This window comes from Nitratireductor indicus C115, assembly GCF_000300515.1.
Lineage (GTDB): Bacteria > Pseudomonadota > Alphaproteobacteria > Rhizobiales > Rhizobiaceae > Nitratireductor > Nitratireductor indicus.
In genome coordinates, this window is sequence record NZ_AMSI01000013.1 from 115,344 (window position 1) to 158,840 (window position 43,497).

Annotated in this window: 39 protein-coding genes and 3 tRNA genes; 24 read left to right on the top strand and 18 right to left on the bottom strand. The window is 60.3% G+C overall.

Annotated features, from left to right (window positions below; all coding sequences use genetic code 11):
- The first annotated feature begins 5 nt into the window (after positions 1 to 5).
- Positions 6 to 884: a tRNA 2-thiocytidine(32) synthetase TtcA gene (gene ttcA / locus NA8A_RS17980; RefSeq protein WP_009451795.1), complete on the top strand. Its 879-nt coding sequence runs from the start codon at positions 6 to 8 to the stop codon at positions 882 to 884.
- A gap of 80 nt (positions 885 to 964) precedes the next feature.
- Here the strand turns inward: ttcA and NA8A_RS17985 are convergent, their stop codons facing one another.
- The 5 genes from NA8A_RS17985 to NA8A_RS18010 all read right to left on the bottom strand — a co-directional run bounded on the left by NA8A_RS17985 (position 965) and on the right by NA8A_RS18010 (position 7,183).
- On the bottom strand, positions 965 to 2,212 hold the full coding sequence (locus NA8A_RS17985; RefSeq protein ID WP_009451796.1) for a multidrug effflux MFS transporter: 1,248 nt from the start codon (positions 2,210 to 2,212) through the stop codon (positions 965 to 967).
- A 351-nt stretch (positions 2,213 to 2,563) separates the two neighbouring features.
- Positions 2,564 to 2,899 carry a Grx4 family monothiol glutaredoxin gene (gene grxD / locus NA8A_RS17995; protein WP_009451797.1) on the bottom strand — a complete coding sequence of 112 codons (336 nt, stop codon included), beginning with the start codon at positions 2,897 to 2,899 and terminating at the stop codon, positions 2,564 to 2,566.
- A gap of 159 nt (positions 2,900 to 3,058) precedes the next feature.
- Positions 3,059 to 3,292, bottom strand: a complete 234-nt coding sequence (locus NA8A_RS18000; RefSeq protein WP_009451798.1) for a BolA family protein — start codon at positions 3,290 to 3,292, stop codon at positions 3,059 to 3,061.
- A gap of 183 nt (positions 3,293 to 3,475) precedes the next feature.
- Positions 3,476 to 5,671, bottom strand: coding sequence for a phosphoribosylformylglycinamidine synthase subunit PurL (gene purL / locus NA8A_RS18005; RefSeq protein WP_009451799.1), 2,196 nt, complete (start codon positions 5,669 to 5,671; stop codon positions 3,476 to 3,478).
- A gap of 96 nt (positions 5,672 to 5,767) precedes the next feature.
- Positions 5,768 to 7,183, bottom strand: a complete 1,416-nt coding sequence (locus NA8A_RS18010; protein ID WP_009451800.1) for an aminotransferase-like domain-containing protein — start codon at positions 7,181 to 7,183, stop codon at positions 5,768 to 5,770.
- A gap of 83 nt (positions 7,184 to 7,266) precedes the next feature.
- Here NA8A_RS18010 and NA8A_RS25670 point away from each other — a divergent pair, with 83 nt between their 5' ends.
- Positions 7,267 to 7,497 carry a DUF1127 domain-containing protein gene (locus tag NA8A_RS25670; protein WP_009451801.1) on the top strand — a complete coding sequence of 77 codons (231 nt, stop codon included), beginning with the start codon at positions 7,267 to 7,269 and terminating at the stop codon, positions 7,495 to 7,497.
- Between the two features lie 11 nt (positions 7,498 to 7,508).
- Here the strand turns inward: NA8A_RS25670 and NA8A_RS18020 are convergent, their stop codons facing one another.
- The 5 genes from NA8A_RS18020 to purC form a co-directional block, all read right to left on the bottom strand.
- On the bottom strand, positions 7,509 to 8,141 hold the full coding sequence (locus tag NA8A_RS18020; protein ID WP_040673019.1) for a Pr6Pr family membrane protein: 633 nt from the start codon (positions 8,139 to 8,141) through the stop codon (positions 7,509 to 7,511).
- A gap of 89 nt (positions 8,142 to 8,230) precedes the next feature.
- Positions 8,231 to 8,602: a hypothetical protein gene (locus tag NA8A_RS18025; protein WP_240532819.1), complete on the bottom strand. Its 372-nt coding sequence runs from the start codon at positions 8,600 to 8,602 to the stop codon at positions 8,231 to 8,233.
- Positions 8,603 to 8,667: 65 nt separating this feature from the next.
- Positions 8,668 to 9,336: a phosphoribosylformylglycinamidine synthase subunit PurQ gene (purQ, locus tag NA8A_RS18030; RefSeq protein WP_009451804.1), complete on the bottom strand. Its 669-nt coding sequence runs from the start codon at positions 9,334 to 9,336 to the stop codon at positions 8,668 to 8,670.
- Between the two features lie 63 nt (positions 9,337 to 9,399).
- Positions 9,400 to 9,642, bottom strand: a complete 243-nt coding sequence (purS, locus tag NA8A_RS18035) for a phosphoribosylformylglycinamidine synthase subunit PurS (RefSeq protein ID WP_009451805.1) — start codon at positions 9,640 to 9,642, stop codon at positions 9,400 to 9,402.
- 34 nt (positions 9,643 to 9,676) lie between these two features.
- On the bottom strand, positions 9,677 to 10,465 hold the full coding sequence (gene purC / locus NA8A_RS18040; protein WP_009451806.1) for a phosphoribosylaminoimidazolesuccinocarboxamide synthase: 789 nt from the start codon (positions 10,463 to 10,465) through the stop codon (positions 9,677 to 9,679).
- Positions 10,466 to 10,738: 273 nt separating this feature from the next.
- On the opposite strand from purC, the gene NA8A_RS18045 reads away from it, so the two are divergent.
- Positions 10,739 to 11,059: a DUF1476 domain-containing protein gene (locus tag NA8A_RS18045; RefSeq protein ID WP_009451807.1), complete on the top strand. Its 321-nt coding sequence runs from the start codon at positions 10,739 to 10,741 to the stop codon at positions 11,057 to 11,059.
- A 9-nt stretch (positions 11,060 to 11,068) separates the two neighbouring features.
- The gene (locus NA8A_RS18050) at positions 11,069 to 11,839 is read left to right on the top strand and encodes an HpcH/HpaI aldolase family protein (protein WP_009451808.1); all 771 of its coding nucleotides are present in this window, start codon (positions 11,069 to 11,071) and stop codon (positions 11,837 to 11,839) included.
- A gap of 17 nt (positions 11,840 to 11,856) precedes the next feature.
- Here the strand turns inward: NA8A_RS18050 and NA8A_RS18055 are convergent, their stop codons facing one another.
- Both NA8A_RS18055 and NA8A_RS18060 read right to left on the bottom strand, forming a co-directional pair.
- Positions 11,857 to 13,140, bottom strand: a complete 1,284-nt coding sequence (locus NA8A_RS18055; protein WP_009451809.1) for a M23 family metallopeptidase — start codon at positions 13,138 to 13,140, stop codon at positions 11,857 to 11,859.
- An 82-nt stretch (positions 13,141 to 13,222) separates the two neighbouring features.
- Positions 13,223 to 13,702 carry a peroxiredoxin gene (locus tag NA8A_RS18060; protein ID WP_009451810.1) on the bottom strand — a complete coding sequence of 160 codons (480 nt, stop codon included), beginning with the start codon at positions 13,700 to 13,702 and terminating at the stop codon, positions 13,223 to 13,225.
- A 194-nt stretch (positions 13,703 to 13,896) separates the two neighbouring features.
- Between NA8A_RS18060 and NA8A_RS18065 the strand changes: the two genes are divergently transcribed.
- Positions 13,897 to 17,172, top strand: coding sequence for a YhdP family protein (locus NA8A_RS18065; protein ID WP_143088097.1), 3,276 nt, complete (start codon positions 13,897 to 13,899; stop codon positions 17,170 to 17,172).
- An 83-nt stretch (positions 17,173 to 17,255) separates the two neighbouring features.
- On the opposite strand, the gene tyrS is transcribed toward NA8A_RS18065, so the two are convergent.
- Both tyrS and NA8A_RS18075 read right to left on the bottom strand, forming a co-directional pair.
- On the bottom strand, positions 17,256 to 18,509 hold the full coding sequence (gene tyrS / locus NA8A_RS18070) for a tyrosine--tRNA ligase (protein ID WP_009451813.1): 1,254 nt from the start codon (positions 18,507 to 18,509) through the stop codon (positions 17,256 to 17,258).
- 45 nt (positions 18,510 to 18,554) lie between these two features.
- Entirely contained in the window at positions 18,555 to 19,229 is a 675-nt protein-coding gene (locus NA8A_RS18075) for an alpha/beta hydrolase (RefSeq protein WP_009451814.1), read from the bottom strand.
- A gap of 265 nt (positions 19,230 to 19,494) precedes the next feature.
- Between NA8A_RS18075 and NA8A_RS18080 the strand changes: the two genes are divergently transcribed.
- The 8 genes from NA8A_RS18080 to NA8A_RS18115 all read left to right on the top strand — a co-directional run bounded on the left by NA8A_RS18080 (position 19,495) and on the right by NA8A_RS18115 (position 29,220).
- Positions 19,495 to 20,658, top strand: coding sequence for a cysteine desulfurase family protein (locus NA8A_RS18080; RefSeq protein WP_009451815.1), 1,164 nt, complete (start codon positions 19,495 to 19,497; stop codon positions 20,656 to 20,658).
- Between the two features lie 182 nt (positions 20,659 to 20,840).
- Positions 20,841 to 22,364 (top strand): Fe-S cluster assembly protein SufB, encoded by a 1,524-nt coding sequence (gene sufB, locus NA8A_RS18085; protein WP_009451816.1) that lies wholly within the window; start codon positions 20,841 to 20,843, stop codon positions 22,362 to 22,364.
- A 26-nt stretch (positions 22,365 to 22,390) separates the two neighbouring features.
- Positions 22,391 to 23,146, top strand: a complete 756-nt coding sequence (gene sufC / locus NA8A_RS18090; RefSeq protein ID WP_009451817.1) for a Fe-S cluster assembly ATPase SufC — start codon at positions 22,391 to 22,393, stop codon at positions 23,144 to 23,146.
- 10 nt (positions 23,147 to 23,156) lie between these two features.
- The gene (sufD, locus tag NA8A_RS18095; protein WP_009451818.1) at positions 23,157 to 24,425 is read left to right on the top strand and encodes a Fe-S cluster assembly protein SufD; all 1,269 of its coding nucleotides are present in this window, start codon (positions 23,157 to 23,159) and stop codon (positions 24,423 to 24,425) included.
- A 180-nt stretch (positions 24,426 to 24,605) separates the two neighbouring features.
- Positions 24,606 to 25,880, top strand: coding sequence for a cysteine desulfurase (locus tag NA8A_RS18100; protein WP_051018028.1), 1,275 nt, complete (start codon positions 24,606 to 24,608; stop codon positions 25,878 to 25,880).
- 5 nt (positions 25,881 to 25,885) lie between these two features.
- A complete protein-coding gene (locus tag NA8A_RS18105; protein ID WP_009451820.1) occupies positions 25,886 to 26,278 on the top strand; it encodes an SUF system Fe-S cluster assembly protein in 393 nt (130 codons plus the stop codon).
- Positions 26,279 to 26,363: 85 nt separating this feature from the next.
- Entirely contained in the window at positions 26,364 to 26,744 is a 381-nt protein-coding gene (gene sufA / locus NA8A_RS18110; protein WP_009451821.1) for a Fe-S cluster assembly scaffold SufA, read from the top strand.
- Between the two features lie 319 nt (positions 26,745 to 27,063).
- Positions 27,064 to 29,220, top strand: a complete 2,157-nt coding sequence (locus NA8A_RS18115) for a TonB-dependent receptor domain-containing protein (RefSeq protein WP_009451822.1) — start codon at positions 27,064 to 27,066, stop codon at positions 29,218 to 29,220.
- 109 nt (positions 29,221 to 29,329) lie between these two features.
- Here NA8A_RS18115 and NA8A_RS18120 read toward each other — a convergent pair whose 3' ends face one another.
- The 3 genes from NA8A_RS18120 to NA8A_RS18130 all read right to left on the bottom strand — a co-directional run bounded on the left by NA8A_RS18120 (position 29,330) and on the right by NA8A_RS18130 (position 31,914).
- A complete protein-coding gene (locus tag NA8A_RS18120; protein ID WP_009451823.1) occupies positions 29,330 to 30,796 on the bottom strand; it encodes a DEAD/DEAH box helicase in 1,467 nt (488 codons plus the stop codon).
- A gap of 125 nt (positions 30,797 to 30,921) precedes the next feature.
- Positions 30,922 to 31,695 (bottom strand): NAD kinase, encoded by a 774-nt coding sequence (locus tag NA8A_RS18125; protein ID WP_009451824.1) that lies wholly within the window; start codon positions 31,693 to 31,695, stop codon positions 30,922 to 30,924.
- A 143-nt stretch (positions 31,696 to 31,838) separates the two neighbouring features.
- Positions 31,839 to 31,914: transfer RNA gene (locus tag NA8A_RS18130), tRNA-Thr, on the bottom strand.
- Positions 31,915 to 32,017: 103 nt separating this feature from the next.
- Here NA8A_RS18130 and NA8A_RS25150 point away from each other — a divergent pair.
- The 9 genes from NA8A_RS25150 (at position 32,018) to NA8A_RS18170 (ending at position 42,063) form a co-directional block, all read left to right on the top strand.
- Positions 32,018 to 32,194: a hypothetical protein gene (locus NA8A_RS25150; protein WP_157174151.1), complete on the top strand. Its 177-nt coding sequence runs from the start codon at positions 32,018 to 32,020 to the stop codon at positions 32,192 to 32,194.
- 57 nt (positions 32,195 to 32,251) lie between these two features.
- Positions 32,252 to 32,950: a gluconate 2-dehydrogenase subunit 3 family protein gene (locus tag NA8A_RS18135; protein WP_009451825.1), complete on the top strand. Its 699-nt coding sequence runs from the start codon at positions 32,252 to 32,254 to the stop codon at positions 32,948 to 32,950.
- Positions 32,951 to 32,952: 2 nt separating this feature from the next.
- Positions 32,953 to 34,719, top strand: coding sequence for a GMC family oxidoreductase (locus NA8A_RS18140; protein ID WP_009451826.1), 1,767 nt, complete (start codon positions 32,953 to 32,955; stop codon positions 34,717 to 34,719).
- 12 nt (positions 34,720 to 34,731) lie between these two features.
- Positions 34,732 to 36,048, top strand: coding sequence for a cytochrome c (locus tag NA8A_RS18145; RefSeq protein ID WP_009451827.1), 1,317 nt, complete (start codon positions 34,732 to 34,734; stop codon positions 36,046 to 36,048).
- 316 nt (positions 36,049 to 36,364) lie between these two features.
- A complete protein-coding gene (locus NA8A_RS18150) occupies positions 36,365 to 37,225 on the top strand; it encodes an outer membrane protein (RefSeq protein WP_338086166.1) in 861 nt (286 codons plus the stop codon).
- A gap of 330 nt (positions 37,226 to 37,555) precedes the next feature.
- Positions 37,556 to 38,050: a Csu type fimbrial protein gene (locus NA8A_RS18155; RefSeq protein WP_040673023.1), complete on the top strand. Its 495-nt coding sequence runs from the start codon at positions 37,556 to 37,558 to the stop codon at positions 38,048 to 38,050.
- A 17-nt stretch (positions 38,051 to 38,067) separates the two neighbouring features.
- On the top strand, positions 38,068 to 38,793 hold the full coding sequence (locus NA8A_RS18160; RefSeq protein ID WP_009451830.1) for a fimbrial biogenesis chaperone: 726 nt from the start codon (positions 38,068 to 38,070) through the stop codon (positions 38,791 to 38,793).
- On the top strand, positions 38,750 to 41,113 hold the full coding sequence (locus NA8A_RS18165) for a fimbria/pilus outer membrane usher protein (protein ID WP_074896858.1): 2,364 nt from the start codon (positions 38,750 to 38,752) through the stop codon (positions 41,111 to 41,113). The genes NA8A_RS18160 and NA8A_RS18165 overlap by 44 nt, the downstream gene beginning before the upstream one ends.
- A 50-nt stretch (positions 41,114 to 41,163) precedes the next feature.
- The gene (locus tag NA8A_RS18170; protein ID WP_425287024.1) at positions 41,164 to 42,063 is read left to right on the top strand and encodes a Csu type fimbrial protein; all 900 of its coding nucleotides are present in this window, start codon (positions 41,164 to 41,166) and stop codon (positions 42,061 to 42,063) included.
- Here the strand turns inward: NA8A_RS18170 and NA8A_RS18175 are convergent.
- The gene (locus NA8A_RS18175; RefSeq protein ID WP_040673028.1) at positions 42,057 to 42,932 is read right to left on the bottom strand and encodes a TrmH family RNA methyltransferase; all 876 of its coding nucleotides are present in this window, start codon (positions 42,930 to 42,932) and stop codon (positions 42,057 to 42,059) included. The genes NA8A_RS18170 and NA8A_RS18175 overlap by 7 nt on opposite strands.
- Positions 42,933 to 43,122: 190 nt before the next feature.
- On the opposite strand from NA8A_RS18175, the gene NA8A_RS18180 reads away from it, so the two are divergent.
- Together NA8A_RS18180 and NA8A_RS18185 are read left to right on the top strand one after the other, a co-directional pair.
- Positions 43,123 to 43,207, top strand: a tRNA-Tyr gene (locus NA8A_RS18180).
- Positions 43,208 to 43,236: 29 nt separating this feature from the next.
- Positions 43,237 to 43,310 (top strand) — tRNA-Gly (locus tag NA8A_RS18185).
- The last annotated feature ends 187 nt before the right edge of the window (positions 43,311 to 43,497 follow it).

Genomic DNA, 43,497 nt, shown 5'->3' on the forward strand with positions numbered 1-43,497 from the left:
CGCCCATGCACAGCAATCTGGCGCAAGCGATCGACGCCGCACAGGCCAATGAAACCGATGCGGAGGTTCCCGCTTTCCTGAAGGCGGCACCTTCCTCCGTCGAGTTCAACAAGCTGCGCAAGCGGCTCCTGCGCAATGTGCGTCAGGCCATCGAGGATTTCGCCATGGTGACGCCCGGCGAACGCTGGCTGGTCGCGCTGTCGGGAGGCAAGGATTCCTACGGGTTGCTTGCCGTTTTGATGGACCTGCAATGGCGTGGCCTGTTGCCGGTGGAATTGGTTGCCTGCAATCTCGACCAGGGCCAGCCTAATTTTCCAAAGCATATCCTGCCTGACTATCTGAAGGGCATCGGCGTCACGCACCGTATCGAGTATCAGGATACCTATTCGGTGGTGACGGAGAAGCTGCCTGAAACGGCAACCTATTGCTCGCTGTGCTCACGGCTTCGGCGCGGCCATCTTTATCGCGTCGCGCGGGAAGAGGGATGTTCGGCGCTGGTTCTGGGACATCACCGCGAGGATATTCTGGAAACCTTCTTCATGAACCTTTTTCACGGCGGAAGGCTCGCGGCCATGCCGCCCAAGCTGTTGAACGACGAAGGCGACATGATGGTGTTGCGTCCGCTCAGCTATTGCGCGGAGGTGGACCTCGCGAAATTCGCGGACCAGATGCGGTTTCCCATCATCCCCTGTGATCTGTGCGGCAGCCAGGACGGGCTTCAGCGCAACGCCATGAAGGCGATGCTTGCCGATATCGAAACACGCATGCCCGGTCGCAAGGACACGATGATCCGGGCGCTGACCCATGTGCGCCCGTCTCATCTTTTGGACCGTAATCTCTTCGATTTTTCGGGCCTTGAAGCCTTGCGCGATCAGGCTGAGTAGCCTGACGCCCGCAAAAAATGCGGAAGAATTGAAGATGCGCATCCATCGTGCGCCCGGGAAGGCGCACGGTGGAAAGATGCTCAGGCTGCCGGATTGATCGGGTGGAAGAGGCGGCCCTTTTCGCCGATCAGCACCAGAATGAGAGCCGCGAGGCCGGTCAGGAAATAACCGGCTGCAAGCGGCATGGTGCTGCCGTCGAACGCCTGTCCGACGAAGGCGCCCAGCAGCCCACCGCCAAGCGTGGTGATGAAGCCCTGCGTGGCCGCCGCCGTTCCCGCCACATGACCGAGAGGCTCCATGGCGATGGAGTTGAAATTCGGTCCGATCCAGCCGAACTGGAACATGGTCAGCGAGAACAGGGCAAAGAAGAGCGGAAAGGGCAGGTGGTCGAAATAGGCGAAACCGAGCCAGACCAGGCTTGAGAGCGTGAAGCCCACTACCGCGCCATGCGACAAGCGCCGCATGCCGAGCCGCCCGACGAGCCGCGAATTGGTAAAGGACGACAGCGCCATCAGACCTGCACCGATGGCAAACAGGATCGGAAACCAGTCCGCCAGATCGTAGGTGTCGCTGTAGATCTGCTGTGCCGAGCTGATGAAGCCGAAGAGCGATCCGAAGATGAAGGTCGTCGCCAACGTATAGCAAAGCGAAATCCGGTTGGTCAGCACAAAGCCGAACCCCTGCGTGATTGATTTCAAGGTAAGCGGACGACGGTTTTCCTCGTGCAGCGTCTCGGGAAGCCGCAACAGTGCCCACAGGCCGAACACCAGGGCCAGAGCGGCGATCGCGAGAAAAATCTCATGCCATTCGCCGAAGATCAGGATCAACTGGCCAAGTGTCGGCGCGATGACTGGAATGACCATGAACACCATCATGACCATAGAGAAGACCTCGGCCATCTGACGGCCGCCAAACGTATCGCGGATGGCGGAGACCGAGACCACGCGGGTGGTGGCTGCACCGATGCCCTGCAGCAGACGTGCAACAAGCATGAGAGTGAAGCTCTCGGTAAAAGCGGCAGCAACTCCGGCGATGATGTAAAGCGTGATACCGAAGAACAGGGGCGGGCGTCTTCCGAAGCGGTCGGAAATCGGGCCGAAGACCAACTGACCGGCCCCCAGGCCGACAATATAAGCGGTGACGATATACTGGCGCGAATTCTCGTCCTCGACCCCAAGGGCCGAGCCGATCTGCTGAAGTGCGGGCAGCATGATGTCGATGGCCAGCGCGTTGAGCGCCATCAATGCGGCAGCCAGCGCGATGAATTCTGCCTTGCCGATGGTCTTGCTGGGCTGTGCCTGCGGTTCCGTCGCTAATCGCTGCTCCATCACTCTCTCTCCGTCAAAATCGATCAAATGCGATATGCGCACGCGTTGCCAAACACACCGGAACGTTGGCGCAGGCTACCATCACAAGGCAGCAGTCAAATAATCCATCCAAACCGTTTCTCTTCCTTCGAGGTGGACGCGAAGCGGTCTATCTCATTGTTTTATATGCAATTCTGCATGGTCTGCGCAGGCTGCAAGATACTATATGCGAGCGGAAGCCAAGCCTCACGCTGGTTTCTCGCCGAATGCAAGGAAAAGCCATATCCGACGCGAAAAAATGCGCTGACGGCTGCCAGCGCATTGCATTCGGGGAGGGCGCCCGGCCTTCCGGGCGCTATCCGTTTGAAAAGGTCAGGCGGCGCCTTTGGCGGCCACACCCTTCTCGTTGAGGAAACTCTGCAACTCGCCCGCCTGAAACATCTCGCGGATGATGTCGCAACCGCCGACGAATTCCCCCTTCACATAAAGCTGGGGGATGGTCGGCCAGCTGGAATATTCCTTGATGCCCTGACGCAACTCGTCGGACGTAAGAACGTTGATGCCCTTGTAGTCGACGTTCAGATAGTCGAGAATCTGCACCACTTGGCCAGAAAAGCCGCACTGGGGAAAGCCCGGCGTGCCCTTCATGAAGAGCACCACGTCGTTGCTTTTGACCTCGTTGTCGATGAATTCGTTGATACCGCTCATCGCAAATCCTTTCATGACCGGGGTCAAGACCCGGCTATAGAATACAATCGTTATCTATTGCACCATGGGACGGCACGCAACGCCATGCGTCAAAAACTTTCGCCGGCTGGTACATTGGCAATCTTGTGGCGCCGTCTGGCCAGATGAAACGCCGCCTTCTCAGTCCGGAGCGCTTGTCTGAAGTGCGAGCGCATGCAGTGCGCCACCCATATTCCCCTTCAACGCATTATAGACCATCTGATGCTGCTGCACCCGCGACTTTCCGCGAAAGCTTTCCGCCACCACTTCGGCCGCGTAGTGGTCTCCGTCGCCTGCGAGATCGCGAATGGTTACCTTCGCGTCGGGGATTCCGTCCTTGATCAGTCGCTCGATGTCAGCCGCATTCATAGCCATGGGGCAGGATGTCTCCAGATTCAGTCCACCCCCGAGATATGGCGGCTTCGGCACTGGAGGTCAATCGGTGGGCGTGTGCAACGCTTGTCGCAGGGTGCACAGCAAGCGTTGGCTGACGAGGAGGTAAACGGACGGAATAAACTTTGCGCCGGGTCGTTTGCCTAATCCGGGGAATGATTGCGCCTAATCCATGAAGGCGGGGAACCAGTGTTCGTGTGCGTCCTTAAGTGCAGTAACGGGAACGGCGCGGGCTGAACCGAGCTTCAGAGTGTCTCCGCCGGTTCGGCCAAGAACGACTACCGACACGCCTGCTTCAGCGGCGCGTTGCAGGATGGCGGCCGAATCGGCGGTGGTCACGATGTAGCGGCCCTGATCCTCGCCGAAGAAGGCGGGTACGGCATCCGCTGGCGCATCAATTGCCGCTCCAATGCCCGAAGCGATCGCCATTTCGGCCAGCGCAACCGCCAGACCGCCATCCGAGCAGTCGTGGGAGGCCGTGGTCAGGCCGGCACGAATTAGGCCGCGCACGAAATCGCCCGTTTTCTTCTCGTGAGCGAGGTCGACCGGAGGCGTCGGCCCGTCGGTACGGCCATGCAGGTCCCGCAGATACACGCTTTGGCCGAGATGTGTGCCCCAGTTCTTCGGAGCGCCGATCAGGACGATGCTTTCGCCTCCCGCCGCGAAGGCGATGCGGGCTGACTGCCGCCAGTCGGGGATGAGACCGACGCCAGCGATGGTCGGCGTCGGCGGAATGGCCTGGCCGAGCGTCTCATTGTAGAGCGACACATTGCCCGAGACGATGGGAAAGCCGAGCGCCGAACAGGCTTCGCCGATGCCTTTGATCGCCATGACGAGCTGTCCCATGATTTCGGGCTTCTCGGGATTGCCGAAATTGAGGTTGTCAGTGGCCGCCAGAGGCTCTGCGCCGGTTGCGGTGATGTTGCGCCAGCATTCGGCAACCGCCTGCTTGCCGCCCTCATAGGGGTCGGCCTCGCAATAGCGAGGCGTCACGTCGGAAGAGAAGGCGAGCGCCTTCTCTTCGTGTCCTTCAACGCGCACGACGCCTGCATCGCCGCCTGGAATCTGCAGCGAATTGCCCTGGATCAGCGTGTCGTACTGCTCCCACACCCAGCGGCGTGAGGAAAGATCGGCCGTATCGAGCAGTTTCAGAAGACCGTCGGCCACGTCCATCTGCGGGACGGGTGCACTGAGTGCTGCGGCAGGCTTGGGTTCGACCCACGGCCGGTCATATTCCGGCGCCTCGTCGCCCAGATCCTTGATCGGAAGATTGGCGACTTCCTCACCCTGGTGCAGGATGCGGAAACGCAGATCGTCGGTCGTCTTGCCGACGATGGCGAAATCCAGCCCCCATTTGTGGAAGATGGCCTCCGCCTCGGCGTGCTTCTCCGGGCGCAGCACCATCAGCATGCGCTCCTGGCTTTCAGAAAGCATCATCTCATAGGCGCTCATGCGCTCTTCGCGCACGGGCACCTTGTCGAGATCCAGTTCGATGCCGAGATCGCCCTTGGCGCCCATTTCGACAGCCGAGCAGGTCAGACCGGCCGCGCCCATGTCCTGAATGGCAATGACTGCGCCCGTCGCCATGAGTTCGAGGCAAGCTTCAAGCAGGCACTTCTCGGTAAAGGGATCGCCCACCTGCACGGTCGGGCGTTTCTCCTCAATGCCTTCGTCGAATTCGGCAGAGGCCATGGTCGCACCGCCCACGCCGTCGCGGCCCGTCTTGGCGCCCAGATAGACGACGGGCAGGCCGACGCCCTCGGCCTTCGAATAAAAGATGGCGTTGGTTTCAGCGATACCGGCGGCAAAGGCGTTGACCAGGATGTTGCCGTTGTAGCGGGCGTCGAAATTCACTTCCCCGCCCACGGTCGGAACGCCGAAGGAGTTGCCATATCCTCCGACGCCGGAAACGACGCCGGCCACCAGATGCTTCGTCTTGGGATGGTCGGGCGCGCCGAAGCGCAGTGCGTTCATGGCCGCGACAGGACGGGCTCCCATGGTAAAGACGTCGCGCAGAATGCCGCCGACGCCGGTGGCCGCTCCCTGATAGGGCTCGATATAGGACGGATGGTTGTGACTCTCCATCTTGAAGACCACGCACTGACCGTCGCCGATATCGACCACGCCCGCATTCTCACCCGGCCCCTGGATTACCTGCGGCCCCTTCGTGGGAAGGGTGCGCAGCCATTTCTTGGAACTCTTGTAGGAGCAGTGCTCGTTCCACATGGCCGAGAATATGCCGAGCTCGGTAAAGGTCGGCTCGCGCTCGATCAGGTCGAGGATACGCTGATATTCGTCGGGCTTCAGGCCGTGTGCGGCAATGAGCTCGTCGGTGATGCGGATATCATTGGGAATGGTCATGTGGTCGACGGTCCCTTGAGAGGGTTCCATTGGGGGGATTCCCCGGTTGCGTTACAGCATCCGGGCGCGGGAATCCACTTCCCAATGAGGCTTTTGTCAGCTGTAGTTGTCGAAGCCACAGATTGGATTGTCGAGAAGCCCCTTCAATGTGGAAAACGCTTCGGCAACCCTGGCCCGCGCGTTGGGTACCGTGAAGGCGACACGCACCCGATGCAGGGCAGGACCGGATCGCTCGACCTTGAATTCGTCCTCGTCGTCGATCAGAACGCCTTCTTCGGCAGCCGCGTTCTTGAAAGTGCTGGCAAGCCACGGATCGGGCAGTTTCAACCAAAGAAACGGCGTGTCGGGCCGGGAAATGAACTCCTGGCCGGCAAATGCAGCTCTCGCAAGCGCTTCGCGTGCCCGTATCTCTTCCGCGACCCTGCGATGAATGGCGGCACCTTCGCCGGAGATCACCAGCCGGGCGGCCAGTTCTCCAAGCAGAAAGGGCATGCCACCCGTGATCATCTTGTGTGCGATCAGCACCCGCGAGGCATAATGCGGCGGGCAGGCAATCCAGCCGCCACGTACACCCGCTGCAACCGACTTCGACAGGCTGCCGATCAGGAAGGTGCGCTCGGGCGCAAGCGCTGCGACAAGCACCGGTGTTTCGCCAAGAAGAGCGCCGTAGATATTATCCTCGATCAGCCAGACATTGTGCCGCCGTGCGATCTCGACAATAGCGCGCCGCCGCTCCTCGGGCATGATCGCCAATGTGGGATTGTGCAGGGAGGGGACAAGAAAGGCGAGTTTGGGATGCTGCTGGGCGCAGACCCGTTCGAAATCCTCAGGCACCATGCCGAACGCGTCTATGGCCACGGCGACAGAACGCCGCCCGATCACAGTCGCGCTGCGGGCTACGTGGGAATAGGTCAGCGCCTCATAGGCGACGCGATCACCGGGAAGCGTCATTGCGGCAATGACTGCGAGAATACCGGCGTGGCCGCCGAGCGTGGGAACGATGTTTTCGGGCTCGGGACGCCAGCCGGACTGCGCAAGCCAGTCGCAACCGGCTTGAAACCAGCTTGGCGGCAAGGTCCGCGTATAGCTTGCGATCTCGGTGGGATGTTCATCGAGGATCCTGGCAGTGAGGTTCCTGATGGCTTCCGCCTGGCCGATATCGGGAGCAGCCGTTGAATCCATACGTTGCTTGCCGGGCTCTATGATCATGCTGCGCGTGCCGGCGAAGGGTTGCCCCTCGCTTGGGGGCAGGGGATGTTCATTTTGCTCGCGCGGCAAAACATAGGTGCCGCGACCGACCTCGCCGCTGACCAGACCGCGTTCGCGCACCAGTGCATAGGCTCGGCTCACTGTGCCGATCGTTACGCCAATGTCATAGGCAAGGTTGCGTTGCGGCGGCAGCTTCGCCCCGCCTGCCAGCACGCCTGCTTCGATATCGTGTTCGATCTGGTCGGCAAGGCGCGCATAAAGCGGTCCCGATCCGGCAGAGAGGTTGGGCAGCCAATTTGTCATGGTGACAATTCTCTATATTGTATCTTTTATTGAGTCAATTCATTGGTGCAATCGTTCCAATCGGAAAAATTGCGAGCAGATCAATGGGTACAAATGATACAATCAAGGCCTTGAGCAGCCCCGCTGCTCGGCATGGCGCCATATTGAGGACCATCTGGCAGGGCGTTGAAGCACTGGTGTCGCGCGTGAGTGCGATAATGATCAAGCGCCGCAGCCGATTGCACCTTCTGGATCTGACCGAGGAGCAGCTGCGCGATATCGGTGTGAATCGTCGCGAGGCGCGCCTTGAAGGGCACAGGCCTTTTTGGGATTGAGCTTGTAAGCGCTATGTCCTTTGGCGCGCGGTGCGGCGGCGCGCGGCCATACGGTCGGCGGCAAGAGCCAGAATGCCGATCATTGTAAAGAGAATGGCGATCCCGAAAATCGTCACGAACACGCTGGTCCATCCGGAAATGGTGGCATCCAGGAAGGGATAGGGCACCTCGCCGGCAATCGGCGCGCGTACCAGCACATAAGCGGCATAGGCGATCGGATAGAGAAGCCACACCGCCACGTGGCGGAGCGAAAGGCTTCCGTCTCTGCCGGCCAGCAACCACCAGAGAACGAAGATCGCTGGCGTCGCATAGTGCAGGAGCACATCGCACAGCAGGAACAGCCCCTGCGGTTCCCAGATCGACGACAGAAGCGCCCAATAGACGAGCGCCACCACGCTGATGGCGACCGCGACACCACCGTGCATTGCCGGATGGGCGAAAGCGGCTGGCCAGCCCGTGAGAGCGGCCGCATGCGCCAGAACGGCTCCGAGATTCGTAAGGATCGTAAAGAAAGAGAAGTAGAAGATGATGGAGGCAATCAGGCTACGCCCGGCTTCCATCGAGGCAGGAATTGTGAGCCCGAACTGCAGTGCCAGGGCGACGATGCCGACAATCAGACCTATTGTGTTGAGAACCCTTGCCACGCCAGTCTCCTTGCTGGTCAACAGCTTGTTTCATGTAAGGCGCAACACGGCAAGATCAGGCGCACGACATCAAGCAGGCCGCACAGGCTCTAGCACTTGTCGGGTCCGCCTGCCCAGCGCGTGACATCGGCATTGACGCGCGCGCCGGTGGCGCCGGTTACGAGCGGGCCGTATGTGGTGATGCGCGGGGGCGTGCCGGATGCTTCAATGACAAGCTGGGGCAGTCCCTGCCGGTCGCTGGATTTCATGATCAGGAGGCGGGGGCGTCCCGCGGTCGTGTCCAGCTCGGGAATGAGATGCAGCCCGCGGAATTGCCGGTCGCCGGAGCGCATCCAGCATTTCGCACCCGCATTGTTGATATGCTGGAGAACCGAGACGGGTGTTCCGGAATTAACGCCGAGCGACAAGGGAGTCCCGCCGGGCCCGCCCTGGCAGGCTGACAGCGCGAAAAGCGCAGTCATGGCAATGCCTTTCGGCAAAGCCGATATCCGTAAGGAAGACAAACCGCGCGAGGCGGCCGGACCCATCAGGCGGCCTTCCCCAGAAGGCCTTCGAACAATGCTCGCCCATCGGAGCCGCCGTGAGCCATCTCGATGAGGTTCTCCGGGTGCGGCATCATGCCGAGCACATTGCCCTGTTCATTGATGATGCCGGCGATATCGTCGAGCGACCCATTGGGATTGGTGCCTTCGGCATAGCGGAATACCACCTGGCCTTGCCCTTCGAGCCGGGCAAGCGTCTCCGCATCGGCGAAATAATTGCCGTCGTGATGGGCCACCGGGCAACGGATGATCTGGCCCGGCGCATAACCGCGCGTGAAAGCCGTGTTGGCATTGGCGACTTCGAGCTTCACTTCACGGCAAACGAAACGGAGAGAAGCGTTGCGCATCAGGGCGCCGGGCAGGAGGCCCGCCTCGAGAAGAACCTGGAAGCCGTTGCATACGCCCATCACCAGAACGCCCTTGCGAGCCTTCTCGGCGACTGCGGCCATGACCGGCATGCGCGCGGCGATGGCCCCGCAGCGCAGATAATCGCCATACGAAAAACCGCCTGGAATGACGATCAGGTCGACATCGGGTATCTCGGTTTCGGTCTGCCAGATCGTATGCGGCGCCTTGCCGGAGATTTTCGTCAGCGCTGCGATCATGTCGCGGTCGCGATTAAGGCCGGGAAGCTGGATGACGGCTGATTTCATGACTTGTGACCGTTGCGGTTCCTCAAGGGGCATCGCGCCCGTCCTGGTTGAAAATATGCAACCCTAGATGATGGCGACAGAGTAATCCTCGATCACCGTATTCGCCAGCAACTTTTCGCACATGGCCTTTAGTTCGGTTTCGGCCTTCACCTTGTCGGAGCCTTCCAGCTCCAGGTCGAACACCTTGCCCTGGCGCACGCTGTCCACTCCGGCAAAGCCGAGAGCGGCGAGCGCACCGCCAATGGCCTTACCCTGAGGGTCCAGAACGCCGTTCTTCAACGTCACGGTGACGCGGGCCTTGATCACGAGAAAACTCCCTGCTGTCCGGTCTGCGCCTGGTTTAGTGGCGCGTCTTGCTGTCTTTGGAAGAAACGAGCACGGGGCCGCCGGGGCGGGGCGGCTCGTTCTCGTTCATGATGCCGAGACGGCGCGCCACTTCCTGATAGGCTTCCACCAGGCCGCCCATGTCGCGGCGGAACCGGTCCTTGTCGAGCTTGTCCTGGGTGGCGGTGTCCCAAAGGCGGCAGGAATCGGGAGAAATTTCGTCGGCGACGACGATGCGCATCATGTCGTTCTCCCAGAGCCGGCCGCACTCCATCTTGAAATCGACCAGCTGGATGCCGACGCCGAGGAAAAGGCCGGTCAGGAAGTCGTTGACGCGGATGGCGAGCGCCATCATGTCGTCGATCTCCTGCGGGCTTGCCCAGCCGAACGCCGTGATGTGCTCTTCGGACACCATCGGGTCGTCCAGCGCATCGGCCTTGTAGTAGAATTCGATGATCGAGCGCGGCAGCACCGTGCCTTCCTCGATGCCGAGCCGCTTGGCGAGAGAGCCTGCGGCAATGTTGCGCACGACGATCTCGAGCGGAATGATCTCCACTTCCTTGATCAGCTGTTCGCGCATGTTGAGCCGGCGAATGAAGTGCGTCGGAATGCCGATGCGGTTCAGATGCTCGAAGATATATTCCGAGATCCGGTTGTTCAGCACGCCCTTGCCGTCGACGATCTCGTGCTTCTTCTTGTTGAACGCCGTGGCGTCGTCCTTGAAGAATTGGATGAGTGTACCGGGCTCGGGGCCTTCATAGAGAATCTTGGCCTTGCCCTCATAGATGCGGCGACGACGGTTCATGGCTTTTCCTGGTCCGTTGCCTTGACGGGGAGACTTCCTGCGGAAGCCTCGCAGCGTGGCATTGCAAAAAGATGCGGCTTTTCACGCGGTCTCTAGCGCAAACCCGACCGTATCACAATTGCCATTTCTCGGGAGCCAACGGGATTCTCCCTCCAGCAAAGACGTTCATGCCCGCATTGAGCGTATTGACCCGGCCATGGCCTTCTGGTTTTTGCTTGCCAACCGATTGTTTCTGCGCACCGATATGACGGGTGCCGAATGGAGGACATGGAGATGGCCAGCATGAAAGACCGCCAGGACGCTTTTGAAAACAAGTTCGTCCATGACGAGACCCTGAAGTTCAAGGCCATGGCGCGCCGCAACAAGTTGCTCGGCCTTTGGGCCGCTGAAAAGCTGGGCAAGACCGGCGATGACGCGGAGGCCTACGCGAAGGAAGTCGTGAAGGCCGATTTTGAGGAAGCAGGCGACGAAGATGTGTTCCGCAAAGTGCGCGGCGATTTCGACGCGGCGGGTATCGAGCAGTCCGATCATCAGATTCGCCGCACCATGGACGAGCTTCTCGTCCAGGCAGCCGAACAGGTTCAGAGCGAGTAGGACCTCTCCATGTCGCTTGCCGCGCGCCTGAAGGCTGATGAAGCAGTTTTGTCCGCTTGGTCGACCATCCCCGATTCGCTTGTCGTGGAAACGGTGGCCGGGCTCGGGTTCGACGTTGTCACGCTGGAGATGCAGCATGGCGGCCATCATGAAGACAGCGTTTTGCGCGGCATCCCGGCCATTCGGCAGGCCGGTGCCCATCCGGTCGTCCGCATCCCGGTCGGCCGGTTCGACATGGCGAGCAGAGCGCTCGATTTCGGCGCCGAGGCCGTCATAGCCCCGATGGTGAATTCGGCGGAGGATGCCCGGGCCTTTGCCGCCGCCATGAAATATCCGCCTGTCGGCATGCGTTCCTGGGGGCCGACCTTTGCGATGCCTCGTGCGGGGGAGACCAGCGCGCAGCAGTGGCTCGAAACGGCAAACGGTCAAACCCTCGCAATCGCTATGATCGAAACGCGCCAGGCGCTTGATGCTCTGGACGATATCCTGGCCGTGGAAGGCATCGACGGCGTTCTCGTGGGGCCGTCCGATTTTTCCATTGCCTGGACGGACGGGCGCAAGGTCGATCCAGCGCTTGAAGAGATGATGCCGGCTATCGCCGATATCGCGGCCAGGACGCGGGCTGCCGGCAAGCACGCAACCATTTATGTGGTGGATCCGCGCCTGGTCGGGCGCTATCACGCCATGGGATTCCGTTTTTTCGCCCTGGGGTCCGAGGCTTCCTACATGGCAAAAGGCGCCACCTCGCTGATCGAGACGGCGCGCAACTCGATAGGCTGACCGAGAATATGCTTGAATCAGCTTTCGGGCTTGATATGGGGCGCGATCTTTCGGCCAGCGGCTAGAAAGCGGGTCGGGTTGACGGCATTGCCCGAACGGCGCACCTCGTAGTGCAGATGCGGGCCGGTGGAGCGTCCTGACGAGCCAACCTCGCCGACGACCGTCCCTGTCGTGACGGTCTGCCCTTCTTTCACCTCGATCTTGCTCATATGGGCGTAGCGGCTGGTCAGGCCATTGCCATGGTCGATCTCGACCATGCGGCCATATCCGCCGTTCCATCCGGCCTTTACGACCTTTCCAGCGCCGGTTGCATGAACATTGGTGCCGCGCTGGGCGCGGAAGTCGATACCCGAATGATAGGCCGGGCGTCCGAGGAAGGGGTCGCGGCGTGTTCCGAACGTGCTGGAAACCTGCGCGCCGGGAGCGGGATTGGCGAGCGGCATCTTGCGGGCTGTCTGCTTCAGCGCCTTGAGCTGGGACAGGGCTTCGTCGAGTTCCTTTACCTGGTCCTCGAAGACCTGTTCGCCGGCAGAAACCAGCAACGGCCCGCCCACATTCTCCTGGCCATAGTTTTCGGCGATCTCGATGCCTGCATCTTCCAGCGCGTCGGCAATGACTCCCGCTGTCTGGTATGCGTCCTCGGCAAGCGTCTTCACATTGTCGATCTGCTCTGCCTCGATCGATTTGAGAGCTTGATTGAGTTCCACGAAAAGCCGATCTGCCTTGTCCGCTGCCGACATCTTGTTGCTCTGGCTTCCCTCGCGCAATGGCCACGGAATGTTCGATGCGGCGGTCGGGGCGAAGGCGGTAGCCGTAATGCCGGCAGTCCTGAACGGGGCGGCCTCCGGTCTGACTTCTGCCTTGACCTGCGGGCGCGGAGAGGGCGTGGGCGCAGCCTTGCCATTGATCTGTTCAAGGATAGGGCCAAGGCGGCTTTGCCGTTCGGTGAGCTTGTCCTGGCGTGCGATCAGCTCGCCCACCTTTTGCTGCATGAATTGCTGGTCGAGAAGCTGACGGCTCGTTACCCGGTCGAGCTGTGCGCGCAGCGAGGAAATGCGATCTTCGTAGGATTGCTGCATGCGCGCCTGGCGGGCAACATTGGCCCCGATCAGATCGTCACGCAGCACGAGATATGATGTCGCCAGAATGTAGCCGATGGCAAGTGATGCGAGAAACGATCCCGCGATGGCTGCCATCCACGGTCGCACCGTGAAGTGCCTGATATCATCACCGCGCGCGATGATGATCGTGTGCGGATCTTTGCGTTTTCCAAAGACGGCGGATTGCTGGGGTCTGCTCACGGGATCAACGTCCAGGAAAAGTGGAAATGTTGATCCCGATTACAATTGATTAGGGTTAATAAAGTTCTTCCGCGGACCTGTCTCAGCCTTCTTTGGAAAGATTTTGCGCGGCCGTCAGAACCGCCTGCGCATGGCCCGGCACCTTCACCTTTCGCCACATCTCGGCAATCTTGCCATTCTTGTCGATGAGGAAGGTGGAACGCTCGACGCCCATATATTTGCGGCCATACATGCTCTTTTCCACCCACACGCCATAGGCCTGCAGGGCTTCTTTTTCCTGGTCCGAGGCGAGTTGTACATTAAGTTCGTGTTTCGCCTTGAACTTGTCGTGGCTTTTCGGACTGTCGGGGGAAAGCCCGATGACGACGGCACCGATGGCCTCGAATCCGCCACGCAGGGCTGAAAAATCGATGGCTTCGGCGGTGCAGCCGCTCGTATCATCCTTGGGATAACAGAAAAGAACGACGATCTTTCCGCGTAAATCTGACAGTTTGACCTCACCGCCGCCATCGCTTGGCAGGGAAAAGTCGGGTGCTTCGCTTCCTTTGACGAGTTCGGCCATTTTCTTTCCCCTGTTTGTGGCTAGTCGGTCGAGGGCAGAGATATAATGAGCACTGTGGATTCGTCCATGGCGGCTGTGCATTAACGGGAACAGGTGTGGATCAGGACGGCGCATCTCACAGGAAGATTCGCTTCAAACGCAGAGACATCAAAGCTCTGAAGAAGTTTCCCTCCGCGAAGGGTCGCGCACATCGCGTGCTGCGGCGGTCGCGTCTTGCCCGCCTGATTCGCTGGTCGCTTTCCGCCATTGTGGGCTTTGCGGTGATTCTTGCTGTCCTCGTTCTGGGCATTCAGATGCTGGGTGGCAGCGCTGTGGGACAGGATCGTTTGCGGCTTGAGGCCCAGAAGGCGCTGACGGCGCTTGCGGGCTTCGAGGTCCGGGCTGATATGCAGGATCTGCGCCTTGTCCTGAACGACAGGAGCCTTGTGGCCCTGGAGGTGCGCGAACTCGATCTGAGCCAGGCCGAGACCGGCAAGATGCTGATCAAGGCCGAGGCCTTGCGCTTCGGTTTTCGTCTCCTGCCGTTGCTGCGCGGCAAGGTGGAGATCGGCAGTGCGGAGATCGATGGCGCGCGCATCGACCTGGACAACCTTTCGAACCGCCGCTCCGAGGAAAGCGATGCTCCATTCTGGATGCGTCCCATTGAACCGCGCAGCATGCAGGGCCAGTTTTTCGACGGATTGCGGCGGGCCTATGCACTGACGGAGCGCACCGGTACCCGATATATCACGCTTCGCGATGTCGAGGTGATGACGGGTGGCGAGACCGGTCGCAACGTGCGCGTCGACCTGCAGGCATCGGTCAACCGGACGGGTAAACTGGCCTTTGAGGGCGAATTGACGCTCGGTGAGCGATCTGTGACGGTGAATGGCGAGGCACAGCGCCCCAAGCCCGGCGGCCCGATCAACTCCCTGTTGGTCGAAGTCGCGCTTCCGCGCAATCATCTGTTCCCGCTAAAGCTTTCCAGGCAGGTGTATGATACCGCGCCGCGCAATCGCCTCGACCAGATGAAACTCAGCCTGACCGGCTCCGAAACGGAGATCGGCAAGGGGGAATTGGCTTTCGACATAGCTTTCAAGGGATTGACTGTCGATCTCAGGGAAGATGGCGTGATCACCGGGGACGGCCAAATCTCCGCCAGAGTGGTCGAAGATGCCGAGGCAATCGCCATCCGCCGTGCCAACCTTGTTATCGGGCGGTCCGAATATGATTTCAATGGCAGCCTCGGTTTGATCGATAACGATGCCGACGGGCGCCCGGTCTACGGTTTCGACCTTGTCAGCCGTAAATCCACGGTGGCGGCGGACGATGTGCAGGAAGGTGAGGTTCCGTTTGCCGCGCGCATGAGCGGGCGTATCGAGGCGGCAAGCGGACGCATCATAGGAGAGACGATCCGCATCGTCACGGGCGCCGGTCAGATTTCGGCGAGCGCCTCAGTTACGCTGGAAGCGGGAAAATCCCCGGGTCTTTCGCTCGCCGTCTATGCCAGCGACCTGCCGACCGCCGAGGTAAAGCAATTCTGGCCGTGGTTCGCTGCCACAGGTGCGCGCAACTGGGTTGTCGCAAATCTTTTCGGTGGGCGTGTCACGGAGGGCAATCTGCGCCTGCGCGTGCCGCCCGGCCGCCTCGGAGACGGTCATCCGCTTCGCGACGAGGAGGTCAGCGGGGAGTTCAAGGTCTCCGGCGCCCGGTTCGATATCGCCGGGACCATCCCGCCGGTTCGTGACGGCATCGGCATGGTGGCGTTCCAGGGGGTCGATGTGGATGTGTCCATCGAAGCGGGCACCGTCTACATGCCGAGTGGCCGCACTGTTGCCGCCAGCAACGGAACGCTCGCGATCCGCAATGCGAATGTGAAACCGCGCATCGGCAAATTGGGGATAGATGTCGCAGGCGACGCTCCGGCAGTCGTGGAACTTGCCTCCTATGAGCCGATTGATGTGTCGAGCGTGCTCGATCTTTCCCCGGCCGATGTGACGGGAACGGTCAAGGGGCACGTCGTTGCCGATATTCCGCTCAGCGACGGAATCCCGCGTGATCGTCTCGGATGGCGGGTTCAGATCGGCTATGAAGACCTTTCCATCGCCAAACCCTTCGACGGGCAGTCGGTGACCGATGCCAAGGGCACGGCAACGATAGAGCCGCACCGTGCGGAGATTTCTGCCACGGCGCGGCTCAATGGCATTCCCGCCCAACTCGATCTGGTAGAGCCGCTCGGCAAGGCGGAAGGAGGTCGCCAGCGCAAGGTGACACTGACCCTCGACGACGCCACCCGCAAGCGCATGATGCCGGGGCTGGAGGATATTCTTTCTGGCCCCACGGAGGTCGGATACGAGGACCTTGGCGAGGGACGACGCAAGATCAGTGTGAAGCTCGACGCAGCCCAGCTCTCGCTTCCCTGGGTCAACTGGCGCAAGGGCGCCGGCATTCCGGGTTCGGCGACATTCGTCATGGAAGAGAAGGGCGGTGAGACGTCGCTCAGCGATTTCGTGCTGCAGGGGCAGACATTTGGTGCGCGGGGCAGATTGTCGATAGCCAATGGTTCGCTGGCATCCGCCCGGTTCGACAGCGCCCGCCTCAATCGCGGCGACGATTTTGCCGTCAGCGTCGACAGGCGTGGAAAATCCTATGTCGTTTCGATCAAGGGCGATGCGCTCGATGCTCGTTCGGTGATCAAATACTATCTCGGCAAGGGCGGGCAATCTGCTGCCGGCGACGATGCAGCTTCCGGCAACGGCCTGGAACTGACGGCGAGCCTTTCTGCTGTCTCCGGCTTCAACAGCGAGGTTTTGCGGGGGGTGACGCTAACCTACGCAAGTGCTGGCAATGCGCCTGGCCGGTTGAAGGCCGGCGCCACCGCGCGTGCAGGCGGCAAGATCACCCTGTCGCGCGGCAATGGAACGGTGGATGCCACCTCGACCGATGCCGGCGCGATCATGCGCTTTCTGGACTTCTACGCCAATATGGAGGGCGGCCAGATGCGCCTTGCCCTGAGCGAGGCGGGGAAGGTCCTGTCAGGCAGCGTTGCCGCGCAGGATTTCTTCATCGTCAACGAGCCGCGATTGCGTTCGCTCGTTGCGGCCACGGAGAAGGGCACCGGCGACGCGGAGGTCGACGCCACGCGAGTACGCTTCGAACGCGGTTTCTCCAATATTCGCAAGGCCGGCGGAAGTCTTGAGCTGAACAATGGCGTTCTGCGCGGTCCCTTGATCGGCACGACATTCCAGGGGCGGTTGTTCGACGCGAACAACAATGTCTCGATCACGGGCACCTTCATGCCGCTCTATGGCATCAACCGGATTTTTGGCGAAATACCGCTCTTCGGCAACATATTGGGCAATGGCCGTGACCGTGGCCTGATCGGCATCACATATCGGCTTTACGGAAATCTCGACGAACCGCAACTCGAGGTGAATCCGATCTCGGCCATCGCGCCGGGTATCTTCCGCCAGATTTTCGAATATCGCTGACGGGCCAAAGGGTCGGTTGCTCCAAGGAAAACGGGAGCCCAAGGGCTCCCGTCGACATCGGTGCAATAATGCGAGTGGTGCGATCAGGCCGGGCGCAGCAGGACGTGCTTCTTCTTGCCGAGTGAAAGCTTCACCACGCCTTCCGGCGTGAGGTCGGCCATGCTCACAACCTGGCGTTCGTCGCTGACCGGCTTGTCGTTGAGCCGAACCGCGCCACCCTTCACATGACGCCGGGCTTCGCCGTTCGAGGCTGCAAGACCGGCGGTGACAAAGAGCGAGAGAACGCCAACGCCCGCCTCGAGTTCTGCCGCTGCAATTTCAATGGTCGGCAGGTTTTCGTCCAGCGACCCTTCCTCGAAGGTCTTGCGTGCGGTTTCTGCCGCCTCATCGGCCGCGATCCGGCCATGCAGCATGGCCGTCACTTCCGTTGCGAGTATCTTCTTGGCTTCGTTCAGCTCCGAACCCTGAAGGGCACCGAGCCGGGCGATCTCATCGAGCGGCATGCGCGTGTAGAGCTTCAGGAAGCGTTCCACATCCGCATCTTCGGTGTTGCGCCAGTACTGCCAGAAATCATAGGCGGAAAGCATGTCCGGATTCAGCCAGACGGCGCCGTCCGCGCTCTTGCCCATCTTGGCGCCCGAAGACGTCGTCAGGAGAGGCGAGGTCAGGGCATAGAGTTGCGGCGATCCCATGCGATGCCCGAGATCGATGCCGTTGACGATATTGCCCCACTGGTCGGAGCCGCCCATCTGGAGGCGGCAGTCGTAGCGTTTGTTCAGCTCCACGAAATCATATGCCTGGAGGATCATGTAGTTGAATTCCAGGAACGACAGCGATTGCTCGCGGTCGAGGCGCAGCTTCACCGAATCGAACGAGAGCATGCGGTTGACCGAAAAGTGCCGGCCGACATCGCGCAGGAACTCGATGTAGTTGATGCCGAGCAGCCAGTCCGCATTGTTCACCATGACCGCGTCCTTCGGTCCGTCTCCGAAGGTCAGGTAATTGGAAAACACCTTCTTGATGCCGGCGATGTTGGAGGCGATCATTTCCGGCGTCAGAAGCTTGCGCGCCTCATCCTTGAAGGAGGGGTCGCCGATCATGCCCGTGCCGCCGCCCATCAGTGCGATGGGGCGGTGCCCGGTCTGCTGCATCCAGTGCAGCATCATGATCTGGATAAGCCCGCCGGCATGCAGGCTCGCCGCCGTCGGATCGAAACCGATATAGGCCGTCACCGTTTCCTTGGCGAAAAGATCGTCGAGACCCGTTTCATCGGAAATCTGGTGAATGAACCCGCGTTCGCTCAGCGTGCGCAGGAAATCGGACTTGAAGGCGGTCATGGTCTTTCAGGCTCTTCGGGTGCATGCCGGCGCGAAAGGCGCGGCTTATTTCAGGCGTTTGGGACGGGCTTCGGAAAGTTCGCCGCGCAGGCGCGCGTCGAGATAGTCCGAACATTCCTCAATCAGGAGGTCCACGGTGTCCGAATAGAAATGATTGACGCCGGGAAGCGTCTTCTGCGTGATGGTGATGCCCTTCTGGGACTGCAATTTATCCACCAGGCCCTGAACGTCGCTCGGCGGGGCAACCTTGTCGGAATCGCCATGGATGATCAGGCCCGACGAGGGGCAGGGGGCAAGGAACGAGAAATCATAGAGATTGGGCTGCGGCGAGATGGACATGAAGCCCTCGATCTCCGGGCGGCGCATCAACAGCTGCATGCCGATCCAGGCGCCGAAGGAATAGCCGGCCACCCAGCAGCTCTTCGAATCTGGATGCAGCGACTGCACCCAGTCGAGTGCGGCAGCCGCATCGGACAACTCGCCGGTGCCGTGGTCGAATGCGCCCTGGCTGCGGCCGATGCCGCGGAAATTGAAGCGCAGCGTCGTGAAGCCCCGGCTCTGGAACATGTAGAAAAGATCGTAGACGATCTTGTTGTTCATCGTGCCGCCGAACTGGGGATGCGGGTGAAGGATGAGCGCGATGGGCGCGTTCTTTTCCTTCGACGGCTGATACCGTCCTTCCAGGCGGCCGGCGGGGCCGGCAAAAATGACCTCAGGCATGGGTACTCCACATTGGGCGCCGTGGCGCTTCGGGTTAAACTGGGATCAGCGTCCCTTCACCCTTGACGCGACGCCAACGCCTCCATAGAAGCTAGTTTAGAATTGTTCAAAAATGATGGTCGCATAAGATGCCCATCATCCTCGGCAAGCCGCGTTAAATAGGACGGCTCGCTTGGAAAATTCAAGGAAATTGCACCGCATCGGTCAAAACTTGGCCTAGATTACGAAATGCAGACGGTACGGAGCGACGGTAGAGCGCAGAAGAATGGCAGCTAGGCGCGCATATCTCGATCACAATGCCAGTGCGCCGCTTCTTGAGGAAGCGCGCGCTGCGATGCTTGACGCGCTGTCCGTGGCGGCCAATCCCTCTTCAGTGCATTCCGAAGGGCGTGCAGCCCGCCGCATGCTGGAGGAAGCGCGTGCCTCGGTTGCCGCGCTCGTCAATGGCAAGCCGCAGCATGTGGTCTTCACCTCCGGAGCGACAGAAGCTGCCGCCACGCTGCTTTCGCCCCACTGGACCATGGGGCGTGCACCGCTTGCCTTCTCCCGCGTTTATGTCAGCGCCGCTGATCACCCTTGTGTTCTCAAGGGCGGGCGGTTTTCGCCCGAAGCCGTCGTCGAGATTCGTGTCGCTCCCAATGGTCTCGTCGACCTCGATGATCTGAAGGCGCGTCTCGATGCACATGACACGTCCGCCGGACTGGCGCTGGTGGCGATCCATGCCGTCAACAACGAGACCGGCGTCATTCAACCGGTCGAGGAAATTGGTCGCATCGCCCACGCCTCAGGGGCCGTGGTCGTGCTCGATGCCGTGCAAGCTGCAGGGCGAATTCCTGTCGATATATCAAAAGGTTATGCGGATTATCTGATTCTTTCCTCTCACAAGATTGGCGGCCCGAAGGGTGTTGGAGCAATCGTAAGCGCGGCCGATCTGATGATGCCCGTTCCTCTGATCGTGGGTGGCGGGCAGGAGAAGGGCCACCGCGCCGGAACGGAGAATCTCGCTGCAATTGTCGGCTTCGGGGCTGCTGCGCGTTGCGCGCTGGCCGGGCTCGACCGCATTGAAAACGTGGCCACCATGCGCGACAGGATCGAAGAACTTGTCGTTGCCCACGTGCCCGATGCGGTGTTCTTCGGCCGGGCGGCGGAACGTGTCGCCAATACGAGTTTCTTTTCCATTCCCGGCATGAAGGCAGAGACGGTGCAGATTGCATTCGACCTTGCGGGGGTGGCGCTTTCGTCGGGGTCCGCCTGCTCGTCGGGCCGGGTTGGGCCGAGCCACGTGCTGCAAGCGATGGGTTTCGGCGAGGACGCGAGCGCGTTGCGCGTTTCCATCGGCCCTTCGACGGGTGAGGAAGAAATTGGCCTTTTTGCCGACGCCCTTGCCGGAATAGCACGGCGGCGCAAGGGAAAGGCTGAAGCCGCCTGAGCAAAGCGGCAGGAATTGTGGGTTCGGAATAAAATGGAGAAAGACACACATATTTTATATGTGGGCGGATGAAAGCTCCGCTTTAAAGCATTACATGAGGGGCAGCCTCACGGGCTGAACCGGTGTGTGCCGAATTTGAAGACGGCCGGGCCTTGACCCCGGCATGGATGGAGAAAACGCATATGCCTGCAGTGCAGGAAACGATCGATCAGGTCCGCAGCATCGATGTGGATCAGTACAAATATGGTTTCGAGACGCTGATCGAGAGCGATCTGGCGCCGAAGGGGCTGAACGAGGACATCATCCGTTTCATCTCGGCCAAGAAGGAAGAGCCGGAGTGGATGACACAATGGCGGTTGAAGGCGTTTGAACGCTGGAAATCGATGGAAGAGCCGACCTGGGCACGTGTGAACTACCCCAAGATCGACTTCCAGGACCTGCATTACTATGCGGCTCCCAAGAACCAGACCGGCCCGAAATCCCTCGACGAGGTGGATCCGGAACTGCTCAGGACCTACGAGAAGCTGGGCATCCCGTTACGCGAGCAGGAAATTCTGGCGGGCGTTCGCAAACAGGGCGAGCCGAGCACGCTGGACGAAAATCCGAGCGACAATGTTTACAGCTCCGGCCGCGTCGCGGTCGACGCGGTGTTCGATTCCGTTTCGGTCGTCACGACCTTCAAGAAGGAGCTGGCCAAGGCCGGCGTGATCTTCTGCTCGATTTCCGAAGCGATCCGCGAGCATCCCGAACTGGTGCAGAAATATCTGGGATCGGTTGTGCCGGTCTCCGACAATTTCTACGCCACGCTCAATTCCGCCGTCTTCACCGACGGATCCTTCGTCTATGTGCCGAAGGGCGTCCGCTGCCCGATGGAGCTGTCCACCTATTTCCGCATCAACGAGAAGAATACGGGCCAGTTCGAGCGCACGCTGATCATCGCCGATGAGGGGGCCTATGTGTCCTATCTCGAGGGCTGTACGGCGCCGCAGCGCGACGAGAACCAGCTTCACGCCGCAGTCGTCGAGCTCATTGCGCTCGATGATGCCGAGATCAAATATTCGACGGTGCAGAACTGGTATCCGGGCGATTCGCAAGGCAAGGGCGGCATCTATAATTTCGTCACGAAGCGCGGCGACTGCCGGGGCAGGAATTCCAAGATTTCCTGGACACAGGTGGAAACCGGTTCGGCGATCACCTGGAAATATCCGTCCTGCATTCTGCGCGGCGACAACAGCCGTGGCGAGTTCTATTCGATTGCTGTGTCCAACGGGCATCAGCAGATCGATTCGGGCACAAAGATGCTGCATCTCGGCAAGAACACGTCGAGCCGCATCATCTCCAAGGGCATTTCCGCCGGCAACTCGCAGAACACCTATCGCGGTCAGGTTTCGGCCCATCGCAAGGCTGCGAATGCCCGCAATTTCACCCAGTGCGATTCGCTTCTGATCGGCAATGACTGCGGCGCGCACACCGTGCCCTATATCGAGGCCAAGAACGCGACCGCCCAGTTCGAGCACGAGGCGACCACGTCGAAGATTTCCGAGGATCAGCTCTTCTACGTCATGCAACGCGGCATTCCCGAGGAAGAGGCCATCGCCCTAATCGTCAACGGCTTCGTCAAGGACGTCATCCAGGAACTGCCGATGGAGTTCGCCGTCGAGGCGCAGAAGCTCATCGGCATTTCGCTCGAAGGTTCGGTCGGCTGAGGCCGCAATAAAGTTTGGAAGATATCATGCTTGAGATCAAAAACCTGCACGCCCGTATCGCCGAGGACGGCACCGAGATCATCCGTGGCCTGAACCTGTCGGTGAAGGCAGGCGAAGTGGCCGCCATCATGGGGCCGAACGGTTCCGGCAAGTCCACGCTGTCCTACATTCTCGCCGGTCGCGAGGATTATGAGGTTACCGAAGGCGACATTCTGTTCAACGGCCAGTCGATCCTTGAGATGGACCCGGCCGAGCGTGCCGCCACGGGCATTTTCCTGGCCTTCCAGTATCCGATGGAGATACCGGGCGTTGCCACGATGGAATTCCTGAAGACCGCCATCAACGCCCAGCGCAAGGCGCGCGGCGAGGAAGAGCTGAAGATTCCCGATCTCCTGAAGCGCGTCCGTTCGGCTGCTGACGAGCTGGAGATGGACATGAACATGCTGAAACGTCCACTCAATGTGGGTTTTTCGGGCGGTGAGAAGAAGCGCGCCGAAATCCTGCAGATGAAGCTGCTGGAACCCAAGCTGTGCATGCTCGACGAAACGGATTCGGGCCTCGACATCGATGCCCTGAAGATCGTTGCCGATGGTGTGAACGCCCTGCGCTCGCCTGATCGCGCCGTTGTGGTGATCACCCACTATCAGCGCCTGCTCGACTATATCGTCCCGGATACGGTGCACGTCCTTTACCGCGGCCAGATCATCAAGTCCGGCAGCAAGGACCTTGCGCTCGATCTGGAGAAGAACGGTTACGCCGGCGTTATCGGCGAAGCGGCGTGAGGTATTCTCGATGAACCTACACGCACAAACCACAAGGACTGCGGCGGAGGCGGCGCTGATCGACAGCTTCGCCGCCCGCATTTCCGATTTACCGGGCGATGCCGAAACCACCGTGCACCGGGATGATGCATTGGAGCTCCTGAAGGCCGGCTTGCCGACGCGCCGCGTAGAGGCCTGGCATTACACGGATTTGCGCCGCCTCTTGTCGACCGTGCCCGCCTATCGCTTTGAAAGCAGTGCTGCGCAGGTTGCCCCGCTGATCGACAGGGCCGAGCTTCTGCCCGTGCTGAACGGTGCGGCCAATACCCAGCGTGGCGGTATTTCCGGCGTTGCGGTTTCACGGCTTGCCGATCGCCTGATCGAGGGCGACCTGACATCGAAGCTGGGCGTTGCCGATCCTTACGACACGGTGGCGGCCATCAACGCCGCTTTCGTTTCCGACGGCTATTGCCTGGAGATCGAGGATGGCGCGCAGATCGACCGGCCTGTCGAGTTTCAGAACGTGCATGCCGGCGGCCAAGTTCACAGCCGTTTTGCCGTCAAGGCGGGAGCGGGCTCGAAGGCCACCATCGTCGAACGCCAGACGGGCAGCGAAGAGGCTCTGGTTTCGAGCGTCAGCCATCTGGATGTGGCCGAAGGCGCGGAAGTGCTTTGGATCGTTCTGCAGGAGCAGCCCGATACGGTGTCGCATCTCGCCCAGTTCACCGCGACCCTCGGCAAGGATGCCAAGCTCACGCTGTTCATCATGAATGCCGGCGGCAAGCTGGTGCGCCAGGAAGTGCGGGTCACCGCGGATGGCGAGGGGTCTTCCTTCCGCCTGCGCGGGGTCAATCTTCTGGCTGGCGAGACCCATTGCGATGTGACCATGGTGCTCGATCACCTGGCTCCGGATACCTTCTCTACCGAGACGATCCGCAATATTGTCACGGGCAAGGCGGAGGGCGTGTTTCAGGGGCAGATCCGTGTAGCCCGCGACGCGCAGAAGACCGATGCCAAGATGGCCTGCAACACCTTGCTTCTCTCGGATGAGGGCAGCTTTTCTGCCAAGCCCGAGCTTGAGATCTTTGCCGATGACGTGGCCTGCGGCCATGGCGCAACGGTGACGGAGATCGAGGCCGATCACCTCTTCTATCTCATGGCGCGCGGCATCGATGAGAAGACCGCGCGTGGTCTGCTCGTAAAGGCCTTCCTGGCGGAGGTCATCGAGGAGCTGGAAGACGAGGCGGTTATCGAAGCGCTGGAGAAAAAGCTCGACGCCTGGTTCGTGGAACACGGGTGACGGTGAGGACGGTTTGATCGGCAGCGCCTGCCTTCTTCCTCGCGGTTCGACAAGTTCACCATGAGGATGAAGGCAGGGCAGTGCCGGTTGAGGTTGTATCCGGCGCGGGCGCCCGCCGCGGACCGCCAGCACTGATGGTGGACCGTGAGCTTGTCGAATGGTTCATCCCACCGGGTTGGGATGCCAGGCACTGGAACGGGAAGGTTTGAGACAGTGGACCAGACGCTCGAAAGCAAGAGCTACGATGTCGAGGCGATTCGCCGCGATTTTCCCATCCTCGCACGCGAGGTCTATGGCAAGCCGCTCGTCTATCTCGACAATGGCGCCTCGGCACAGAAACCGCAGGCCGTCATCGATGCGGTGACGCATGCCTACAGTCAGGAATATGCGAACGTCCATCGCGGGCTGCATTTCCTCTCCAACGCGGCGACCGATGCTTATGAGAAGGCCCGCGAAACCGTCCGCCGTTTTCTCAATGCCGAAAGCGCCGATGAGATCATCTTCACCAAATCGGCCACCGAGGCGATCAACACCGTTTCCTACGGCTTCGCCATGCCGAATATCGGTGAGGGCGATGAGATCGTGCTGTCCATCATGGAGCACCATTCGAACATCGTCCCGTGGCATTTCCTGCGCGAACGCTACGGTGCGAAGCTCGCCTGGGTTCCGGTCGATGTGGATGGCGTATTGACCCTCGAGGCCTTCGAGAAAACCCTGAGTGAGCGCACGAAGCTGGTGGCCATCACGCACATGTCGAATGTGCTTGGCACGATCACGCCCCTGAAGGCGATCATCCGCCTTGCCCATGAGCGCGGCATTCCTGTTCTGGTGGATGGCAGCCAGGGCGCGGTCCACCTGCCTGTGGATGTGCGCGATCTCGATTGCGATTTCTACGTCTGCACGGGCCACAAGCTTTACGGCCCCTCGGGCATTGGCGTTCTTTACGGCAAGAAAGATCGCCTGAAGGCCATGCGTCCTTTCCAGGGCGGTGGAGAAATGATCGAGGATGTGACGCTCGACAACGTCACCTACAACGATCCGCCGCACCGTTTCGAGGCGGGAACACCCCCTATCGTGCAGGCGATCGGCCTTGGCGCGGCCCTTGAATATATCGAGGGCGTGGGCCGTGAGGCGATTGCAGCCCATGAGGTGGAACTGGTGCGCTACGCCCATGAGCGGCTTGGTCGCATCAATTCGCTGCGCATCTTCGGCAATGCTCCGGGAAAGGGCGCCATCGTATCCTTCGAGCTGCAGGGCATTCATGCCCATGATGTTTCGATGGTGATCGACAGGGGAGGCGTTGCGGTGCGGGCCGGCACCCATTGCGCGCAGCCGCTTCTCAAACACTTTGGCGTGACCTCCACCTGCCGCGCCTCATTTGGCATGTATAATACGATGGCCGAGGTTGATGCCTTGGCAGAAGCGCTTGAAAAAGCGCGCAAATTTTTCGGGTGACGACTATGAGCGATGCACCGCAGAACGAAATGAGCGAAGCCGCGCCGGAAGGCGAGGGCGCTGTCACGGCCTCCAGCATTCCCCAGGAGGAACTGGCGCGGCTGACCGACGATATCGTGGGCGCATTGAAGACGGTCTACGATCCGGAAATACCCGCCGACATCTATGAACTCGGGCTGATCTACAGGATCGACATCGAGGATGATCGTTCGGTCAAGATCGATATGACGTTGACGGCGCCAGGATGTCCCGTGGCAGGCGAAATGCCGGGCTGGGTGCAGAATGCGGTGAGTTCCGTGGAAGGTGTCGGCGATGTCGAGGTTACCATGGTGTTCGATCCGCCCTGGACGCCTGACCGCATGTCGGAGGAAGCCCAGGTCGCCGTCGGCTGGTATTGACCCAGCCCTTGCAAGCGGGCCGAATCTTGACCATCTTCTAGGAAACCATCCGCGAGCCTTTCACTCGCTGTGAATGGAGAGACCCATGAGCCGATTTCAAGTTATGACGATCACCGATGCCGCCGCCGAACGGGTGCGCGCTATCATGGCCTCTCGCGACGGTGCGCAGGGTGTGCGCGTCGGCGTGAAGAAGGGCGGTTGCGCCGGTATGGAATATACGGTCGACCTCGTCACCGATCCGAACCCGAAGGATGACCACGTCGAACGTGAGGGTGCGCATGTCTATGTTGCGCCGGAGGCTGCCCTTTTTCTTCTGGGAACAGAACTTGATTTCGAAGTGACGAAATTGCGTACCGGATTCACCTTCAAGAATCCGAACCAGACTTCTGCCTGCGGCTGCGGCGAATCGGTCGAGCTGCAGCCCGCCGAACTCAAGGAACTGGCCGAAGCGCGCGGCGTGCTCTGAGGGCGTCTGGCCAGACTTTCTGTTGCCAAGTGAGTGACCGAAAATGGCCGGATAGGTCGTTCCAGCCGCCAAAGAGGGCGCGAGAGCTCCTCAGTCGAGCGATTCTTGATGGTTCTAGTGCCCCCGGCAGATCCGATCTGCCGGTTTTTTGCACATGGTCGACGTCGGCAAATAATAATACTTGACTATAATAATCATATTTATACGTTGCGCGGTGTTACGGCTTTGCCGCTGATGCGGCTGCCGCTTGCGCCAGCAAACATGTGCCTGACCCGCGTGATGAGCCAGCCTTTGTCCAGATCGACTGAAGGGGGCTCGAATGCTTACGCGCGCAAGGCGCCATCATATCTTGCCGGCCACGGCCATGGCACTGGCCATGACCGTTGGAACGGCACACCACACATCAGCACAGGATGGTCGGCAACAAGCCGAGGAAACCGAATCGGGCCGAAGGACGCTGCTCCAGAGGCTCATTGTCTCCGACACGATTGGGAGCGGGGACCCCTATGACGAGGCGGCGCCGGCAAGCACGGTCGACCGCGAGGCAATAACGGAGCGTTTCGGTGGCGATGCCAACCAGGTTGTCCGTTCTACGGCGGGCACGTTCACGCGGGCCCCTTCCGATCAGCCCGGCCTGACGGTCAACGTCAGGGGGCTACAGGGCATGGGGCGCGTCAACACCATGATCGACGGTGTGCCGCAAACGTTCCGAAACCTGTCGGGCCATGGCGGTACGTTTGATGACATGGCCTATGTCGATACGAATCTCCTGACGAGCGTGGATGTTCAGCGCGGGTCGGTTTCCGGCGCAGAAGGAATGGGCGCCCTTGGAGGGGCCGCCAATTTTCGGACCATCGGCATCGAAGATGTGCTTTTGCCCGGGCGCGATCAGGGCGTGATGACGACCTGGCGCGGGGGAACGAATGCCTATGGCTGGTCCGGAATGATCGCCGGCGGTTTGCGCACCCCCATGCTGCCCAACGGGGAAGGGATGGCGAGCGTCATGGGCGCTTTTTCCTATACGGAGAAGCGCCGCTTCGAGAATGGCGATAGTATTGAGGTTCCGTTCGACCCCAGCCAGAAGCCATCCTCCGGCTTGATCAAGGTGGAGCTGAAGCCCAATGACACTCACGAGCTGAAGCTCGGCGGCCGCTGGTATGACAACGCGTTCTATGTGCAGAGTGGCGGATATGACTGGTCGGTGAACAACCAGACCTATACAGCCAATTACGCCTATACGCCTGGAGACCCCTTATGGGACCTCAGGGTGAATGCCTACCACAACATCACGAAGCTGGATTTCGATGGCATCGGAGGCGTTTTCTCCAACCGCCATGGCGTCAACACCGCAACCGGTATCGACATCAGCAATCGCAGCAGGACGAGCTTCGGCAATACTGACCTGGAATTCTACTCCGGCGCCGCCTATTCCTCGGACGATTACGAGGGCAACGATCAGCGCGGGGCCAATCCCGACGGGCGTCTGATCAAGGGCGGGCTGTTCGGCGAAGCCGCGCTTACCCACGGCATCATGAGCTTGAAAGGCGGGTTGCGCTACGACCGCTGGCAGCTGAGTGGTGTGCGCGGCTATACGCGGCCGGGGTTTGGCGATTGTCCGGCCGGCGGCGGAAACTGTCCGGGGGAATCGGCAAGCCGCTCGGGCGATGAATGGAACCCGAGCATTACCGCGACCTTGAAGCCCCTCGACTGGATGGAATTTTACGCCACCTATGCGCATACCTACCGCGCGCCCACCGCGTCTGAGATGTTCTATCCGGGTGGCCACAATTTCAACGGCAGCGGCAGTCCCATCGAGAACAACCTCGACCTCACGGCAGAGACGATGCGCGGGATCGACATTGGCGTGAATGTGAAGGCGAACGATCTCTTCGTTGCAGGCGACGCATTCCGGCTCAAGGCTGGATATTTCCGCAATCGCATCAAGAATTTCATCACCTATGGCATGGATCAGAAACCCGGCGAGGTCTCTCCGACAATTCGCTGGATCAACCTGCCGGGCACGACCACGATGAGCGGCTTCGAACTGGAAGGTGGATACGATGCGGGATTCATCTACGCGAATTTCTCTTTGACCATCGCCGATACCGAACAGCCGCTACCCTATTTCGCCGGCGTCGGAAACGATGTGGGCCGCCTGCCGGACGATTTTGCGACCATCGATGTCGGGACCCGGCTGTTTGATCAACGGCTGACGCTTGGCGGGCGCATGCGCTACGTGGGTGACAGCGTCCAGGTCTTTTTCGACGATGCCAATTCGATCCACTTTCCAAGTTATGTACTGTTCGATGCCTATGGTTCCTGGCAGTTCAACGAGAACGCCAAGCTCTTCTTCTCGGTCGAGAACATAGCCGATAAGAGTTACATGAATGCGATGGGCGGATTTGCGGATAGTTACAACGGCGTCAATACGGGCCGTGGCCGCACGTTCATTGTTGGTGCAACGGCCCGTTTCTAGCCGTATTGTGATGAGATCATAAGTTTGAGCAATGTTCCCTGCTCCAAAACCGGAAAAGCCGCCGTGGGGTCTCCACGGCGGCTTTTCTTATGGAACCTGCAAAGGGTATTCAGCCCTTGATGCCGATCTTCATGAAGGCGGGAACATCGTCGCCGAAGCCGATGATCGAATTGTCTTCCTCGCGCTCGCGGCGATGGTCCTGCTTGCGGGGCCTGCGTTCGCCCTGAGCCGATGCATCGTCATGGCGCGCCTTGCGCTCGGTGTTTTCGGCCTTGATCGCCTCTTTCCGGCCTTTTCTGGCGTCGGATCCCTGGCCCTTGTCTTCGCCGGCGTCGGAAGCCTCCTTCTTCGGGCCGCGCCTTCCGGTCCGGCCGCGCGGCTTCTCCTCCGCATCGTCTTCATGGGTGAGCGTGGAGAGATCGCCGTCGAGCCACTCCGGCTCCTGGCCGATCAGCTTGCCGATGGCGTCGACATATTTCCTGTCGGCCTTCGTCACCAGCGTGAAAGCCTCGCCCGAGCGGCCGGCACGGCCTGTTCTGCCGATCCGGTGCACATAGTCTTCCGAATGAATCGGCACGTCGAAATTGAAGACATGGCTGACATCGGGAATATCGAGGCCGCGCGCAGCAACGTCCGAGGCAACGAGCAGCTTCAGTTTTCCTTTGCGGAAATTCTCCAGCATCGCCATGCGGGCGCGCTGATCCATATCGCCATGCAGTGCGCCGGCATCGTATTCATGCCGCACCAGCGAGCGGAAGAGGGTAGCCACTTCGCTTTTGCGATTGCAGAAGATGATGGCGTTCTTCAGCGTGTCGCCTTCCGCATCGATCAGTTCGCGCAGCCGTGCGCGCTTCGCCCAGGGTTTGGACCCGCATTTCACGAAACGTTGCGTGATGCTCGTATTGGTCGTGGCCGGACGTGCCACCTCGACGCGAACCGGCGCCTGCAGGAACTGCTCGGTCAGCTTGGTGATCTCGGGTGGCATGGTTGCCGAGAAGAACAGCGTCTGCCGTGTGAAGGGGATCAGCTTGCAGATGCGCTCGATATCGGGAATGAAGCCCATGTCGAGCATACGGTCGGCCTCGTCGATAACGAAGATGTCGACGCCGGTCAGAAGCAGCTTGCCGCGCTCGAAGTGGTCGAGCAGGCGGCCGGGCGTGGCGATCAGGACGTCGGCACCGCGTTCGAGCTTGCGTTCCTGTTCGTCAAAGGAGACCCCGCCGATAAGAAGCGCAATGTTGAGCCGGTGGTTCTTGCCGTATTTGACGAAATTCTCTTCAACCTGAGCGGCCAGCTCGCGCGTCGGCTCCAGAATCAGCGTTCGCGGCATGCGCGCGCGGGCCCGCCCACGCTCGAGGCGCGTGAGCATGGGCAGCACGAAGGAAGCGGTCTTTCCCGTTCCTGTCTGGGCTATGCCCAGAACATCCTTGCCGGCGATGGCATGTGGAATGGCGCCTGCCTGGATCGGCGTCGGCTGCGTGTAGCCCGCGTCCACGACTGCGGACAGAACCTTGGCCGAAAGGCCCAGATCGGAAAATGTCAACGCTTCCTGAGCGGTCTCTTGTTCTGCTGGCACTTTTTGGCTGTCTTTTCTGTAGCGGCAAAGCCGCAATTGTCGGGATTTTTTCCCGAATCCACGGTGGGCCTACGGCTTGCAGCGCGCAATGTCAACAGAACAGTTGCCCTTAAGGCAGTTGCCGTTCAATAACGGAACTGCTCGGAAAGAATACGTTCGTTCCATGAGTGGCTCTCGTCGAACAGCACCGTCACGGTCTTGTCGACTGATTCCCGCACGGTCACGGAGATCACCGACTTGATCTCCGTGTGATCTGCAACCGCATTAACGGGGCGCTTTTCCGGCTCCAGAATGTCGAAGCGGACCGTGGCCTTGTCTGGCAGGAGAGCCCCGCGCCAGCGACGTGGGCGAAATGGGCTGACCGGCGTCAGGGCAAGCAGCGGCGCGTCGAGCGGCAGGATCGGCCCGTGCGCCGAGAGATTGTAGGCGGTGGAGCCGGCGGGCGTCGCAACCATCACGCCATCGCAGATCAACTCCTCCAGCCGCACCTTGTCGTCCACCGAAATGCGAATCTTTGCCGCCTGATAGGATTGGCGCAAAAGGGACACTTCATTGATGGCGAGGGCTTCCGATTCTTTTCCCTCCGCGTCCAGCGCCAGCATCTGCAAGGGGCGCACGGTCTCGGGAATGGCTGCCTCGATGCGCTCGCGCAGGCCCTCGTCGCGATATTCGTTCATGAGGAAACCGACGGTGCCGCGGTTCATTCCGTAGATGCGTTTTCCAGAGCCCATGGTCTCGCGCAGCGTCTGCAGCATGAAGCCATCGCCTCCGAGTGCCACGACGACGTCGGCATCCTCGGGTCGTTCCTGCCCATAGAGCGCGGAGAGATGCGCGGCTGCCTCGCGGGCATCCTCGGTGTCTGCGGAAACGAAGGAGAGGGCCAACGGGGTATTGGTCATGTCGCGGTCTTGGGCCCCTTGAGATGCGTGGTTTCAACCGGTTAGCACGAGGCCGCGCCGCTGCAAAGGGTGCGTGGCCGCATTGCATGCAAAGCGCCAGGCGGGTGGCTGGTACAAAAGAGAGCGCTGCGATGTCTGTGAGGTGGTGCCCCCGGCAGGATTCGAACCCGCGACCCCCTGATTACAAATCAGGTGCTCTACCAACTGAGCTACAAGGGCATTGGCGCTCCGTTAGCACAAACTGCGGCGGAGTGAAATGAAAACTGCCGCGACATCCTCAGTTCGTGAAATGGAAGCCATATCTTGCCGGAAGGAGGAGCGAATGCACCGCCTGGTACGTCTGGAGCGTTCGTTCTGTCGCTTCTGGGCCAATGGCACGCAACATCATCGATTTCGCAAGAAAATCTCTCCCACTGCTTGGGAAGCCGATGTTGTGGCGAGTGGTTGTGAAGGCATTGTACTTGCAAATATGAGCGCGCTGTTATTGTCTTGTCTTTGAAAGCCGCCAGCATGCGGTTTTCGGCATTCTCAATTTGCCAGCCAAAGAGAGCCAGCAATGAGCACGAGAGATCATTCCACGACGCGGCGCGGCTTCCTTCAGTCGGCCGCGGCGGGTGTTGCCGTTTCGGCAATGACACATCCCGCCATGGCACAGAAACAACCCCCTGTTGCCCTTGAAGAATATTCCCCGACCTATTTCACCGCCGAGGAATGGACATTTATTCTTGCCGCCACCGCGCGCCTCATTCCTTCCGAAGGCGATGGGCCCGGTGCGACCGAGACGCGAGTGCCCGTTTTCATCGATCTTCAACTGGCAGGCGATTTCGGAAACGCAGCCGACTGGTACATGGAAGGTCCCCATGTGCCCGATGCGCCCGCGCAATTCGGCTACCAGTCTCCGCTCACGCCGGCCGAGGTCTATCGCGCAGGCATTGCCGAATTCGACGAATGGTGCCGTCAGAACCATAACGCACCCTTCGCCGAACTTGACGCTGCCACGCAGGACGCAGCTCTTACGGCACTCCAGAAGGGCGATATCAAGCTTGCCTCGACACAGGGAGCAAGTTTCTTCGGTCTGCTCTTGCAGAACACCAAAGAAGGCTATTTCGCCGATCCGCTTTATGGCGGCAATCACGGCATGGCCGCCTGGGTGCATATCGGCTTTCCGGGCGCGCGTGCCAGCTATCTGGAATGGGTCGGCATCGACAAGCCATATCCGCTCGGGCCCGTCAGTATCTCTGGCGAGAGGGCTTGAACATGGCGACCAACGCACCGAAGAAGGACGTGGTGATCGTCGGTCTTGGCTGGACCGGATCGATCCTGGCGATGGAACTGTGCGAAGAGGGGCTTGAGGTCCTTGCGCTCGAACGCGGCGATGACCGCGACACGGTTCCCGATTTCAAATATCCGGAAGTGGCGGATGAACTGAAATACGGCGTGCGCTACGGTTTCATGCAGAAGCCGCGCAACTCGACGCTGACGGTCCGTCGCACCCTTGAAGAAACCGCGCTTCCCTATCGCATGCTGGGTTCATTCCTGCCGGGCGATGGCGTCGGCGGCGCCGGCATCCATTGGAACGGCCACAATTGGCGCCCGATGGTGGAGGAGTTGCGCCTGCGCTCCTATGTCGAGGAGAGCTTCGGCGCCGACATCATCCCCGAGGATATGACAATCCAGGATTGGGGCGTCGATTACGACGAGCTAGAACCCTATTTCGACCGGTTCGAAAAGGTCGCCGGCATTGCGGGCCAGGCGGGCAACATCAATGGCAAGATCGTCGAGGGCGGCAATCCTTTCGAAGCACCTCGGTCCGGCGATTTTCCAATGCCGCCGCTTCCCCAGACGGTCGATGCGATGATGTTCGCCGACGCCGCGCGCAAGATGGGGTATCACCCGTTTCCGCGCCCGGCCGCCAATGCCTCGCAGGCCTATACGAACCCCTATGGGATGCAGCTCGGCCCCTGCAATTTCTGCGGTTTCTGCGAACGTTTCGGCTGTCTGAACTATTCGAAATCCTCGCCGCAGACCTGTGTTCTGGCTGCTTTGAAGCGCAAATCCAACTTTTCCTACAAGGTGAATTCCGAGGTCCTGAAGGTGGAGCTCGCCCCGGACGGCAAGACGGCAACCGGCGTGACTTATGTCACGGCGGAGGGGGAAGAGGTCTTCCAGCCCGCCGACCTCGTGATCCTGGCCGCCTACCAGCTGCACAATGTGCATCTGATGCTGCTTTCAGGCATCGGGCAGCCCTACGATCCCGCTACGGGCGAGGGCGTGACGGGCAAGAACTATGCCTATCAGATGAATGGCGGCACCTCGCTCTTCTTCAAGGACATCGAGTTCAATCCTTTTGTCGGCGCCGGGTCGAACGGCATGGTCATCGATGATTTCGCCATCAACCAGATCGATTTCGGCAAGGAAGGCTTCATCGGCGGCAGCTACATCAGCTCCGGCACGACCAACGGTCAGCCGATCCGCTCCATGCGGCTTCCGCCCGGCACGCCGTCCTGGGGCACTGCGTGGAAACAGGCGACGAAGGAATGGTACGGGCATTCCATGTCCATCGGATCGCATGGCTCGAACATGGCCTATCGCGACACCTATCTGGACCTCGATCCTACCTACAAGGATCGCCATGGCCGCCCGTTGATGCGCATGACGTTCAACTGGAAGCCGAACGATATCCGCATGACCCAGTTCATGAAAACGAAGATCGAGCCGATCGCCGAGAGCATGAGCCCCGATATCATGCAGTCGAGTTACAAGTCGGAAGGGGCCATGTATGACGTGCGGCCTTATCAGACGACGCACAATGTCGGCGGCGCGATCATGGGCACCGACCCGAAGACATCGGCACTCAATCGCTATCTCCAGAGCTGGGACGTGCACAATGTGTTCGTGATGGGCGCCACCGCATTCCCGCAAAACCTGCAATACAATCCCACCGGCATGGTTGGTGGCCTTGCCTATTGGTCGGCGAATGCAATCCGAAAGGACTATCTGCCCAACCCGCGACCGCTGGTCTGAGGAGGCACCGCGATGAAAACCTTACTCAAGATCATCGGACTGCTGGTTCTTCTGGGCCTTGTCGCGGTGGCGGCCATTGCCTTCGTGCCGATCCGCGCAACGCCTCCGCAGGGGCAGGTGGCGGCAGATTTCAAGCCAGCCGAGGGGCAGGGGGAATACGCAATGCGGCTCGCCGACTGCGCGGCTTGCCACACGGCCGAAGGCGGCAAGCCCTTTGCCGGCGGTCGCCCCATTGAAAGCCCGTTCGGCACGATCTGGTCGACCAACATCACGCCGGATCCCGAAACCGGCATTGGCGGCTACACGCTCGATGAGTTCCGCCATGTGCTTTACGACGGTGTGCGTCGCGATGGCGCGCATCTTTATCCTGCCATGCCCTATGAGAACTATCGCATGGCTTCCGAGGAAGATGTCCGGGCACTCTACGACTACTTCATGAACGGTGTGGAACCGGTGAAGAGCGAGGTCAAGAAGACCGCGCTCGACTTTCCGTTCAACCAGCGTTGGGGCATTCGCGTGTGGGATTGGGTGGGGCTAGCCTCTCCCGGCTTCAAGCCGCGCTATAACAATCCGGTCCTCAACCGGGGTGCCTATATCGTTGAAACGCTCGGCCATTGCGGCGCCTGTCACAGTCCGCGCACGCCGATCTTCGCTCAGGACGGCACCGATGGCACAAGTGATGGCTTCCTGCGCGGTGGAGAGATCGCCGGATGGTCTGCTCCGGATTTGCGTGGGGCAAAATCCGCTCCTCAGCTCTGGAGCGCATCTCAGCTCAAGGCCTACCTCGCCTCCGGTCGCAACAATCATTCCGCGGTCACGGGCGAGATGTCGCTGGTTGTGCAGGATTCTCTCCAATATCTGACGAATGAGGATCTTGATGCCGTGGTTGCCTATCTGCGCCACATCGGCGATGGCGATGGCGGCAAGGAAGAACTGCCGGCCTCCGGAGAAAAGCCTGCCCCCGATGCGACGACGGCGCTTCTGAACTCCGCCGATCCGTCGATGGATCTGGGGCCGCGCCTTTATCTGGACAATTGCGGTGCCTGCCATTTCACGAATGGCAAGGGTGCCGATGGCGTGTTCCCGGAACTCGACGGCAATTCGCTCGTAACGGCGGATCAGGTGACGGGTCTTCTGCACGTCATTCTGAATGGTTCGCGTCTGCCTTCGACCCGTGAACGTCCGGCCGATCTCGCCATGCCCGGTTTTGGCAAGCGCCTCTCCGATGAGGAAGTGGCAGCCCTTGCGACTTTCCTGCGTGGGGCCTGGTCAAACAAGGCGGGCCCGGTCGACACCGCAACCGTCGCGGCGAATCGGAGCGGCAGTTAGTCGCTGCCGGCTGCTTTCTCGCCTCGCAAAGGACTGGGCGGGGAAGAAATATTCCATGATGGCATCCAAAGCCGCTGAAGCTTTCCTTCAGCGGCTTTTTTATGAAAATTGATGTAAAACAATATGTTCCTGGCTTTTCCGGATTCGCTTTCTAGGTAAGCCAGTTTGTGCATGAGGCACAGCTTGCGACTGGCGCATGTCCAGGGACATCTTCCTGTCGAAAGCCTGCTTGCGGGTGCTTCACGCAGCGAATGGAAGATGCTTCATTCGAAACGGAAAAGCGCATTCGTTCGCTTTCATGGCTCAGGAGATTGAAATGCATTGTCGGGTGGGATTGCAAAGCCGGTTTGGCGACAGCGGCTGGCAACGGACAAAGGCAGGTCTCAGGCGGGGGGCGCTTGGTGTCTCGCTGCTTTCCCTAAGTGTGGGCAGCGCCCTGTCCGCGGATATGGGGGAAGACGGAACGACGCCTGTCCCGCTCGAACCCGATTGGGTGCTGCAGGTGACGCCCTATATGTGGGCGGCTGGAATGAAGGGAAATATCTCACCATTTCGCCGTGCCCCGACCATCGAGGTTGAAAAATCATTTTCCGACGTGATGGACGACCTTAATTTCGGTGGCTTCATCAATGTATGGGCGCGGCGCGATCGCTTCGTGTTCTCTGCCGATGCCATGTATGTGAACTTGACCGAAAGCCATGTAATCGGCGCCTTGCCGGTTATTGGCCCGGTTCCGCCGATTGGGGCGGATGTCGATACGGCGCAATTCTCTGCAACGCTTCAGGCCGGATACCGGGTCTATGAAGCCCCTGACTTCACCTTCGATGTTCTGGGCGGCGTCCGGCTCTGGTACCTGTGGAACGACGTTAATGTTACGTTTGCCGGCCAGTCGCGATCCGTCAGCAGCGAATTCGGCTGGGTCGATCCGATTGTCGGTGCGCGAGCATTCTATCGTGTGAACGAGAAGGTTTCACTCATGGCGCAGGCCGATATCGGCGGCTTCGGTGCCGGTTCGGATTTCACCTGGCAGGCGATGGCGACCGTCAATTATTCCTTCAACGACAAGCTGTCGATTTCGGCTGGCTACAAGGCGCTTTCCGTCGATTACGATTCCGACGGTCATGTGTTCGATACGACGCTTGCCGGGCCGGTTCTGGGGTTCACCTACCGCTTCTAGGGTATTTTATGTCCAGATGCATTCATCTGGCACCCGCATGAATATGGGGTGGCTGAGAGAGCATGGCCCCCGCGCGTTTGCATGAATGCACGAGGCTGGGAGCCTTGTTTTCTCGCTGCCGTAAGAGAGTGTTCCCTGCCTTCATTCTTTGTGAGCGGAAGGAGAGGTTCTGCCGGTGTGGTTACATCGTGAGTTTGATATGCATGATTATGATTATTCATTATGTATTTATTTTTATTTGAGAAATTAAATTAGGAGAATAAAAGTCATAAATAATTGATTCCCTCTTGGATGGTCCCAATCATGGTGCGCGACATCATTTCGACCAGCATGCGTTTTTCCGCCGGGCACCTTGCCGCCATTTCGTTTCTTCTTGCCTCGGATATCTCCGCGACGGCCGCCACTGCGACCGGTTCGCTCAATGTCACGATCACCATTCAGGCTGAATGCACTGTGGTTTCTGCCAGCGACCTCGATTTCGGGACTCATGGTGTGATCGACGCAAATCTGGACCAGACCACATCGATCAGCATTCAATGCACCAGCGGCACGCCCTATGCGGTGGGCCTTGATGCGGGCACCGGGTCCGGTGCGACCCTTGCCGCCCGTCTCATGACCGGTCCTGCTTCGGCAACGGTTCAATATAGTCTTTATCGCGACGCAGGCCGCAGTCAGGTCTGGGGCGATACACCGGGTGTCGATACGGCGGATGGTACCGCAAACGGAAGCGCGGAGACGCTCACCGTCTATGGCCGCGTACCCGCACAGGCGACACCGGGAGCCGGGACCTACAGCGACACGGTGGCCATCACCATCACCTATTGAGTGCGGAGAAGGCGCGGATGCGGTTGAAAGAATTGCATATTTGTCTTCTGGCAGCATTTCTGGTGCTGTTTGTCGCCGCCGGTTCCGGGGCCGCAACATTGCGTGTCGCGCCGACGGTGCTTGATCTCGTCGCGCCCGACAGCGCGTCGGTTCTGCAGTTGCGCAACGAGGCGTCACGCCCCCTGCATGTGCAGATACGTGTCTTTCGGTGGCGGCAGGGACGCAACGGAGAAACGCTTGTTCCGACGGAAGCTGTGGTGGCAAGCCCGCCCGCCACGCGTCTCGAGCCTGGAATGAACTACATAATACGTGTGGTGCGAACGCTCAAAGTGCCGGTGCGCGGCGAGGAGAGTTATCGCGTTATCGTGGACGAGCTGCCTGATCCCGCGCGGCGGCGGGCAGGCACAGTCAATCTAGTGGTGCGTCATTCCATTCCGGTTTTCTTCAGGGCACCCGATGCAGCGCCTGCGAGCGTTTCATGGTCTTTGGCGCGTGCTGACGGACAGCTGCACCTTGTTGCAAGGAACGTGGGGGGATCGCGGCTGCGTTTGTCCGATGCGCTCCTCACCGATCGGGGACGCCCAGTAGCGCATGCAAAGGGCTTGCTTGGATATGTTTTGCCGGGGGCGGTCATGCGCTGGCCTCTCGTTCCCTTGTCGAAGGCGGGCAAGGGCCCTTATCGTCTGAACGTTCAGAGCCATGTCGGTCCTGTTGAAGCGGCTGTCTCGGTCGAGCCTCGCTAGCCCGGCCCTTTTGGCCGCCTATGCTGCCCTCGCGCCATCGTTTGCGGGGGAGCTTCATCTGGAGGTCTTCCTCAACGGCGCGCCGACACGGCTGATCGGGCAATTCCATCAACTGCCCGATGGCGCGCTCGCCGCGCGGCCCGACGAACTGCGCGAATTGGGCCTGAACATCGCGCACGGCGGCATGGATGGGCAAGACATGCTGCGGCTGGATGCTCTGCCGGGTGTCGTTGTGGCGTTCGATGGTCAGGCTCAGACGCTGCATATCGAAGCGGAGGTTTTTGCCCGCAAGGCGCAGCTCATCGACCTCGCGCCACAGCCCGCGGGGAGCGTAAAGCCTGCTTCGGCCTCTGGAGCTTTGTTGAACTACACGCTTCTGGCAGGCACTCATTCACTGGTCAGCGATGGCGCGCGCCTTCTCAAGGGGGCGTCAGGAAGTTTCGAGGCACGCCTTTTCGGTCGCTATGGCGTGGTAAGCCACAGTTTCATCGCGGGTGCGCTGGAAGGCGATCTGCGAGGGATGCGCCGGCTTGCAACGCGTTGGAGCTATTCGGACCCGCAGCGCATGCTTGCCTACACGGCAGGAGACCTTGTCACCGGCGGCCTGGCCTGGACACGGCCCATGCATCTCGGCGGCTTCCAGATACGCCGCAATTTCGCCGTTCGGCCCGATCTCGTGACGCTGCCTTTGCCATCCTATTCAGGGACTGCGGCAGTCCCTTCAACGGTCGAGGTCTATGCGCAAAACACGCGCACTTTTTCCGGCCATGTGGGCGAGGGCCCGTTTCGCCTCGTCAACCTGCCGGCGGTGGCGGGTGCGGGATCGGCGCGCATCGTCTTGCGCGATGCCTCGGGTCGCGAAACGGAGGAGACGCTGCCGTTCTTCGCTTCGAGCCGGCTCCTGAGGAAAGGACTTCTGGATTTTTCGATGGAAGCAGGTTTTGCCCGCAGGGGCTTCGGGACCGGAACCGATGAATACGACCGTCGCCTCGTTGGCTTTGTCAGCGCCCGATATGGCCTGAGTGACAGGCTAACGGTGGAGGCGCATGCGGAGGGCGGCGGCGGCCTTATGAACGGCGGCCTCGGATTTGCTTTTCCATTTGCAGGAATGGGTCTTGCTTCCCTGTCCGCCTCGGCAAGCACCGGCCCTGACGGTACGGGATATCAGGCAAGTGCAGGCCTTGAACTCGCGATTGCCGGCTGGACATTGCGTGGCTACACGCAACGCGCCTTCGGGCCCTATGAAGACCTGGCCGCGCTGACGGCGCTGCGCACAGGACATGACCCGCACAGACATTTCAGCGCTGGCGTGCCCCGCGCGCTCGATCAGCTTGCTGCAAGCATTCCTCTTCCCGTTTCCGGATCGGCAATGAGCCTCTCCTTCACGCATCTGAAGGATGCACGCCACGAAACGAACCGCATTCTGGGCCTCACCTACACACAGCGCCTGTCGCGCCGCGGCAATTTCTTTGCGTCGGGTTTCCTGAATATGGGACAGAAAAGCCGCTTCGGGCTTTTCGCGGGGATTTCCTTCAGTCTGGACGGGGGCGTCACGGCTTCAAGTGGTTTCGAACAGGGGCGCGATGGCGGCCGCCTCGTCTCGCGCCTGTCACGGCAGGAGGCTGCGGACACGCATGGTTTCGGCTGGCAATTGGTTTCGGCTGAAGGGCGCCGGCCCGAGCGTTCCGCCACATTGACCCATCGCGGCCGATATGGGCGTGGCGAAGCGACATTGCGTGAGCACGGCGGAGATTTCGGCTTGTCGGGGCAGTTCGAAGGCGCTGTTGCTATTGCCGGTGGCGGCGTCTTTGTCACGCGCCGCCTGGAGGATGCGTTTGCCGTTGTCGATGCAGGCATGCCCGGCATACCGATCCATCATCAGAACAGGCTGGTGGGGTACACGAATGCACAAGGGCGGCTTCTGCTGCCAGACCTTGTCGCCTTCGAGGACAACACGATCTCCATCGACCCCAGCGGCCTGCCCATCGATGTGGATCTTCAGGAAACGAGCAAACTGGTGGCGCCTGCGGAACGTTCCGGTGTTGTTGTTTCATTCGGCGCATCGGAACGTCCACGCGCCGCGCTGGTCGGCTTTGTCGATGCGCAAGGCCTGCCGCTGCCGGTGAGCGCAGTGGGGCATTTGCAGGCCACCAAAGCTGAATTCGTGGTGGGTTACGACGGCATGGCTTATCTTGTCGGGCTTGCGAGCGAGAACACCACTGAAATCACACTGCCGGGCGGTGCCGTCTGTGAGGCGCATTTTGCGTATCGGGAACGGCCCGGAACACAGCCCCGCCTGGAGAATGTGCCATGCTTGTAAAGCCGTTGTTTGCCGCTCTCTTCGGTGCAGGCCTTCCCTTGTTTTCCTGGATGTTTCCCGCATGCGCGCAAAGCTGCTCCTTTTCCGTGGCCAATGTCACCTTCGGCACGGTCGATACCTTGTCGGGCGGGCAGGTGAACACCACCGCAACACTGTCTGCTAACTGCACCGGGCTTTCGCTGACCCGAATCCTGATCTGCCCGAATATCGGTACAGGCTCCGGTGGAGCGAATGCTTCGTTTCGCCAGCTTTCCTCAGGCGCCGGCTCGCTCGACTATCAGCTCTATTCCGATGCGGCGCGCACAACGATCTGGGGATCCTATTTCTGGGCCTATTCCGCGCGCCCGCCCGATCTTGCACTGACGCTCGGAGCGCTCGGAACCGGATCGCAGAATTACACCATTTATGCAGCCTTGCCGGCAGGACAGTCCTCGGCTTCGGCAGGCACCTATCTGTCGGCCTTTTCTGGTGGCGATTCCATATTCTACTACCGCTACTCGCTGCTCAGCGACTGTTCGAACCAATCGGGTACCCAGGCGCAACCGGCATTTCAGGCAAGCGCCATGGTCGCGGCCAACTGTCTCGTCTCGACCCAGGATGTGAATTTTGGTGCACATGGCGTTCTGACGGCCAATGTGGATGCGGCAGGGACAGTGTTCGTCACCTGCACGCCGGGCAGTGCCTTTTCCGTGGGATTGGGGCCCGGGGCGGCTGGTGGCGGGCCGACCGCACGGGAAATGCGCAAAGGCAGCGAGAAGGTGGTTTACGGCCTTTACCAGGACGCGGCCCGAAGCCTGCCCTGGGGAGATGGCAGCGTGCCGGGCGAAGCCGTTTCTGGAACCGGAAACGGTGCTTCGCAAAATCTTGGCGTTTACGGGCGAGTTCCTGCTCAGTCGACGCCTTCGGCAGGAACCTATTCCGATACCGTCGTGGTAACGGTTACCTACTGACCGGCGGTGGCAAGATGTTGCCGAGCGGCATAGAGCGAGACGGCAGCCGCGTTCGAGACATTCAGGGAACGGATCGGTCCGGGCATGTCGAGGCGGGCGAGGGCGGTCACCGTTTCCCGGGTCTTCTGACGCAGGCCCTTGCCCTCCGCGCCCAGAACCAGCGCGATGCGGTCGCCTGAAAAGGTCGTTTCGAGTTGCTCCGAACCATCTGAATCAAGGCCGATGGTCTGGAAACCAGCCGCATTCAGTTCCTCGATTGCCGTTGCGAGGTTGCGCACCGCGATATGGTCGATGTGTTCGAGTGCACCCGAGGCCGATTTGCCGAGCACGCCTGATTCGGCGGGGCTGTGGCGGGCGGTCGTCACCAGCGCATCGACGCCGAAGGCAACGGCAGAGCGCATGATCGCGCCCACATTGTGGGGATCGGTGACCTGGTCGAGGACGAGCACGAGTGCTGCACCTTTCAGGTCGCCCAGCGGGCGTGTGTCGAGCGGTTCCGCTTCGATCAGAACGCCCTGATGCACGGCGTCCGTCCCCGTCAGGCGGTCGATATCGCGTGGTTCCACCATTTCCACAGGAAAGGGAAGGGCGCCTGGATCGGCAAGGTCGAGCCTGGCTGCCGCATTGCGCGTGATGCGCATGGAGCGGATGACGCGGCGGGGATTGTCGAGCGCTTCGCGCACCGTGTGCAGGCCATAAAGACGCACGAGCCCTTCAGGTGCTGGCTCGCCTCCCGCAGCCGATTGCGGTTTCGGGCGGGTGTAAGGCGCTGGAACGCCCTGCTTTTCCTGCGTGCGCTCGCGATGCGCCCGCCTGAGGCGGGCGTAATGGGAGTCTTTCGGAGTGCGGTTGTTTTTATCGTCGCTCATTGCCTCTCTATAGTGCGGCATGGGGAAAAGGGGAACGGGATTTGCTTGTCGAAAAGTTTTTCGTGCCGGAACGATGACAAGCGGTTGACAGTGCATGTCTGTCTGGCCATAAGGCGCATCGTTGAAATCGGCCGGCGGGTTTTGCCGGTTGCGGGTTTCGGCACACATCGCACGGCTCCGGCGGTATTACGGAGGGGTGTCCGAGTGGTTAAAGGAGACGGACTGTAAATCCGTTCGCTATGCGTACGCTGGTTCGAATCCAGCCCCCTCCACCACCGTCCAAGGAGCCATGCGAACCTTATCCGCGGGTATAGCTCAATGGTAGAGCAGCAGCCTTCCAAGCTGAATATGCGGGTTCGATTCCCGCTACCCGCTCCAGATTCCGATGCATTCATGGCGAACGCTTGAAACGGCGCTGATAAGCGGGCAAAACCTTTGCCGGAGCAAGGCTCTGGCGCAAAGGGGCTTGTAATTTTGCGCCTTTGTCGTTAATCGCCCCGCATCAAAAACCAAACACTCCACGCCGCCCAAGGGAAATTGAGATGGCCAAAGGTAAATTTGAGCG

What these genes read in the sequence shown, in the direction of transcription:
- ttcA (WP_009451795.1), top strand. Translation starts at nt 6, where the DNA reads ATGCACAGCAATCTGGCGCAAGCGATCGACGCCGCACAGGCCAATGAA.
- NA8A_RS17985 (WP_009451796.1), bottom strand. Translation starts at nt 2,212, where the DNA reads ATGGAGCAGCGATTAGCGACGGAACCGCAGGCACAGCCCAGCAAGACC.
- grxD (WP_009451797.1), bottom strand. Translation starts at nt 2,899, where the DNA reads ATGAGCGGTATCAACGAATTCATCGACAACGAGGTCAAAAGCAACGAC.
- NA8A_RS18000 (WP_009451798.1), bottom strand. Translation starts at nt 3,292, where the DNA reads ATGGCTATGAATGCGGCTGACATCGAGCGACTGATCAAGGACGGAATC.
- purL (WP_009451799.1), bottom strand. Translation starts at nt 5,671, where the DNA reads ATGACCATTCCCAATGATATCCGCATCACCGACGAGCTCATTGCCGCA.
- NA8A_RS18010 (WP_009451800.1), bottom strand. Translation starts at nt 7,183, where the DNA reads ATGACAAATTGGCTGCCCAACCTCTCTGCCGGATCGGGACCGCTTTAT.
- NA8A_RS25670 (WP_009451801.1), top strand. Translation starts at nt 7,267, where the DNA reads ATGGGTACAAATGATACAATCAAGGCCTTGAGCAGCCCCGCTGCTCGG.
- NA8A_RS18025 (WP_240532819.1), bottom strand. Translation starts at nt 8,602, where the DNA reads ATGACTGCGCTTTTCGCGCTGTCAGCCTGCCAGGGCGGGCCCGGCGGG.
- purQ (WP_009451804.1), bottom strand. Translation starts at nt 9,336, where the DNA reads ATGAAATCAGCCGTCATCCAGCTTCCCGGCCTTAATCGCGACCGCGAC.
- purC (WP_009451806.1), bottom strand. Translation starts at nt 10,465, where the DNA reads ATGAACCGTCGTCGCCGCATCTATGAGGGCAAGGCCAAGATTCTCTAT.
- NA8A_RS18045 (WP_009451807.1), top strand. Translation starts at nt 10,739, where the DNA reads ATGGCCAGCATGAAAGACCGCCAGGACGCTTTTGAAAACAAGTTCGTC.
- NA8A_RS18050 (WP_009451808.1), top strand. Translation starts at nt 11,069, where the DNA reads ATGTCGCTTGCCGCGCGCCTGAAGGCTGATGAAGCAGTTTTGTCCGCT.
- NA8A_RS18060 (WP_009451810.1), bottom strand. Translation starts at nt 13,702, where the DNA reads ATGGCCGAACTCGTCAAAGGAAGCGAAGCACCCGACTTTTCCCTGCCA.
- tyrS (WP_009451813.1), bottom strand. Translation starts at nt 18,509, where the DNA reads ATGACCGCCTTCAAGTCCGATTTCCTGCGCACGCTGAGCGAACGCGGG.
- NA8A_RS18075 (WP_009451814.1), bottom strand. Translation starts at nt 19,229, where the DNA reads ATGCCTGAGGTCATTTTTGCCGGCCCCGCCGGCCGCCTGGAAGGACGG.
- NA8A_RS18080 (WP_009451815.1), top strand. Translation starts at nt 19,495, where the DNA reads ATGGCAGCTAGGCGCGCATATCTCGATCACAATGCCAGTGCGCCGCTT.
- sufB (WP_009451816.1), top strand. Translation starts at nt 20,841, where the DNA reads ATGCCTGCAGTGCAGGAAACGATCGATCAGGTCCGCAGCATCGATGTG.
- sufC (WP_009451817.1), top strand. Translation starts at nt 22,391, where the DNA reads ATGCTTGAGATCAAAAACCTGCACGCCCGTATCGCCGAGGACGGCACC.
- sufD (WP_009451818.1), top strand. Translation starts at nt 23,157, where the DNA reads ATGAACCTACACGCACAAACCACAAGGACTGCGGCGGAGGCGGCGCTG.
- NA8A_RS18100 (WP_051018028.1), top strand. Translation starts at nt 24,606, where the DNA reads ATGCCAGGCACTGGAACGGGAAGGTTTGAGACAGTGGACCAGACGCTC.
- NA8A_RS18105 (WP_009451820.1), top strand. Translation starts at nt 25,886, where the DNA reads ATGAGCGATGCACCGCAGAACGAAATGAGCGAAGCCGCGCCGGAAGGC.
- sufA (WP_009451821.1), top strand. Translation starts at nt 26,364, where the DNA reads ATGAGCCGATTTCAAGTTATGACGATCACCGATGCCGCCGCCGAACGG.
- NA8A_RS18115 (WP_009451822.1), top strand. Translation starts at nt 27,064, where the DNA reads ATGCTTACGCGCGCAAGGCGCCATCATATCTTGCCGGCCACGGCCATG.
- NA8A_RS18125 (WP_009451824.1), bottom strand. Translation starts at nt 31,695, where the DNA reads ATGACCAATACCCCGTTGGCCCTCTCCTTCGTTTCCGCAGACACCGAG.
- NA8A_RS25150 (WP_157174151.1), top strand. Translation starts at nt 32,018, where the DNA reads ATGCACCGCCTGGTACGTCTGGAGCGTTCGTTCTGTCGCTTCTGGGCC.
- NA8A_RS18135 (WP_009451825.1), top strand. Translation starts at nt 32,252, where the DNA reads ATGAGCACGAGAGATCATTCCACGACGCGGCGCGGCTTCCTTCAGTCG.
- NA8A_RS18140 (WP_009451826.1), top strand. Translation starts at nt 32,953, where the DNA reads ATGGCGACCAACGCACCGAAGAAGGACGTGGTGATCGTCGGTCTTGGC.
- NA8A_RS18145 (WP_009451827.1), top strand. Translation starts at nt 34,732, where the DNA reads ATGAAAACCTTACTCAAGATCATCGGACTGCTGGTTCTTCTGGGCCTT.
- NA8A_RS18150 (WP_338086166.1), top strand. Translation starts at nt 36,365, where the DNA reads ATGCATTGTCGGGTGGGATTGCAAAGCCGGTTTGGCGACAGCGGCTGG.
- NA8A_RS18155 (WP_040673023.1), top strand. Translation starts at nt 37,556, where the DNA reads ATGCGTTTTTCCGCCGGGCACCTTGCCGCCATTTCGTTTCTTCTTGCC.
- NA8A_RS18160 (WP_009451830.1), top strand. Translation starts at nt 38,068, where the DNA reads ATGCGGTTGAAAGAATTGCATATTTGTCTTCTGGCAGCATTTCTGGTG.
- NA8A_RS18165 (WP_074896858.1), top strand. Translation starts at nt 38,750, where the DNA reads ATGTCGGTCCTGTTGAAGCGGCTGTCTCGGTCGAGCCTCGCTAGCCCG.
- NA8A_RS18170 (WP_425287024.1), top strand. Translation starts at nt 41,164, where the DNA reads ATGTTTCCCGCATGCGCGCAAAGCTGCTCCTTTTCCGTGGCCAATGTC.
- NA8A_RS18175 (WP_040673028.1), bottom strand. Translation starts at nt 42,932, where the DNA reads ATGAGCGACGATAAAAACAACCGCACTCCGAAAGACTCCCATTACGCC.